General features: G+C 71.6%; 52 protein-coding genes and 4 pseudogenes (1 of these 56 only partly in view). 23 read left to right on the plus strand and 33 right to left on the minus strand.

All coding sequences use genetic code 11. The annotated features are described in order from the left end of the window. Positions 1 to 225 precede the first annotated feature (225 nt). Positions 226 to 792: an RNA 2',3'-cyclic phosphodiesterase gene (thpR, locus tag H7H31_RS20255; protein WP_187062133.1), complete on the plus strand. Its 567-nt coding sequence runs from the start codon at positions 226 to 228 to the stop codon at positions 790 to 792. A gap of 180 nt (positions 793 to 972) precedes the next feature. Here thpR and H7H31_RS20260 read toward each other — a convergent pair whose 3' ends face one another. From H7H31_RS20260 to H7H31_RS20285, 6 genes are all read right to left on the minus strand, one after another. Further along, positions 973 to 2,853: a hypothetical protein gene (locus H7H31_RS20260; protein WP_187117992.1), complete on the minus strand. Its 1,881-nt coding sequence runs from the start codon at positions 2,851 to 2,853 to the stop codon at positions 973 to 975. 116 nt (positions 2,854 to 2,969) lie between these two features. Beyond that, entirely contained in the window at positions 2,970 to 3,602 is a 633-nt protein-coding gene (locus H7H31_RS20265) for a hypothetical protein (RefSeq protein ID WP_187062135.1), read from the minus strand. Beyond that, entirely contained in the window at positions 3,595 to 5,877 is a 2,283-nt protein-coding gene (locus H7H31_RS20270; RefSeq protein WP_187062136.1) for a hypothetical protein, read from the minus strand. Before H7H31_RS20270 ends, H7H31_RS20265 begins: the two co-directional genes overlap by 8 nt. 73 nt (positions 5,878 to 5,950) lie before the next feature. Then, positions 5,951 to 6,394 carry a hypothetical protein gene (locus H7H31_RS20275; RefSeq protein WP_187062137.1) on the minus strand — a complete coding sequence of 148 codons (444 nt, stop codon included), beginning with the start codon at positions 6,392 to 6,394 and terminating at the stop codon, positions 5,951 to 5,953. Between the two features lie 189 nt (positions 6,395 to 6,583). Then, positions 6,584 to 7,582, minus strand: coding sequence for an aldo/keto reductase (locus H7H31_RS20280; RefSeq protein WP_187062138.1), 999 nt, complete (start codon positions 7,580 to 7,582; stop codon positions 6,584 to 6,586). A 78-nt stretch (positions 7,583 to 7,660) separates the two neighbouring features. After that, the gene (locus H7H31_RS20285; protein ID WP_232109977.1) at positions 7,661 to 8,290 is read right to left on the minus strand and encodes a Uma2 family endonuclease; all 630 of its coding nucleotides are present in this window, start codon (positions 8,288 to 8,290) and stop codon (positions 7,661 to 7,663) included. Between the two features lie 195 nt (positions 8,291 to 8,485). Between H7H31_RS20285 and H7H31_RS20290 the strand changes: the two genes are divergently transcribed. Then, positions 8,486 to 9,508 (plus strand): hypothetical protein, encoded by a 1,023-nt coding sequence (locus H7H31_RS20290; protein WP_187062139.1) that lies wholly within the window; start codon positions 8,486 to 8,488, stop codon positions 9,506 to 9,508. A 76-nt stretch (positions 9,509 to 9,584) separates the two neighbouring features. Here H7H31_RS20290 and H7H31_RS20295 read toward each other — a convergent pair whose 3' ends face one another. The 3 genes from H7H31_RS20295 to H7H31_RS20305 all read right to left on the minus strand — a co-directional run bounded on the left by H7H31_RS20295 (position 9,585) and on the right by H7H31_RS20305 (position 12,312). Beyond that, positions 9,585 to 10,073, minus strand: a complete 489-nt coding sequence (locus H7H31_RS20295; protein WP_187117993.1) for a PPOX class F420-dependent oxidoreductase — start codon at positions 10,071 to 10,073, stop codon at positions 9,585 to 9,587. Positions 10,074 to 10,375: 302 nt separating this feature from the next. Continuing rightward, on the minus strand, positions 10,376 to 11,494 hold the full coding sequence (serC, locus tag H7H31_RS20300) for a phosphoserine transaminase (RefSeq protein ID WP_187062245.1): 1,119 nt from the start codon (positions 11,492 to 11,494) through the stop codon (positions 10,376 to 10,378). A gap of 365 nt (positions 11,495 to 11,859) precedes the next feature. Then, positions 11,860 to 12,312, minus strand: coding sequence for a carboxymuconolactone decarboxylase family protein (locus H7H31_RS20305; protein ID WP_176162222.1), 453 nt, complete (start codon positions 12,310 to 12,312; stop codon positions 11,860 to 11,862). Between the two features lie 46 nt (positions 12,313 to 12,358). Here H7H31_RS20305 and H7H31_RS20310 point away from each other — a divergent pair, with 46 nt between their 5' ends. Further along, positions 12,359 to 13,918 (plus strand): aminotransferase-like domain-containing protein, encoded by a 1,560-nt coding sequence (locus H7H31_RS20310; RefSeq protein ID WP_187062246.1) that lies wholly within the window; start codon positions 12,359 to 12,361, stop codon positions 13,916 to 13,918. 90 nt (positions 13,919 to 14,008) lie between these two features. Here the strand turns inward: H7H31_RS20310 and H7H31_RS20315 are convergent, their stop codons facing one another. Next, on the minus strand, positions 14,009 to 15,013 hold the full coding sequence (locus H7H31_RS20315) for an aromatic ring-hydroxylating oxygenase subunit alpha (RefSeq protein ID WP_187062247.1): 1,005 nt from the start codon (positions 15,011 to 15,013) through the stop codon (positions 14,009 to 14,011). A 745-nt stretch (positions 15,014 to 15,758) separates the two neighbouring features. Between H7H31_RS20315 and H7H31_RS20325 the strand changes: the two genes are divergently transcribed. Then, complete coding sequence (locus tag H7H31_RS20325) at positions 15,759 to 16,622, plus strand: alpha/beta fold hydrolase (RefSeq protein ID WP_187062248.1); 864 nt, start codon at positions 15,759 to 15,761, stop codon at positions 16,620 to 16,622. A 79-nt stretch (positions 16,623 to 16,701) separates the two neighbouring features. On the opposite strand, the gene H7H31_RS20330 is transcribed toward H7H31_RS20325, so the two are convergent. Then, positions 16,702 to 17,106, minus strand: a complete 405-nt coding sequence (locus tag H7H31_RS20330) for a MerR family transcriptional regulator (RefSeq protein WP_187062261.1) — start codon at positions 17,104 to 17,106, stop codon at positions 16,702 to 16,704. Positions 17,107 to 17,165: 59 nt separating this feature from the next. Here H7H31_RS20330 and H7H31_RS20335 point away from each other — a divergent pair, with 59 nt between their 5' ends. Next, positions 17,166 to 17,975: an SDR family NAD(P)-dependent oxidoreductase gene (locus H7H31_RS20335; RefSeq protein WP_187062249.1), complete on the plus strand. Its 810-nt coding sequence runs from the start codon at positions 17,166 to 17,168 to the stop codon at positions 17,973 to 17,975. A 105-nt stretch (positions 17,976 to 18,080) separates the two neighbouring features. Here the strand turns inward: H7H31_RS20335 and H7H31_RS20340 are convergent, their stop codons facing one another. The 5 genes from H7H31_RS20340 to H7H31_RS20355 form a co-directional block, all read right to left on the minus strand. Beyond that, positions 18,081 to 19,172, minus strand: a complete 1,092-nt coding sequence (locus H7H31_RS20340; protein ID WP_187062250.1) for an aromatic ring-hydroxylating oxygenase subunit alpha — start codon at positions 19,170 to 19,172, stop codon at positions 18,081 to 18,083. A gap of 126 nt (positions 19,173 to 19,298) precedes the next feature. Beyond that, positions 19,299 to 19,514, minus strand: a complete 216-nt coding sequence (locus H7H31_RS20345; protein WP_187062251.1) for a DUF397 domain-containing protein — start codon at positions 19,512 to 19,514, stop codon at positions 19,299 to 19,301. A gap of 33 nt (positions 19,515 to 19,547) precedes the next feature. Continuing rightward, positions 19,548 to 19,757 (minus strand): DUF397 domain-containing protein, encoded by a 210-nt coding sequence (locus H7H31_RS20350; protein WP_187062252.1) that lies wholly within the window; start codon positions 19,755 to 19,757, stop codon positions 19,548 to 19,550. Between the two features lie 33 nt (positions 19,758 to 19,790). Beyond that, positions 19,791 to 19,928 (minus strand): DUF397 domain-containing protein, encoded by a 138-nt coding sequence (locus H7H31_RS34145; RefSeq protein ID WP_232110334.1) that lies wholly within the window; start codon positions 19,926 to 19,928, stop codon positions 19,791 to 19,793. Next, positions 19,885 to 20,811, minus strand: coding sequence for a helix-turn-helix domain-containing protein (locus tag H7H31_RS20355; RefSeq protein WP_232109978.1), 927 nt, complete (start codon positions 20,809 to 20,811; stop codon positions 19,885 to 19,887). Before H7H31_RS20355 ends, H7H31_RS34145 begins: the two co-directional genes overlap by 44 nt. Before the next feature lie 160 nt (positions 20,812 to 20,971). Here H7H31_RS20355 and H7H31_RS20360 point away from each other — a divergent pair, with 160 nt between their 5' ends. From H7H31_RS20360 to H7H31_RS20370, 3 genes are read left to right on the plus strand one after another with little or no spacing between them, the layout of a single operon-like run. Beyond that, positions 20,972 to 21,166, plus strand: coding sequence for a hypothetical protein (locus H7H31_RS20360; protein WP_187062254.1), 195 nt, complete (start codon positions 20,972 to 20,974; stop codon positions 21,164 to 21,166). Further along, on the plus strand, positions 21,163 to 21,480 hold the full coding sequence (locus H7H31_RS20365) for a hypothetical protein (protein ID WP_187062255.1): 318 nt from the start codon (positions 21,163 to 21,165) through the stop codon (positions 21,478 to 21,480). The genes H7H31_RS20360 and H7H31_RS20365 overlap by 4 nt, the downstream gene beginning before the upstream one ends. Further along, a complete protein-coding gene (locus H7H31_RS20370) occupies positions 21,477 to 21,755 on the plus strand; it encodes a hypothetical protein (protein WP_187062256.1) in 279 nt (92 codons plus the stop codon). The genes H7H31_RS20365 and H7H31_RS20370 overlap by 4 nt, the downstream gene beginning before the upstream one ends. A 262-nt stretch (positions 21,756 to 22,017) precedes the next feature. Here H7H31_RS20370 and H7H31_RS20375 read toward each other — a convergent pair whose 3' ends face one another. From H7H31_RS20375 to H7H31_RS20385, 3 genes are all read right to left on the minus strand, one after another. Beyond that, positions 22,018 to 22,458 carry a VOC family protein gene (locus H7H31_RS20375; protein WP_187062257.1) on the minus strand — a complete coding sequence of 147 codons (441 nt, stop codon included), beginning with the start codon at positions 22,456 to 22,458 and terminating at the stop codon, positions 22,018 to 22,020. A gap of 443 nt (positions 22,459 to 22,901) precedes the next feature. Further along, on the minus strand, positions 22,902 to 23,300 hold the full coding sequence (locus H7H31_RS20380; protein WP_187062258.1) for a PIN domain-containing protein: 399 nt from the start codon (positions 23,298 to 23,300) through the stop codon (positions 22,902 to 22,904). Next, entirely contained in the window at positions 23,288 to 23,539 is a 252-nt protein-coding gene (locus H7H31_RS20385; protein WP_187062259.1) for a type II toxin-antitoxin system Phd/YefM family antitoxin, read from the minus strand. The genes H7H31_RS20380 and H7H31_RS20385 overlap by 13 nt, the downstream gene beginning before the upstream one ends. Positions 23,540 to 23,959: 420 nt before the next feature. On the opposite strand from H7H31_RS20385, the gene H7H31_RS20390 reads away from it, so the two are divergent. Further along, entirely contained in the window at positions 23,960 to 24,886 is a 927-nt protein-coding gene (locus H7H31_RS20390) for a putative protein N(5)-glutamine methyltransferase (RefSeq protein WP_187118259.1), read from the plus strand. On the opposite strand, the gene H7H31_RS20395 is transcribed toward H7H31_RS20390, so the two are convergent. Further along, entirely contained in the window at positions 24,835 to 25,368 is a 534-nt protein-coding gene (locus H7H31_RS20395) for a cupin domain-containing protein (RefSeq protein WP_187059560.1), read from the minus strand. The two genes, H7H31_RS20390 and H7H31_RS20395, sit on opposite strands and share 52 nt — an antisense overlap. 413 nt (positions 25,369 to 25,781) lie before the next feature. Between H7H31_RS20395 and H7H31_RS20400 the strand changes: the two genes are divergently transcribed. From H7H31_RS20400 to H7H31_RS20415, 4 genes are all read left to right on the plus strand, one after another. Then, positions 25,782 to 25,955 (plus strand): CsbD family protein, encoded by a 174-nt coding sequence (locus tag H7H31_RS20400; RefSeq protein WP_187059588.1) that lies wholly within the window; start codon positions 25,782 to 25,784, stop codon positions 25,953 to 25,955. Positions 25,956 to 26,399: 444 nt separating this feature from the next. Then, positions 26,400 to 26,693, plus strand: coding sequence for a hypothetical protein (locus H7H31_RS20405; RefSeq protein WP_187059589.1), 294 nt, complete (start codon positions 26,400 to 26,402; stop codon positions 26,691 to 26,693). A 465-nt stretch (positions 26,694 to 27,158) separates the two neighbouring features. Then, positions 27,159 to 30,068 carry an FAD-binding and (Fe-S)-binding domain-containing protein gene (locus H7H31_RS20410; RefSeq protein WP_232109980.1) on the plus strand — a complete coding sequence of 970 codons (2,910 nt, stop codon included), beginning with the start codon at positions 27,159 to 27,161 and terminating at the stop codon, positions 30,066 to 30,068. Between the two features lie 231 nt (positions 30,069 to 30,299). Further along, entirely contained in the window at positions 30,300 to 31,211 is a 912-nt protein-coding gene (locus H7H31_RS20415; protein WP_187062300.1) for an antibiotic biosynthesis monooxygenase, read from the plus strand. Between the two features lie 238 nt (positions 31,212 to 31,449). Here H7H31_RS20415 and H7H31_RS20420 read toward each other — a convergent pair whose 3' ends face one another. Then, positions 31,450 to 33,045 (minus strand): SulP family inorganic anion transporter, encoded by a 1,596-nt coding sequence (locus H7H31_RS20420; protein WP_232109981.1) that lies wholly within the window; start codon positions 33,043 to 33,045, stop codon positions 31,450 to 31,452. 123 nt (positions 33,046 to 33,168) lie between these two features. Further along, a complete protein-coding gene (locus tag H7H31_RS20425; protein WP_187062302.1) occupies positions 33,169 to 33,777 on the minus strand; it encodes a carbonic anhydrase in 609 nt (202 codons plus the stop codon). A gap of 1,695 nt (positions 33,778 to 35,472) precedes the next feature. Here H7H31_RS20425 and H7H31_RS20430 point away from each other — a divergent pair. From H7H31_RS20430 to H7H31_RS20465, 8 genes and pseudogenes are all read left to right on the plus strand, one after another. Beyond that, the gene (locus H7H31_RS20430; protein ID WP_187062303.1) at positions 35,473 to 36,366 is read left to right on the plus strand and encodes a TIGR03084 family metal-binding protein; all 894 of its coding nucleotides are present in this window, start codon (positions 35,473 to 35,475) and stop codon (positions 36,364 to 36,366) included. A 95-nt stretch (positions 36,367 to 36,461) separates the two neighbouring features. After that, on the plus strand, positions 36,462 to 38,327 hold the full coding sequence (locus H7H31_RS20435; RefSeq protein ID WP_187062306.1) for an acyclic terpene utilization AtuA family protein: 1,866 nt from the start codon (positions 36,462 to 36,464) through the stop codon (positions 38,325 to 38,327). Continuing rightward, positions 38,324 to 39,922, plus strand: a complete 1,599-nt coding sequence (locus H7H31_RS20440; RefSeq protein ID WP_187062304.1) for an acyl-CoA carboxylase subunit beta — start codon at positions 38,324 to 38,326, stop codon at positions 39,920 to 39,922. The genes H7H31_RS20435 and H7H31_RS20440 overlap by 4 nt, the downstream gene beginning before the upstream one ends. A 56-nt stretch (positions 39,923 to 39,978) precedes the next feature. Beyond that, positions 39,979 to 42,057, plus strand: coding sequence for an acetyl/propionyl/methylcrotonyl-CoA carboxylase subunit alpha (locus tag H7H31_RS20445; protein WP_187118260.1), 2,079 nt, complete (start codon positions 39,979 to 39,981; stop codon positions 42,055 to 42,057). A 207-nt stretch (positions 42,058 to 42,264) separates the two neighbouring features. Beyond that, positions 42,265 to 43,428, plus strand: a complete 1,164-nt coding sequence (locus tag H7H31_RS20450) for an acyl-CoA dehydrogenase family protein (RefSeq protein WP_187059625.1) — start codon at positions 42,265 to 42,267, stop codon at positions 43,426 to 43,428. 420 nt (positions 43,429 to 43,848) lie between these two features. After that, a pseudogene (locus tag H7H31_RS20455) lies at positions 43,849 to 44,667 on the plus strand (enoyl-CoA hydratase family protein); the annotation flags it as partial. A 218-nt stretch (positions 44,668 to 44,885) separates the two neighbouring features. After that, on the plus strand, positions 44,886 to 45,512 hold the full coding sequence (locus H7H31_RS20460) for a TetR/AcrR family transcriptional regulator (RefSeq protein WP_187063546.1): 627 nt from the start codon (positions 44,886 to 44,888) through the stop codon (positions 45,510 to 45,512). Positions 45,513 to 45,736: 224 nt separating this feature from the next. Next, the gene (locus tag H7H31_RS20465; protein ID WP_187063547.1) at positions 45,737 to 46,087 is read left to right on the plus strand and encodes a hypothetical protein; all 351 of its coding nucleotides are present in this window, start codon (positions 45,737 to 45,739) and stop codon (positions 46,085 to 46,087) included. 60 nt (positions 46,088 to 46,147) lie between these two features. Here H7H31_RS20465 and H7H31_RS20470 read toward each other — a convergent pair. Further along, positions 46,148 to 46,482, minus strand: a pseudogene (locus H7H31_RS20470) (transposase); the annotation flags it as partial. Positions 46,483 to 46,616: 134 nt separating this feature from the next. Beyond that, positions 46,617 to 47,390, minus strand: coding sequence for a phosphotransferase family protein (locus H7H31_RS20475; RefSeq protein ID WP_187063548.1), 774 nt, complete (start codon positions 47,388 to 47,390; stop codon positions 46,617 to 46,619). Between the two features lie 496 nt (positions 47,391 to 47,886). Between H7H31_RS20475 and H7H31_RS20480 the strand changes: the two genes are divergently transcribed. Next, positions 47,887 to 48,537, plus strand: coding sequence for a DUF4360 domain-containing protein (locus H7H31_RS20480; protein WP_187063549.1), 651 nt, complete (start codon positions 47,887 to 47,889; stop codon positions 48,535 to 48,537). Between the two features lie 190 nt (positions 48,538 to 48,727). Here the strand turns inward: H7H31_RS20480 and H7H31_RS20485 are convergent, their stop codons facing one another. The 6 genes and pseudogenes from H7H31_RS20485 to H7H31_RS20510 all read right to left on the minus strand — a co-directional run. Further along, positions 48,728 to 49,519, minus strand: a complete 792-nt coding sequence (locus tag H7H31_RS20485; RefSeq protein WP_187063550.1) for an ABC transporter permease — start codon at positions 49,517 to 49,519, stop codon at positions 48,728 to 48,730. Beyond that, entirely contained in the window at positions 49,516 to 50,553 is a 1,038-nt protein-coding gene (locus tag H7H31_RS20490; RefSeq protein ID WP_232109982.1) for an ATP-binding cassette domain-containing protein, read from the minus strand. Before H7H31_RS20490 ends, H7H31_RS20485 begins: the two co-directional genes overlap by 4 nt. Positions 50,554 to 50,832: 279 nt before the next feature. Then, entirely contained in the window at positions 50,833 to 51,222 is a 390-nt protein-coding gene (locus H7H31_RS20495) for a DUF1048 domain-containing protein (RefSeq protein ID WP_187063552.1), read from the minus strand. A 2-nt stretch (positions 51,223 to 51,224) separates the two neighbouring features. Then, the gene (locus tag H7H31_RS20500) at positions 51,225 to 51,554 is read right to left on the minus strand and encodes a PadR family transcriptional regulator (protein ID WP_176162191.1); all 330 of its coding nucleotides are present in this window, start codon (positions 51,552 to 51,554) and stop codon (positions 51,225 to 51,227) included. 188 nt (positions 51,555 to 51,742) lie between these two features. Next, entirely contained in the window at positions 51,743 to 51,943 is a 201-nt protein-coding gene (locus H7H31_RS20505) for a DUF397 domain-containing protein (protein ID WP_187063569.1), read from the minus strand. A gap of 117 nt (positions 51,944 to 52,060) precedes the next feature. Further along, a pseudogene (locus H7H31_RS20510) lies at positions 52,061 to 52,273 on the minus strand (relaxase domain-containing protein); the annotation flags it as partial. 135 nt (positions 52,274 to 52,408) lie between these two features. Between H7H31_RS20510 and H7H31_RS20515 the strand changes: the two are divergent. Next, entirely contained in the window at positions 52,409 to 52,603 is a 195-nt protein-coding gene (locus H7H31_RS20515; RefSeq protein ID WP_187063553.1) for a hypothetical protein, read from the plus strand. A 97-nt stretch (positions 52,604 to 52,700) separates the two neighbouring features. On the opposite strand, the gene H7H31_RS20520 is transcribed toward H7H31_RS20515, so the two are convergent. The 3 genes and pseudogenes from H7H31_RS20520 to H7H31_RS20530 form a co-directional block, all read right to left on the minus strand. Then, positions 52,701 to 53,090, minus strand: coding sequence for a hypothetical protein (locus tag H7H31_RS20520; RefSeq protein ID WP_187063571.1), 390 nt, complete (start codon positions 53,088 to 53,090; stop codon positions 52,701 to 52,703). Positions 53,091 to 53,415: 325 nt separating this feature from the next. Continuing rightward, positions 53,416 to 53,851: pseudogene (locus tag H7H31_RS20525) on the minus strand (transposase family protein); the annotation flags it as partial. A 143-nt stretch (positions 53,852 to 53,994) separates the two neighbouring features. Beyond that, positions 53,995 to 55,028, minus strand: partial view of an FG-GAP repeat domain-containing protein gene (locus H7H31_RS20530; protein ID WP_187063554.1) — the 3' portion only. Its footprint extends 391 nt past the window's final position; 1,034 of the gene's 1,425 nt are visible here — the last part of the coding sequence; the start codon falls outside the window, past its right edge; its stop codon occupies positions 53,995 to 53,997.

A 55,028-nucleotide genomic window follows, 5' to 3' on the forward strand; every position in this document is an offset into this window, starting at 1 on the left:
CGATGACGCCACGAGCGACGGCGCCACGCGTGGTCGCGGTACGGGTACGGGTACGGGTACGGGCAAGCCGCTGGTGAAGACCGTGTAGCCGAAGCCAGGCGTACGACGAGCCAGCCAGCCGGCTGACCGGCTGACCGGCTGACCGGCCGGCCGGAGCGAGGGTGGGGGTCGGTCGTGGTCGCCCCGGCGGGCCGGGCGGCGGCGCCCGTGGGCGAAACTGAGCGGATGAGACTCTTCGCAGCCGTGCTGCCACCAGAGGCAGCCATCGCGGAACTCGCCACGGCCGTCGCCCCGTTGCACGACCTGCCGGGCGCGGACCGGCTGACCTGGACCGCCCGCGCGAACTGGCACTTCACCCTCGCCTTCTACGGCGAGGTGGACCCCGACACCCTGCCCGAGCTGTACACCCGCCTCGGCCGCGCCGCGCACCGCAACGGCGACTTCCAGCTCCGCTTCCAGGGCGCCGGCACCTTCGGCGGGCGGGCCCTGTGGGCCGGCGCGTCCGGCGGCCTGCCCCCGATGCGCCGGCTGGCCGACTCGGCGTCGGCGGCGGCCCGCCGCGCCGGCATCGACATGACCGAGCACCGCGCGTACACCCCGCACCTCACCCTGGCCCGCGACCGCACCGGCGCCGCCGACCTACCCCGCTACGCCGCCGCCCTCGCCACCTTCGGGGGCCACCCATGGCGCGCCGCCCACCTCAGCCTGGTCCGCAGCAACCTCCCCGAGTCCGGCGTCCCCGGCGCCCAACCCCGCTACCAGACGCTGGCCGCGTGGCCGCTGGGGGAGTGAACGGGGACGCTGGACGCGCGGCGCCCGCGCACCGACCTCGGGTCGGTCACCGCGCCGTCCGGGCCTCGGGTTAACCTCGGAGCGTGGACCCGAAGATGAGAAGCCTGATCGTGAGCGGCACGTTCATCCTGCTGCTCGTGGTGGTGGCGGTGGCGGCGTTCGTGGGCTGATGCCTCTTGGTTACGACGACTGCACGCTGCCCCAGAGCGTGGAGTTCACGGTCATGTAGACATCGGCTACTGCCCCGGCTGCGGGCGTGCGGGGCCCCGCCGGGATCCCCTCCTGCTGTGCGGCGGCCTGGACTGCTTGGCTGGCCGCACGCGCGATTCGACTGCGCTTGACCAGCACATAGTTCCTTCTACCCTCTTCGACCTCCTCAAGCTCGGCTGGGCCATCCTCCTCGAAGTACCCCATCGCGGCTTCCCTGACAGCTCCGGAGAGCCGGGACGCGGCAAGTCTCGTCGATGGGGGACGGATGGCGGCCATCGCGGTCAGTCGCCCCACCCACTTGTCCGTGACGGCGAGACTGTTGTTGTATTCCGCGATCATTTGCAGGCCGTTCTCGGCTGCCGCGATCGCATGGAACTTTCCCTCCGTCGCACTGTCCGCGACGCGTGCGCCAGGCATGGCGGCTCGCTCGGCCTCGCTGGCCAACGTCCTGCCGTCAGCGTCAGCGATGGCTCCGCGAATCGCCGCCGTGGTGACCGTTTGCTGGGCTGCGATGACAGTCCCGTACGCTCCCGGGTTCTCAGCGACAGCCTGGAGGAATGCCTCCAGTGCATCGCCCTCCTTGTACGAGAGGTTGGCGTCAGCCCCCGCGTGCCGAAAGTACGAGTCGGCCCCGCTTCCTCCCATAAACTCTCGCTGAATGTCGTACATGTACTCCGCCGACATGTTCCCCAGGCTTGGAACGAGCGGCGCGAGGCTCCCGTCGCGCTTGATCGAATCGGGGTGACTCCCGAACTCCCTCACCACCTTCTCGAAGACGTCCGCTTGCTCCCGCGTATGGGGGCGCAGCGGTCCACCGTCTCCGTAGGGCCGACCCGTGGTGGCAGATTCGAGGGCGTGGCCCAACGCCCGCTTGGCGGGGATGCGGCTTTCGTCGTCGGGGTTGGTGAGGCCGCTGGTCCTGTCGGGGAGCCATTTGCGGCCGCTGTCCTCGCTGAGGAAGAAGTCCAGGTTGCTCAGTCGCTTCAGGTCGCTGTTGCCGCCGCCGGTGGAGCCGCTGAAGAAGGTGGTGGAGGCTTCGGGGCTGTGCCCGAAGGCCGCCAGGAGGCCGGTCATGGGGTCCCAGCCGGGGGTCTCCTTGTGGGTGAGGTTGAGGCCGAAGTGCTGACTACCTTGATGAGGGTCGGCCACCGGCCAGCTTGCGCCCTTGCGTTCCAGGGTGACCATGTCCTGGGCGATGGGGTTGAGGAATCTCCTGTCGTACGTGCCGTGCTGAAGCAGTGACGCCAACACCTGGTAGCCGACGGGCTGGGCATGGTCGAGCCCAACGCTCAGCGGCTGCGTACCGACCTCCTTCAGGTCGTTGATCCACTCCTTGCCCAGGTAGGCACGGCCCTCACGAAGGGAGGCGTGGGCGTCGTCCTTGTCGGTGGACGGGCCGGTTGCCGTGGCCAGGGCCAGGCCCATGTCCTTCTGGATGCTCTGGGCCAGTTCTAGTCGGGTCGTGTCGTCACCCGATGACGCATCGATGGATAACTGGGCCTGGAAGCGGAGTGCCCCCTTGGGGCTCATCTCGCGGTAGTACGCGACCGCGAATGCCGGGTCCTTCGCGTCGCGCTGGAAGAGCCTTTGGACCTCGGCCAGCTCCCTGATACTCAGCTCCTTGCCGTTCTCGTGGAGGGCCACGCTGTTCCTGGCGAGCTGCACGGCACGCTCGTGCTGGGCCTCGCCGCCTAGCGTTCGATGAGATGAGACACGCGCCGTAAGCATCTGCGTTGCCGTGGTGGCTTCTTTACTGCCGGTCGGAAGACGTGCGACTGTCCATAGAGTTCCTGCGCCTATGAGTGATGATACGAGGGCGGCGATGGTGAGCCGGCTATATGCGGTGCGCATTTCGAGCCGTGGTATCAGGTGGCGCAATGATGTCTCCGGTTTTTCGGCATGGCGTCATTCCGCGCGTTGGTGTTGATGGTCGCTGGACCCGGGGGAGGAAATCGGTGTGACTGGCGCTACGGCCAGTGGATCTTTACGGGGCCTTCGGGGAGCTTGTCGGCGTTGGGGCAGTTGAGTGGACCCCGGGCCAGCCCGCGAGCCACGACTCCTGTGAACAGGGTTAGCTCTTTGTCACCCTTGACGGGCTTAGCGCGCCCGTATTCTTCCGCGTCGTCCTGCGTAGACATCGACGTGCCTGTCTGAACGCGTATGCGGTCGGTAGCATGCTCATTGGCGCATGGCACGTACAGCAAGATGACGTGGTTGGGTGCCATGTACCCGTAAGCCCCTCCTAGGGAGACCGGGACACCTTTTTTCTGTATCCGGTCGCGAAAGTATTCACCCCCGGGATTGTTGATGTACGAAAAGCTTGCCCTCTCCCCTCCCGCTGTCACCACTCTGCATTCTCCGTAGAAGGTGCCGAGGTGGGAACTCTCCTCTCTGAATTTTTCGCCCTTTTTGGGGAAAACCCCCTTAAGGGCGTCGCTCGAGATTGCTTCGTCGCAGACTTTCTGTGGTAAAGCGATAGTGTCTTCGGCAGGTGAGAACATCCACCAAGCTCCAGCGCCAGCGAGGAGTGTAAAGGTGACTGATAATGCCAGGCCAGCCGGGGACTTGAGGGCCTTGGGCAGGCTAGGCTTGTTAGGCATTTTGAGATTTTCCGTCCCTGAAGCTGGCATAAGCCGCCGAGTACACGTCTCCTGCTACTGCGAATCCCGGTGTACCCGGAGCCGTCGAGACGCCTTCTTGCCGCGCGGCGTTGGCGAAAGCTCGCTTGGCTGCCTCTGCGGTTTCCTTGGCTTCTTCTTCCAGGTAATTTTCGCTGTTCCTCTCAATTTCTGCGACCGCGTCAGCTTCATCCTTCGTGTAGTGCTTGACCACCGCTTCGCGAATGTCTTCAGTGATCCACGATGCTGCGTCGCCTGCTACTGGAACGTGGTTGGCCGCCATGTCGGTGATGCGGCCAATCCACTTGTCGCCGAGTTCCACATTTTTGTTGTACTCGTCGATCTTTTTGACACTGTCGTCGGCTGCCGCGATAGCCTCGGCTCGTCCCTCAGCTATGCAGCCTGCGACAATCCCGCCAGGTCGCGTGGCACGCTGGGAGACTTCCGAGAGCGATTGCGCTCCCGGATCGGCCACGCCCACTCGGATCGCTTCAGTAGTGACCGCTTGTTGCGCGTTGGCCATGGCCCCGTACGCCTTGGGATCTTCCGCAGTGGCTCGCAGAAACTGCCTGAGCGCGTTGTCATCCAAACCGGAGAGGTCTGCCACGGCTCCCGCATGCTTGAAATACACCTCGGCTCCGCCCTCTCCCGAGAAATTCCGCTGGATGTCATACATGTACTCCGCCGACATGTTTCCCAGATTGGGAGCGATCACCGAGAGGTTCCCGTCGTGCTTGATCAAGTCAGGGTTACTCCCAAACTCCTGGACCACCTTCTCGAAGACATCCGCTTGGCCCGTTGTGTGTGGCCGCGGCGGCCCGTCGTCCCCGTAGGGTCGCCCCGAGGTGGCGGATTCCAGGGCGTGGCCCAGGGCCTGCTTGGACGGGAGGGTGCTTTCGTCGTCGGGGTGGGTGGTGCCACTGAGCTTGTCGGAGGGCCATACGCGGCCGTCGTCCTCGCTGGTGAAGAATTGCAGGTTGCTGAGTTTTTTCAGGTCGCTGTCGCCGCCGCCGGTGGAGCCGTTGAAGAAGGCGGTGGACGCGTCGGGGCTGTTCGCGAGTCCCTCCAGGAGGCCGGTCATCGGGTCCCAGCCGGGGCTCTTCTTGTCGGAGAGGCTCAGGGCCAGCTCCAGGTCGCCGTGGTAGGAGTCGGGCGTAGGCCAACCGGCGTTCTTGCGTTCGTAGACGACCATGTCCTCGGCGATGGGCTTGAGGAAGCTCTTGTCGTAGTTGCCGTTCCGCAGCAGGGACGCCAGGGCCTGGTAGCCGAGGGGTTCGGCGTGGTGGACGCCGAGATCCAGCGGCTTCGTACCCACCTTCTTCAGCTCATTGACCCACGCCCTGCCCAGATACGTGCGGTCCTCGCGGAAGGACGTGTGGGGGTTGTCCTTGCCGGTGGGGGGATCGGTTGCCGTGGCCAGCGTCAGGCCCATGTCCTTCTGGATGCTCTTCGCCAACTCCAGGCGCGTACTGTCGTCACCCGTTGACGCGTCTACCGCCAACTGCGCCTGGAACCGCAGGGCGTCCCTGGGGCCCATCTCGCGGTAGAACTCGACCGCGAATTCCGCGTCCTTGGAGTTGCTCTGCATGAGCCGTTGGAACTCGGCCAGTTCCTTGTTGCTCAGTTCCTTGCCGTCCTTGTGCAGGTCCAGGCTCTTCTTGGCGAGTTGGACGGTCCGCTCGCGCTGGGCGTCGTCCAGGGTGTCGTACTTCGCGTGGCCGAAGTCGTGGCTGTCGCCGCCGTGAATCCTTCCCAGGGCGCGGCTCACCGAGTCGTCGATCTCGTTGGCCTGTACGAGGAGATGGTTGATCTGCTCTTCCAGCGCCTTGAGGTATTCCACCTGCTCCGGCTTGAGCTTGGTCTTCTCGCCCGACCTGTCCACGTACTGGCAGATGACGGTCGAGCCGGCGCCGCCCGATACCTGGATGCTGTGCTTCTTGGCGTCCACGTCCACGGCCTTCCTGAGGGCCTTCTGGACCGCCGTCAGGTCCTGGTGGGCGTCGCGCAGCATGCTCCAGATGCTTTTGGCCTGGGCGTGCGCGTCGCGGAACTCGGCGGCGGTGGTGCGGATGAAGGGGCGGGTGACGCCGGCGTTCACCCCCTCCCAGCGGGCCGCGTCGGACTGTCGCACCATGCCGTCCATCGCGTCGGTGGCCAGTTTGGCGAGTTGGTCCACCATGTCCTTCCAGTCCTCGGCCGCCGAACCGAGGCTGGATAAGGAGACCTGGTAGAGGTCGTCGTACGTCAGCCCTGCCATGCCGCGGTCACCTCACGCGTTTCCGTTGTCGTCACTGTCCTCGTGCCCATGCCCGTACGCCGTTCCGCCCGGCTCAGCGGTAGTACCGGGTTATCTCCGAGGCCGTCATCGCGCTGCCGTCGCGGTGCGACATGGTGGCGGCGATTTCCTTGTCCTCGCGCGTGTGGGACTTCTTCGAGAAGTCGAGGTGGTTCGAGATGTGCGCGCACGACTGGAGCAGCGTCTTGACCTGGTCGTCCCAGATTCCCGACATCGTGGTCAGGGCCTCGCCCAGCGTGAAGTTGTGCGACGTGAGGGTGGCGGCCGCCTTGGCGGTCGACCCCTCGCCCGCCGCCCCGCGGGCGATGTCGCCGGCCTTCTTGAGTCGGCCGTGCAGCAGGAACGCCTCGTGGCCGACCCTGCCCAGGTCCTCCTGGTAGACGACCAGGCGGTCGGCGTCGCCGCCGCCCGCGCTGTTGAGCCGCGTTCGGGTGGCCGCCTCGCTGCGGATCTGGCCCCATTCCTCCTGGAACGACATGCTTCCCCCTACTTCCCCCGGGTCCCGTAACTCTCTTACGTAGCAGCGTAGTTACCGTCAGGGACGGTAGCAGGGTGAGGGTGACGAACGGTGTACTCGGGGTCACGGTGCGGGAGGGCGTGTCACGGCATGACGCGGGGCGGGCCCGAGCGAGGGAACGCTCGGGCCCGCCCCGTCACGCGACGCCGATCACCAGGCGAAGGACTCCGGCGCCGGGCCCGGGCCCGGGAAGATCTCGTCGAGGCCGGTCAGCACCTCGTCGCTCAGCTCAAGCTCGACCGCGCGCAGCGCCGACGTGAGCTGCTCCGCCGTGCGCGGGCCGACGATCGGGCCGGTGACGCCGGGCCGGGTGAGCAGCCAGGCCAGGGCCACCTCGCCGGGCTCGATGCCGTGCTGGGCCAACAGGTCCTCGTACGCCTGCACGCGCTGGCGCACCGCCGGGTCGGCGAGGGTCGTGGCGGCCCGGCCGGAGGCGGTGCGGCCGGCGGCGCCCTCCCGCTCCTTGCGGATCGCGCCGCCGAGCAGCCCGCCGTGCAGCGGCGACCACGGGATGACGCCGAGCCCGTAGTCCCGCGCGGCCGGGATGACCTCCATCTCGGCGGTGCGCTCGGCCAGGTTGTACAGGCACTGCTCGCTAACCAGGCCGAGTGAACCGCGCCGCCGCGCCGCCTCGTTGGCCTTGGCGATGTGCCAGCCCGCGTGGTTGGACGAGCCGACGTAGAGGATCTTGCCCTGCTGGATGAGGACGTCGACGGCCTGCCAGATCTCCTCCCACGGCGTCGCGCGGTCGACGTGGTGGAACTGGAACAGGTCGATGTAGTCGGTGCCCAGCCGCCGCAGGCTGGCCTCGACCGACCTGCGGATGTTCAGGGCCGACAGCTTGTCGTGGTTGGGCCAGGGCTCGCCGTCGTCGAGGGCCATGTTGGCGTACGCCTTGGTGGCGAGGACGACCTTGTCGCGCCGCTCGCCACCCTGGGCGAACCAGGACCCGATGATCTCCTCCGTGCGCCCCTTGTTGGCGCCCCAGCCGTAGGCGTTGGCGGTGTCGAAGAAGTTGATGCCCGCGTCGAGCGCGGCGTCCATGATCGTGTGGCTGTCCGCCTCGTCGGTCTGCGGACCGAAGTTCATGGTGCCGAGCACCAGGCGGCTGACCTTGAGACCGGTGTGTCCGAGCTGGGTGTACTTCATGGGGCCCAAGCCAACGCCTTGGAGCGGACTCCAAGCAAGAGCACCACTCGCCCCACCCGCCCCTCGCGCGGCCCCGGTCTACTCGGCGTCCGGCGCGGCCCCCGTGTCGCCGCGCTGGCGTGGGTCGACGGCGGTCAGGTCGATCTCGACCGGGAAGGGCACGGCGACCTTGAGTCGCTCGTGGTAGATGCCGGTCACCGCGTACGTACGCCGGGCGGGTTCGAGCTCGAAGACGTAGACGACGGGCAGCCCGCGGGCCTCCTCCACCCGCCAGAAGTGCGGGATGCCGGCCGCGGCGTACTTCAGCGGCTTGGACTCGCGGTCCCTGGCCTCGGAGTCGGCGGAGACGACCTCGATGGCCAGGACCACGTCGGCGGGCTCGTACGTGGTCTGTTGCAGACCGGTGTCCGCTGACGCGTGCACGGCGAGCACGTCGGTCTCCAAACAGTCCCGAGGCCCGAGGCGCACCGTCATCTCCCGGCAGATCTCCAGGTCGTCCGGGGCGGCCAGGACGAGGCTGTGCTCCAGCAGGCGCATGACCCGCATGTGGAACTTGGTCTGCGGACTCACGAAGACAAGGCTCCCGTCAATCAGCTCCGTGTGCGGAGGCAGGTTGGGAAGCCGGTCCAGATCGTCGGCGGTGTACCCGCCCACGGGCGGGCGGGGCCACTCGGGCTGAGGCGTGACGGGCATGATCGGTGCTCCCATGATCGGGATTCTTGCCGACCCTTTCAGCGTACCCAGGACGCTTGTCGTACCTTCCGTCGTAAGGGTGGTTTGGTCACTCAGGGTTGACCGAAGGGTGGGTGCCGGCGTCCCGAGCGAGGCCGGCGGCGCCCGGCCCGTACGGGGGCTCGGAACGCGCGCCGCGGGCCCGTGCGCGGGGATGGCAGGCTTACGCCCATGGGTTCGCTTGCTCGCGTCGTCACCTGTGCCTTCGCCGCCGTCCTGGTGGCGCTCCCCGCCGCCCCGTTGGGGTCGGCTCCCGCCGCGTCCGCGTACGCCGTGGGCGCCGGCGACCGGCCGTCGTCGTTCACCATCGAGGACGAGCGGATCACCGAGTCCAGCGGCCTCGCCGCGAGCCGGGCGCACCCCGGCGTGTACTGGACGCACAACGACAGCGACGACGGGCCGTACGTGTACGCCGTGGACAGCGAGACGGGTCGTACGGTCGCCACCGTGACGCTGCGCGGCATCGGCGATCCGCGTGACGTGGAGGCGATCTCGGTCGGGCCCGACGGCCAGGTCTACGTGGCCGACATCGGCGACAACATGGGCGGCACCTGGCCCAAGGTGTGGATCTACGCGTTCCCCGAGCCGAAGCGGCTCGCGGACACCACGGTGACCGCGAAGCAGTACACGGTGCAGTACGCGGACGGGCCACGGGACGCCGAGGCGATGATGGTGCACCCGAAGACGGGCCGGGTCTACATCGTCAGCAAGCGCGAGGAGGGCGGCGGGCTGTACGCCGGGCCCGCGAAGCTCTCGACCACCGGCGTGAACCGCTTCGAGCGGGTCGGCGACGTGGCCGTGTGGGCGACGGACGGCGCGTTCTCGCCCGACGGCGGGCACCTGGTGCTGCGTGGTTACTTCGAGTCGGCCCTCTTCGACTGGCGCGACGGCAAGCCGAAGAAGATCGCCGAGCCACGGATGCCGATCCAGCGGCAGGGCGAGTCGGTGACGTACACCCTGGACGGCGGCACGCTGATGTACGGCACGGAGGGCAGGCGCAGCCGGGTCTCGGCGGTGCACCTCGACGACGACCAGGTCTCGCCGCAGGTACGCCGCGAGCGGGGGAAGGACGGCGGCGCCGACGGCGGCGCGGACGGGGACGGCGACTCCGGCAACTACTACCTCGTCGGCGTGCTCCTCGTGGTCGGCACCGCCCTCGGCATGGCCGCCCGCCGACTGTTCGGCCGCAGGTGACCCGCCCGGCCCGGCCCAACCCAACCAGGCCCGACTCAACCCGCCGCCGGCGTGGTGCTGGTCGGCCGGACCGCCGTCAGGTCGGGTCCCCGTGCGGGGCCCCGTCAGGGCCCGTGTGTTCGGGGCCGCCGTCCGTGGGCTGCCGTAGCCGCAGTTCGTAGTGGAGCGTGCGCACCCGCTTCGCCCGGTGCAGCAGCGGCACCAGGACGCCGTGGGTGAGCGGGTACTTGCGGGCCAGCAGGCGGGCCGCGCGCGCGTTCTCCGGGCTGGCCGGGTCGAGGAGCCGGGCGTGGGCGGGGGTGGCGGGGCCGGTCGGGACGCCCCGGGTGGTGGAGGGGGCGAGGGTCACCCGGGGGTCGTGGCGCAGCCGCCGCACCTTCCAGGCCGTGCTGTAGGTACGGACGTACGCGTGGTCGCCGTCCACGGCGATGTGCACGGGGGTGCCGACGGGCGAGCCGTCCCGCTTGTACGTGGTGAGCAGCACGGTCTTCTGCCGGACGTACGGCGCGAGCCCGGGGCCTGGCGGGTCGGGGAGCCGGCCGGGTGGTCGGGGGGAGTGGGTCATACGGTCCATGAAGGCACGGCACGCGCGCCGCGTCACTCGTACGGCGCGCCCGGCGTGGCGCCACCCGCCGCGCGCTGGACCCGCCTACCCCGCCCTGACGGGTTGGCGAGAACCCCTTGAACCCCTTGAACCCCCTGAACCTCCTGGTCCCCCGAAACTCGCGCCCGCCGCGCCGCGCACGCCCCCGCCCAGCCGACGACGCGCGCTGCCGCCCGGAGGGCGGTACGCGTGAGCCCCGCGCGGCGGCGGTGCCGGGCGGGGCTCACGGGTGGACAGCGGTGGCGGGGTGGGCCCGCCGGGGGTCAGAGCTGCTCGATGACGTGGTCCACGCAGGCGGTCAGGGCCTCGACGTCCGCGGGGTCCACGGACGGGAACATGGCGACCCGGAGCTGGTTGCGGCCCAGCTTGCGGTAGGGCTCGGTGTCCACGATCCCGTTGGCTCGCAGCACCTTGGCGACAGCGGCGGCGTCGACGCTGTCGGCGAAGTCGATGGTGCCGACGACCTGGGAGCGCTGCGCCGGCTCGGCGACGAACGGCGAGGCGTACGACGACTTCTCCGCCCAGTCGTACAGGCGGGACGAGGAGTCGGCGGTGCGCCGCACGGCCCAGTCGAGGCCGCCCTGCCCGTTGATCCAGTCGAGCTGGTCGGCGAGGAGGAAGAGGGTGGCGAGCGCCGGGGTGTTGTACGTCTGGTTCTTGAGCGAGTTGTCGATCGCGGTCGGCAGCGAGAAGAACTCGGGCACGTACCGCCCCGAGCCGTGCACGCGCGCGGCGCGCTCCAGGGCGGCGGGCGAGAACGCCGCCAGCCACAGGCCGCCGTCCGCGGCGAACGACTTCTGCGGCGCGAAGTAGTAGACGTCGGTCTCGGTGATGTCGACGGGCAGGCCGCCGGCGCCGGAGGTCGCGTCCACCAGGACGAGCGCTCCGTCGTCGGCCCCGGCGACCCGGCGCAGCGGCGCTGCCACACCGGTCGAGGTCTCGTTGTGGGTGAGGGCGTAGACGTCCACGCCCTCCTCGGCGACCGGCTCCGGGTGGGTGCCGGGGTCCGAGTTGATCACGGTGGGCTCGCCCAGCCACGGGGCGAGCTTGGCGGCCTTGGCGAACTTCGACGAGAACTCGCCGAAGGTCAGGTGCTGCGAGGTGCGCTCGATCAGGCCGTGGGTCGCGATGTCCCAGAAGGCGGTGGTGCCGCCGTTGCCCAGGATGACCTCGTACCCGTCGGGCAGCGAGAAGAGTTCGCGCACGCCAGCGCGGACCCGGCCCACCAGGTCCTTGACCGGCGGCTGCCGGTGTGAGGTGCCCAGCAGCGAGGTGCCGGTGGCGGCCAGGGCGCTGAGCGCCTCCGTGCGCACCTTGGAGGGGCCCGAGCCGAAGCGTCCGTCGGCGGGCTTGATGTCAGCAGGAATCTGGATCTCAGCCACGGGCGAAGCCTAATCCGTTACGTCGAACGTGCTAGAGGGCAGTCCACCGTATGAGACCAGGTGAGCACCGTTCGCGATCAGAGGTGACCGGATACGGGCCGGATCAGGCTGAATATGCCCCTGGAATGGCGTCGGTTTTCGGGCGCCCTGGCGGACGCCGGTGCCGGGCCGGCGCGCGGGGGCGACACCGGGCCCGTACACGGCGACGAGGCCGGGCCCGCGCGCGGTGTGGTGACCCCGCGCGGGCCCGGCCGTCGCGCCCGTACGGGGCGGCACGCGCCGGGGAGCGAACCCCGATCCGCGCCGCCCGTGCGCCCGTGCCGTGCCGGGTCGGGCCGGGCCGGGCCGGGTTGGGTCGGGCCGACTCAGGCCGTGCCGGGGACCTTGCTCGTGGTCACGGCGATCCGGTTCCACGCGTTGATGGCGAAGATGACGCCGATGAGCTTGGCCAGCTCGGCCTCGTCGAAGTGCTCGGCGGCCCGCGCGTACACCTCGTCGGAGACGCCGTTCGGCAGCAGCGTGACGGCCTCGGTCAGGGCCAGCGCCGCCTGCTCCTTCTCGGAGAAGAAGGTGGGCGCCTCGTGCCACGCGCTGACCAGGTTGACGCGCTCCTCACTCTCACCGGCCTTGCGGGCGTCGGTGGTGTGCATGAGCAGGCAGTACGCGCAGTGGTTGATCTGCGAGGCGCGGATCTGGACCAGCTCGACGAGGGAGTGGTCAAGGCCCTCCTTGGCGGCGGCGGTCAGGTCGATCATGGCCTGGAAGACCTTGGGGGCGGCCTTGGTGAAGTTCATCCGGGCGGTGTGTTCAGTGGTCATACCTCGACTCTAGGAGGCCGATCGCGCGCACATATGGTTCATTGCCATGGCGGAATCGTGGGGCAAAGTGACCGATGGGCTCGGTAGTGACCTCCATCTGGAATTGACCGGTCCGGGAGGTGTACGGGCCTCGCTGACGCGGGCCCTGCGGGAGGCGATCCGCACCGGGCGGCTCGTGCCCGGCACCCGGCTGCCGGCGTACCGCTCGCTCGCGGTGGACCTCGGCGTCGCCCGCAACACCGTCGCCGAGGCGTACGCCGAACTCGTCGCCGAGGGCTGGCTCACCGCCCGCCGGGGCGCGGGCACCCGGGTCGCGCCGGGCGCCGTGCCGCCACGGCCCGCCGCCCCGCGCGCGCCGACCCGCCCGTCGCTGGCCGCCCGCCCCACCTTCGACCTGCACCCCGGCGCGCCCGACGCCTCTTCCTTCCCGCGCGCCGCCTGGCTCACCTCCTCGCGCCGGGCGCTGACCAACGCGCCCAGCTCGGCGTTCGGCGTCAACGACCCGCGCGGGCGCGTCGAGTTGCGCCGCGTGCTGACGGAGTACCTGGCCCGCGCCCGTGGCGTGCGGGCCGACCCCGAACGCATCGTGATCTGCTCGGGTTTCGCGCACGGCCTGCGGCTGTTGGCCGAGGTGCTGGTCGAGGCCGCGCGGGACGGGGGCCCGCCGCGCGGTGTCCCGCCGCACGGCGGGTTCGGTGACACGGGCCGGGCCGCGGCGTGGGGGCGGGTCGCGGACGCGGTGCCGGACGTGCTGACGGGCGGCGCGCGCGGGCGCGACGGCGGGTTGACGGTGGCCGTGGAGTCGTACGGCCTCGGCTTCCACCGTACGATCCTCGGCCGCGCCGGCATCCACGCCCTGCCGCTGCCGGTGGACGAACACGGCGCGCGGGTCGCCGAGTTGACGGACGTGGACGCCCGCGCGGTGCTGCTGACGCCCGCGCACCAGTACCCGACCGGCGGCCCGCTGCACCCCGAGCGCCGGGCGGCCGTCATCGACTGGGCGCGCGCCACCGACGGGTTGGTCATCGAGGACGACTACGACGGCGAGTTCCGCTACGACCGGCAGCCCGTCGGGTCCGTGCAGGGGCTCGACCCGGACCACGTGGTGTACGTCGGGTCGGTCAGCAAGAGCCTGTCCCCGGCGGTCCGGCTCGGCTGGCTGGTGCTGCCGGACGCGCTGGTGGACGCGGTGCTCGCGGTCAAGGGCGAGCGCGAGCTGTGGGTGAGCGTGCCCGACCAACTCGTCCTCGCCGACCTCATCGCGTCGGGGGCGTACGACCGGCACGTACGGCGGATGCGGCAGCGCTACCGGCGCCGGCGCGACCAACTGGTCGCGCTGCTCGCCGAGCGCGCCCCCCACATCGCCGTCACCGGCATCGCGGCCGGCCTGCACGCGGTCCTTGAGCTGCCGCCGGGCACGGAGCGCACCATCGTGCAGGCCGCGGCGTGGCAGGGCCTGGCCGTGGACGGCCTGAGCCCCTACCGCCATCCCGACGCGCCGATGCCACCCCAGGACGGCCTGGTGGTGGGGTACGGCACGCCACCGGACCACACGTTCGCGGGCGCGCTTGACGCGCTGTGCCGGGCGCTCCCGTCGCCGGCCTAGGGTGTGTCTGACGCGGGATCTTGGTGGTCGCGGCGTGGATGGACGTGTCAGGCCCGTGCGATGCGGGCGCCAGGCGGTGAGGGCGGGGTGTCAGGCGATGCGGGTGGTCGGTTGGGCGTCGGCCGTCGGTACGGAGGGCACGGACGTGAACTGTGCCGCCCAGCGCCGGTATCTCATGATCGGCCCGTCGCCACGAGCGAGCCGAGGGTGTTCCACGTGCGCGCGGTGTCGCCAGATGGCGACGTCGCGGGCGCTTTGGCTGACGGTGGCTCGCGCGAACGGCACCGAGATCAGGGCGGCCAGCGCACGGGCCAGCCAGCGGTACCTGCGCCAGGTGAACCGTACGGTGACCGTCGAGCGCAACACGGCCTGACCGGGGCTCACCGGGGTCACGCAGGTCCAGTTGCGCACGTGCAGACCGATGCGGGGGCTGGTGGCCTCGCCGTACAGGACGCCCAGGCCGTAGGCGGTCGTCTCCATCGCGGGTGCCCACAGGGGAGCGGATCGTGACTGGTCGTCGGCGCGTCCGAGCCGGTACGCGCTCATCATGCGGGCGCCGAGGAAGTGCGGTGGCGAGACGACCTCCAGGGCCACCTTGTGCAGGGGTACGAAGTGTCCGTAGTCGACGACGTTCTCCATGAAGTCGTCCGGGTGCGCGGCCACGGTCCGCGCCGACGCGCGGGCTCGGGGGAACGCCGCCGGCGGCGGTACGTCGATCTCCCAGGTCGGGCCCTTGCCTTGGGCGTGCCGCCACACGAAGATCAGGCCGTCGATCTCCCGGTGCTCGACCAGGCCCAACCGCGCCGCGGGCGGCGGGGTGTCGTACCCCGTGCGTACGCAGGCCCCGTTGGGGGCGAACTCGAAGCGGTGGAAGGGGCAGACGAGGTTCTCCCCGCGCACGGTGCCGCCATGGCCGAGGTGTGCCCCCAGGTGTGGGCAGAACGGCCGCACGGCGCGAAGTCGTCCGGCCGACGTGCGGTAGAGCACCACGTCCTGCCCTGCCAGGCGTCGGGTGACCACCTTGCCGATCCGCACTTCGGCGCTCGTGGCCACGGCGAACCAGCCATCGGGGTAGGGACGTTCGATCGAGCGCATTGGTGGGGTCAACGACTCGCCGGGGCCCGCTTGTTGCCCCTCTCCGCCCGGCTTTCCCGTCATCCGCTCATGGGGCGCGGGTGCGGGCGAAGGCAGAGGCGTGGAGGGTGAGGGCGAAGCCTGGGCCGTGGGGGTTGGCTGGTCGGGATCGGTGGGCCGGTTGGGCTGTGGCAGCGACATATCGCCCCTGTCCTTTCCTGCTTCCTTCTGCTTCCTTCTGCTTCTCTCCGCACTTCTGTGCGTGCCGTATCCGGCGTCGCGGTGATGGGACGGCCGCCGAGGTGGGCTCCGTCGCGAGCCCTCTCGTGCGACTTCAGCAGCGTCACAGTGGCGTGCCGCGCCGAAACGGTCATTCAGGTGCCGAATCACTAAAAGGCGGGAAAGGGGCGTTCGGGGGTTTGCGTACGGTGCCGGCGAGGCTGGGATGCGCGCGACTCGCGCTCCTGGGAGGGTTCGCGGGGGCCAGAGGGTGAGCGAGCCAGGTGCGTGTCGGTCCGGTAGCGGTTGGCGAGTTGGTCGAGGCGGGTGGCGAGCGCCCGAAACTGCGGGAGACGTGCGAAGCGGCATTCGACTCCATCGCGGGCCTGGTGGAGCGCACGGCCGAAGGTCGGAGGGGCGCGCGGGCGGTACCACCTCGGCGTTACCCCCTCAGCGCTACTACCTCAGCGGTAATCGACGGGGTGATCGGTGTCGGGCGAGAGTTGCCCCATCACCACGCCGCCGCGTCCCGGAAGGGGATTCGCTGATGCCGTACTTCGAGGGTTCCGACGGAACAAGCCTGTTCTACACCGACTGGGGCCGGGGCAAGCCGGTGGTGTTCGTGTCGGGGGCCTGGCTCAGCAGCAGCGCGTGGGAGCTCCAGATGCTGCCGCTCTCCGAGCGGGGGCTGCGCTGCGTCGCCTTCGACAAGAGGGGGCACGGCCGCTCGGACTGGGTCGGCCACGGCTTCGACTACGACACCCTCGCCGACGACCTCGCCGCGCTGCTCGACCACCTCGACCTGCGCGAGGTGACCCTGGTGGCGCACTCGATGGGTGGGGGAGAGGTGATCCGGTACCTGACCCGCCACGGCTACGACCGGGTGAGCCGGGTGGTGCTGATGGCCGTCACCGCGCCGTTGCTGGTCGAGACGCCGGACCACCCGGAGGGCATCGGCCAGGAGGCCCTCGACGCCCTGCTGGCCACACAGGCCCGGGACCGGCCCCGGTGGATGGCCCAGAACGCGCAGGCGTTCTTCGCCACCCACCTCGGCAACACGGTCTCCACCGAACTGATCGAGCAGACGGTGCGCCGGTGCCTGGACTGCTCGGCCAAGGCCGCCGTCGAGGTGGTCAGGACGGGGTTCTGCACCGATCTGCGCGAGGAGGTCAGCGCGCTCCGGGTGCCCACCCTGATCCTCCACGGCGACGCCGACGCCTCCGCCCCCATCGACCTGTGCGGCCGGCGGCTGGCCCACCTGGTGCCGGACAACGTGTACCGGGAGTACCCGGCGGCGGGACACGGCCTCTTCATCACCCACGCCGAGCGCGTGAACCAGGATCTGCTCGACTTCGTCGCGGCCCCCGCACCGGCCGCCGCCACCGTCGGGGGCGGGCAGCGCGGCGCGTGAGCGTGGACACGGCGCCGTACGGGCCGACGTGCGGCCCCACGTCGTACGCGTTCCCCCGGCGGAGCGCGTACGCGTACGCCTACGCCTTGCCCCCGGCCCCGGCCCCTGCCCTGGCTCCGGCCCCGGCGGTGAGCGCCTCGCCCGCGTGGATGATCGAGCTGAGCATGGCGTGGGCGGCCTGGAGCTGTTCGATGGAACGACTCATGCGCTCGCGCTCGTCCCGCAGGTCCTGGGCCATCTCGTCGCAGGTCGGCGCCAGGATCGTCCCCTCGTCGGCCATGCACGGCAGCACCTCCCGGATCAGGTCGGTGTTCAGCCCGGCCGCGAGCAGGACCCGGACCCGGCGCACGGTGGCCACGTCGGAGTCGTCGTACTCGCGGTAGCCGCTGGCCCGCCGCCGTGGTCGCAGCAACCCCTGCTGCTCGTAGTAGCGCAGGCTCCTGGTGCTGACGCCGGAGCGCTTCGCCAGCTCGCCGATGAACATGTGACCCCCGGCATACACGGTTGACTTTGACATTGACGTCAAGGTCTAGCTTAACCGCCATGACAACGAACCGCAGTGCTCAGCAGGTCTCAACTGACAAGCCGCGGAACCTGGTTCAGGATCTGGCGGGCAGGAAGGCCGTCGTGACCGGCGGCACCATCGGCATGGGCCGGGCCATCGTCCAGGCCCTGACCGACCGGGGCGCGGAGGTGGTGTTCACCGGGCGCGGTGACGAGCGCCTGGCTGAGGCGCGGGCGGCGCTCGACACCCCGCTGGCCCACCCGGTGCGCTCCGACGCCACCGACACCACGGCCATCGCGGCCCTCCGCGATCAGGTCGCCGACCGCCTCGGCGGCGTGGACTACCTCTTCGTCAACCAGGGCATCGCCGAGTTCCAGACGTTGGAGGAGGTCACCGAGGAGTCGTGGGACCGCGTCTTCGCCGTGAACACCAAGGGCGCCTTCTTCACCGTTCAGGCGCTGGCGCCGCTGATGGCCGAGGGTGGCTCGATCGTGTTCACCACCGTCTCCAACGACCGGATCTTCCCCGGCCTCAGCGCGTACTCGGCGGCGAAGGAGGCCGTCACCGCCTTCTCGAAGGTGCTCGCCGCCGAGCTGCTGCCGCGCGGGATACGGGTCAACGCGCTCGCCCCCGGCTTCATCCTCACCCCCACCATGGGCGTCGCCGAACTGACCGACGAGCAGCGCGCCGAGTTCGTCGAGCAGGGCAACGCGTCCACGCCGATGGGGCGCGGCGGCACGGTGGAGGAGGTCGCCGCCGCCGCGCTGTACCTCGCGGTCGACGCCACGTTCACCACGGGCGTGGAGCTGCCCGTGGACGGCGGCTTCGGGCAGGGCCTGGGGGAGTGACCTCCGCCGCTGCCCGATGGGTGGCGTTCTCCCACGGCCCGGCCTGACCGGCCGTGGGAGAACGCGGTGCCGCACGGCGCGGTCACCGCCCCGTTCGCGGCCCCGTCACCGGCTGTCCCCGACGGCGGCCGGTCCGGAGTTCTGGGCCGGGCGGGGCCGTGGGGGCCGCGTCGGGACGGCCGGGTGGGGCTCGGTGTAGAACTGCCTGGCCCAACGCCGGAACGGCATGATCGGGCCGTCTCCCTTGGCCAGGCGCGGGCGTTCCAGGTAGATCTTGTTCTGCCAGATGGGGACGTCCTCGCTGGTGTCACGCCACGCCGCCCACACGTACGCGCGCGCGATGAGCGGCGCCAGTCGGTGGACGAACGGGTTGTCGCACCGCAGCGCCACCGAGCTGCGGATCTCCACGTGGAGCGGGTCCACGGGGGTCACGCAGAACCACGCCCGGGCCCGGAACCCGCCGAACTGCTCGCTCTCCACCTGCACCCGTACGACGCCCAGCCCCTGGATGACCACCTTCGAGGCGGGGGTGGTGGAGGCCACCTTGAGCCAGGAACCCTCCGTACGCAGCCGGGAGGTGGTCTGTAGGCGCTCGCCCTCGAACGTCGGCGCCTCGATGATCTCGTGGTGGTAGCCGTGGATCGGGTAGAAGTGCCCGTAGTCCACGATGTTCTCCATGACCTCCTGCGGATGGTCGAGGCGCACGTGTCGCCCGCAGTACGGCTTGGCGAAGCCGGCCGGCGGCAGCGTCTCGATCTCCCACGAGGGCGGCTCGCCAAGGGAGTGCCGCCACACGAAGATCATGCCGTCCAGCTCCCGACACTCCAGCCCGGTCAGCCGGGCCCTGGGCGGCGGCGTGCCGTACCCGGTCGCCACGCACCCACCGTCGGCGTCGAAGCGGAAGCGGTGGAACGGACAGACGATCTCCTCCCCCTCCACGGCCCCGCCGTGCCCCAGGTGCGCGCCCAGGTGCGGGCAGTACGGCTCGATCGCCCGCAGCCGCCCGGAGCGCGTCCGGTAGAGCACCACGTCCGCCCCGGCCAGCCGCCGCGTCACGACACCCCCCGGCGGCACCTCGCCACTGGTCGCCAGGGCGAACCATCCGTCCGGATACGGCAGCCGTGGCGACAACTGTGTATCCGGTACGGACGAGTTGGCCTCACTCCGCCGTAACGCGCCCCAACCAAGCACTGCCATGTACGTCCTCCGTCGCTGACCAGTAACCGTCGGTGGTCACTGCCCAGCCCGCCCCCTCGTACGCGATGCGGCCGGGGCGCTTTGACGGCAACGGGGAGCGTGCGGGGGGCGCTGCGCGCGTGCGGGTCAGGCGGGGAAGTCGCCCGCCTTGATGCCGGCGAGGAACGCGTTCCACGCTGGGGCGTCGAAGGCGAGGGCGGGGCCGTATGGGTCCTTGCTGTCACGGACGGGGACGACGCCGGTAGCGGCTGCGTGGCCGGGGGCCCATTCGATGCAGTTGCCACCGTTGTTGGAGTACGAGGACTTGCGCCAGGTGCTCTGGTGCGGGCGCGAATTGGCCACTTGCGGGTTCCCTTCGCTGGCTGTCTCGGGTTGTCAGGCGGGGAAGTCGCCCGCCTTGATGCCGGCGACGAACGCCGCCCACGCCGCAGTGTCGAAGGCGAGGGCGGGTCCGGCGGGGTCCTTGGAGTCGCGTACGGGGACGACGCCGGGGAGTCCGGTGGCGACTTCGACGCATTCGCCGCCGTTGCCGGCGCTGTAGCTGCTCTTGTGCCAGGTGCCGTGGTGCGAGGGGTTGGTGACCATGTGTGGGTCCTCCTTCGCTGGCCGGGCTCGGAGTTAGGCGTTGAAGTCGCCTGTCTTTACGCCGTCGATGAATGCTTCCCACGCGGGGGCGTTGAAAGACAGGATCGGGCCGTGTGGGTCCTTGCTGTCACGGACGGGGACGACGCCGGGGAATCCGGGGGCTACCTCGATGCAGTCGCCGCCGTTGTCGCCGCTGTAGCTGCTCTTGCGCCATGTCGCCATGCTGAGTTCGGGGGTCATCACGTTGGTTGTACCTCTCCATAACGTCTCTGATCAGGGCGGCAGTCTCGCTGGCTGACAGCGATTCCGTGCGCAGTAAATCGTATGTCCGTCCTGCGTCGCGGACGACGCTTGGGTCATTGACGAAGTGCCCGCTGTTGACTGATTCGGAGTACAGCACCTCGCGGCCTTGCGGCAGGACGATCAAGGACAGCGAGGTGGTGGGGCGCGGGGTCTCTTTCCGCGCGGCGAGCAGTACTTGGATCACCATGTTCGCCGTGCGCTGGACGTTCAGCAGGTGGGCGCACTGATCACGCATGACGTCCGCCCCGCCCACGACGTTGTAGAGCACGCTCTCTTCGAGCACCAAGCGCAGGGGAGGCCCGTCGGCATCAAGGAAGCGCTCTTGCCGACTCAGTCGCGCCTGCACGCGAGCTTCCGCCTGGTCAGGACTTAACCCTTTCCGAGTGAACAGTGCTCGTGCGTAGTCCGGCGTTTGCAAGAGACCAGGCACCAACTGTGTGTGCCAGATGCGGAGCCCAACTGCTTTCGCGTCCATCTCCGCACGTTTCTTGAACCAGTCCGGATGCGCGGGATGGGTGGAGTACCAGTCCACCTTGCCGCACATCTCCACCAGCAACCCACCCGCGTCGAGCAGCTTGTCGAAGACCTTCACGTGTTCCGGGTCCGGCCGGCGCTTGCCCGCCTCGATGTGTCCGATGAGTGAGCGGTCAACCGGTAAGGCTGTCGCCAGTTGGTCCTGGGTCAGCCCCGCTCTGATGCGTAGTTGACGCACGAGCTCGCCGAAAAGTTCGGCCGATGTCGTGCGTCCCACCTGTGGCCTGTGCTTCACGCTCCATCACTCTCCGTATGGGACAGGGGCGCCCCTGTCACGGCTGTGCCGGTAGTGCGCCGGGGCCCTCACGGGCAACGATCGGCAGGGTACGGAGAGTAATCCCGTTGTAGCCGCGGAGTGGGCGGTGGAAGGAAAAATCATGCGCACGATGAGTCTGCGGGTGTACCGCATGCGGCCCGGCGAAAAGCCTTGCCCTGTTGCCAGTTGGGACGTTCGCGTCGACCCGGAGATCGTCACCCGGGGCGAGCTGGAGTACCAGCACCGCGCCGCCGCGTGGGGCGCCTGCCGCTGCCCGCGCCACCGGGACGCGGCCACCGGAGGTGGGGCCGCGTGACGCGGCACCTCGCGCTGGTGGGCGCGCACCGGGTCATCGTCAAGGGGCTTGCCCTGCGGTTCTTCCTCCGGGACGGCGACGCGTGGGAGCCGACGACCGACGTCGACTTCCAACACGCCTACGAACTCTCGCTGTTCGACCCCGACGCGCTCGGCAAGGACGTGCTGTGCCCCAACGCGCGGCGGGTCGAGTACACCACCGACGAGGCGTGGTTCTGGTCGGACGGGGCGAGCGCGGCCGGCATGTGCACCTTCGACGACCGGGAGCCAACGGAGTGCGCCGCGATGGCCCTGCTCGCGGGTGGCGGTTCGTGACGGCGTGTGAGGTGCGGGTCGAACTCCTCGTATGGCATCCGGCCGACCCGGCCGCGCCGCTGGACGTCTCCCGGTCGTGGCCCCGGGTCCTCCAGGTCGCCCGCGCCGGTGCGGCCGGGCCGCCGGGCGTCATCGTGCGGCCGGGCGAACCGGTGCGTACGGCGGCGGGGCGGGTCGCGACCGCGCTGGGCCTTCGGCCGCCGCTCCAGCCGCGCCTGCTCGCCGTGGACCAGCGGCCGGACGAGGGCACGTCGGGGGCGGCCGGGGCGTCGTGACCTCCCGCGCGCTGGGCCGCCACAACCGACTTACGCCGACGTCGGCGAGGCCGTCGCGGCGCGCCCGCTCGTCACGGGTGGTGGCCCGTGAGCGCAGGACGTGCGAGGGCGCGGGACGTACGAGGGTGGGGGGCGGTTGCGCGGGGTTCCGTCCTTGGTGACGTGGGGCAGGCGGGTCACGTCACGGACAGCGGCTCCTGGCTGATCGGGCGGTGCAGAACCTCGGTGATCTCGTTCGGCCGCATGGTTCGGTTCCTCCTGCTCAGCCCAGTTGCTCGGCCAGTCCGACGATGATGCCCGCCGGGCCGCGGAGGTAGCAGAGCAGATAGCTGTCTTCGAACCGGGCGATCTCGCCGACGAGTTCGGCGCCGTGAGGGCGCAGGCGGGCAACGGTGTCCTCAAGGTCGTCGACGGCGAACATGACGCGGTGCGTGCCCAGAACGTTGTGCGGCTGGTTGCGCGATCCTGCGCTGATCACCGCGGGGCTGCGGTACTTCGCCAGTTCGAGCCGGCTGTGACCGTCCGGGGTCCGGACCATCGCGATGTCACAGTGGACGCCGTCGAGCCCGGTGCACTGGTCGGCGAAGGGGCCCTCGACCTCCGCCCTGCCCTCCAGCTCCATACCGAGTTCCACGAAGAACGCGATGGCGGCATCCATGTCCTCGACGACGATGCCGACGTTGTCCATCCGCTGAATCGCCATGCTGGTTTCTCCCTCTTCCTCGTGCGGCCGGTGGTGGCCGCTGATGTCCCCGGGACGGAGCCGGTGGCACGTTCTCGACATCCTCAGACCGCCGCACTCCGCAGCATCCGCATCGCGCCTCAGCACCGCCACAGCAGCCCCGCGAGTCAGGCGCCACCACCGAGGGTGAGTGCGGCGCAGGGGACCGCTCCCATGAAGCCCCGCCCCCGGGCCCGTGCCCTGGCCCGGGCTCGTACCCGTACGCGGTGCCCGCCTCGCCTCCCCTCCCGCCCGGCCGAACGCTTCGAGGGTGCGTTCCACGGGGCGAAGGTGAGGGCGCCGCCTGCCGCGCGGAACTCGCTGTGCTCGTCACGGTGCTGTGTGCAGGCCGCGGCGGGGCGACGTGCCGACGTTGAGACGAGCCTGGGTGGCGCGGTGCGGTAGCTGCCCACTGTCCCGAATCCTCACAACCAACGCACACGAACGCCGGGGAGATCATCGAAGCGCGCGCGCTTGTCATAGGTGACTACCGTGCGCGCGGAGGTCAGGGCAGTGGCCGCAATGATCAAGTCATGGGCGCCTCTGGGTTGGCCAGTCTTCCGCACGTGGGCGAGTAGTCGCGCGTGAGCACGGGCCACATCCACGGTGTACTCCTCCACCGGGACTGTTGCGAGAACAGTGTCGACGAAGGATTGGCGGGCGAGCCGGTTGGTGTTGTCCGCCAGCTCAACGCCCAGGAGTAGTTCTGCGGCCGTGACAGCGGCGATGGCGGGGTCGTCCCCATCGGCCAGCGCATCATCGAGAGCGACTTTCCGACGCTCGATCGCGATCAGTACGCCGGTGTCCAGGATCAGTCGCTCCACGGATCATCCAGGGTCAGTAGCTCGCGGGTGGCATTCACGTCATCCGCGAAAGCGTCGTCGAGTGAGCCAACATGCCGCAGGAGGGCGTCTTTCACGACACGTCCCGTGGCCCCCGGGGCCGGGCTGAGTATGGCCAGACGTTTACCTCCACGCGTGATCACGATGGTTTCACCGCGTTCTGCGCGATCAAGCACGGAGGCGAAGTTTCGTGATGCTTCGGTAGCGGTCATTGTCTTCATGACCTCATTTTCTCAGAGAATCTGATACCCGACAAGGAGAGCGCGGGGCATTGCGGCGGCGGCCCTGAATGGCCTGGCCGAGGTCCCGGGCCACCGCTGCCGGCCCGCCCGGGTCACCGGCCCGGGCGCGTGGGGGCGTGCGACTGGCGTCCGCGCGCCGGTCGGGTACAGTGGCGCGCTCCAGCCGTGGACGGACGAGCGAACGAGGAGGTGAGCCCCATTACCGCAGTGTCAGGTCGGGCGCTCCCCCTCGCATGGGTGCGGTTCATCGCCTAGGTGAACCCAGGGGCCCCGCAGGCGCCTCGAAAGGTTCCCGTGTCACACGTTTACGACGTACCCCGCATTTCCCCCCACGTAGCGCAGTCCCCGACGCACCCGGGCCCGTGCCCGCACCCGTGCCCGGACCTGTCTCCGTACGCGCTGCCCGCCCCGCCTCCCGTCCCGCCCGGCGTGGTCGACCGCCTGCGGGCGGCGGGCTGCGTGTTCGCCGAGGACGAGGCGCGGCTGATCCTGCGTACCGCCCGCACGCCGGAGGAGGTCGAGTCGATGGCGCGGCGCCGGGTGGCCGGGTTGCCGCTGGAGCAGGTGGTGGGCTGGGCCGAGTTCCGGGGGTTGCGGATCTCCCTTGACCCGGGGGTGTTCGTACCCCGGCGGCGTACGGAGTTCCTGGTCAGCCAGGCCGTCGCGCACGCGACTGGCCGGCGGTCGGCGGCGCGGGAGGGGCGGGCCGGGGCCGTCGTGGTGGACCTGTGTTGCGGCTCTGGCGCGGTGGGCGCCGCCCTGGTGGCCGCGCTCGGGCCGCGTACCGCCCTGTACGCCGCCGACGTGGACCCGGCCGCCGTGCGCTGCGCCCGGCGCAACGTCGCCGACATCGGCGGGCGCGTGTACGAGGGCGACCTGTTCGCGGCGCTACCCGCCGCGCTGCGCGGGCGGGTCGACGTGTTGGCGGCGAACGTGCCGTACGTCCCGTCCGACGCGGTCGGGCTGCTGCCGTCCGAGGCCCGCGACCACGAGCCGCTGGTGGCACTCGACGGCGGCACGGACGGGCTCGACGTGCTGCGCCGGGTGGCCGCCGGCGCGCGCGAGTGGCTGGCGCCCGGCGGCTGTGTCCTGGTCGAGACGAGCGAGCGGCAGGCCGCGCAGGCCGCGCTGGCCTTCGTACGGGGCGGGCTGACGGCGCGGCTGACGACCTCGGAGGAGTTGGACGTCACGGTTGTGGTGGGTACCGCCCCGGCCGCCCCGCCTGGCCGGGTGGCGCCGGACTCGCCGGCCGCCCCGGAGGGCCGTACCCACGGCTACGCCGCGCCGCCGCCACCCGCACCCGGCTCGAAGTCCTCCACGAAGTAGCTGTCGTGCCGGTGGCGGAACCGCTTCAGCTCATCGCCGCCGCGCTGGGACATCTCCGCCACCCGCTCGAAGTACTCCTCGCGCGGCGCGCCCGGCGAGAAGAGCATGAGCATGGTCATGGGCTCGTCGGTCGCGTTCTTGAACCCGTGCAGGCCGCCGACCGGCACGTACAGGAAGTCGCCGGCGCGGCCCGTGACCCACTTCTCGCCGTTGTACAGCTCCAGTTCGCCGGAGAGTACGTAGAAGGATTCCGACATCGCCCGGTGGAAGTGCGGCTTGGCACCCGCGGAACGCGCCGCCAACTCCACCTTGTACAGGCCGAACTCGCCACCCGTGGACTCGTTGGTGGCCAGGTAGTGGGTGGTGCCGCCGGGCGAGGAGAGGTCCGGCGGGGCGTCCGCCGGCCGGAAGACCGCGTTCACCTCGCCTTCGGCGCCGTGGTAGCGGGGCTCGGGGTAGGCGAGGGGTTCCAGGTAGGACATGGGTGGCTCCTCTTGCGGTAGCGGTGTGGCCGGTGTGGTGGGCGTTGGTGCGGCCGGGGGGCCGGGGGCCGGGGGCGATTCCGGGCTGACCGGTTGATCGGTTGTGATCTCCATAGTGGGCCCGGAACCTCGGGTGGCGGCATCGGGCCTGGGGCCGGACTGGGCTCGGGCTTGGCCTAGGGCTGTGGTCGTAGGACAGTCACCTGCGACGGGCGAGACAACGGCTCGGGTCTGCCACGGCGGATCGAGCTGGCGACGAGCGGACGCCCGGTCGCCGGGCCGGGGAGGTGGTCCGCGCCCGGTCACTGTTCGCGCCGCGTCCGGTTGCCGTCACCGTCGGCCGTGTTTGAACAGGATCACAGCGGTCAGACGCTTGATGTACCTGATGTCCAGTAGATCAAGGTGTGAGTGACATGGCTGCCGACAAGAAGACCGAGGCCAAGACCGACCAGGCCAAGGGCAAGGTCAAGGAAGCCGCCGGGCGCGCCGTGGGCAACGAGCGCCTCACCGCGGATGGCCGGGCCGACCAGGCCAAGGGCGACGCCCGACACGCCAAGGAAAAGATCAAGGACGTCCTCAAGGACTGACGGCACCCTCGTCTGGGGCCCCTGCCGGCCTCCGGGGCCTCCGGCCCCCCTCTGCTGGGCCCTCGCGGATTCCCCCGTCCGCGAGGGCCCAGTGTCATCGGGTGCGCGCGCGGTCGTGCGGGAGCGGAAGCAGGAGCGGGAGCGGGCGCGGGTGCGGGTGCGGGCGGGGCATGGCCTTGGCCAATCCGGTCGAGTCGTACGCCGCCGGCACGCCGCCGCCACCCGGGCCGAAAAATAGAGACTCGCCACCCGGCCGGAAAAAGAGTGGAGCCGGGCTCCCGTGGGCCGTTACCGTCCTTCCGCCCGCAGTCATCCGCTCTCCGGACAAGGACGTGCCGTTGTACACCCAGTGAGAACCCCCGAGCGCTGTTCCGTCGCGCGTCGCAGTCCTGTGCGCCGCGCTGCTTTTCGCTGCGGTCCTCTCACTGGAAACGGGATTTCTCTGTGTCCACAACCCGGGTGGTTTCCCCCACCTCGCTGTCGGTCGTCCTCCGCCGTTGTTCCCTGTCCGCCTCCGCGCGTTTCCGGGTGACCACCACCTTCCGCCTCACCCTCACCCACCAGCCCTTCGCCGCGCGACTCCGCGCCTCGGCCGTCGTCGACCGGCCGGCCTGGCAGTCCCCGTACGGTCCACCGCAGCGCCGCTCCCACCGTGGCCGGTGGGTGCCCGAGCCGGGGGTGGGCAGGTCGCTGCCCGTCGTCGTACGGCGCGGCCAACTGTGTGAGCAGTGCGACTGATCGGTTCGTGATGCGGTTCGGTCGGGGCGTGCGGTCTGGCCGTACGCCCCGACCCCGGCCCCAGCCCCAGCCCCGGCCCCGCGTCAGGTAGCGGGTGCTGCTGTCTGGGGCTGCGCGCTGGCCATGCCCTGCGGGGCCGGGGTCGCATCCCTCCCGTGCGTCACCCCGCCCCCACCACCCCAGCCCAGGCACGCTAGACCCATGGCGCAGAAGCGGAACGTTCCGGACCCAGGCGACGACCACCGGCGGCCAGACGCGCGGCCGGCCGGCCAGCACCCCCCGACCGGCGACGGGCCACCCCACAAGGACAGCCCGGCCCCCGCAGGGCGGGGGAAACAACCCGGGCGCCCGGCAACCCAACCCCAGCCGCGAACCCAACCCCAACCCCAACCCCAACCCCAACCCCGAAGCCACGCCGAGACCAGCGCCGAGACGCGCGCCCTCACCCACGCCCTCCGCGCCGCCGTGCGCGGCGACGTGGCCGGCGATGCCACCGCCCGCGCGCTGAACACGATGGACGCCTCGAACTACCGCCGCGTGCCGCTCGCCGTCGTCGCGCCGCGCGACGCGGACGACATCGCGGCCACCCTCGCCGTCTGCCGCGAGCACGGGATGCCGGTCGTGCCGCGCGGGGGCGGGACCTCGATCGCGGGGCAGGCGACCGGGGTCGGGGTCGTGCTCGACACGACCCGGTACCTGAACCGCGTCGTCTCGCTCGACCCCGAGGCCCGTACGGCCGTCGTCCAACCCGGTGTCATCTGCGACGAGCTGCGCTCGGCCGCCGCGCCGTACGGGCTGACGTTCGGGCCCGACCCGTCCACGCACAGCCGCTGCACCATCGGCGGCATGATCGGCAACAACTCCTGCGGCGCGCACTCGGTGGCCTGGGGCACCACCGCCGACAACGTGCGGGAGGTGACGGCGCTGCTGTACGGGGGCGAGCGGGTGCGGCTCCTCGGGGAGGGTGGCGGCGGCCTGGACGCGCTGCCCGCCCGCCTGCGGGACGGGTTGCGGTCCCTGGTGGAGGGCGACCTCGCGCTGCTGCGCACCGGGTTCCCCGAGCTGCCGCGCCGCATCTCCGGGTACGCGCTCGACGCGCTGCTGCCGGAGCGCGGCGTCGATCTGGCCCGGGCCTTCACCGGCAGCGAGGGAACCCTCGGGGTGGTCAGCGAGGCGACGGTACGACTGGTGCGGGCGCCGGGGGCGCGGGTGTTGGCGATTCTCGGGTACGCCGACGAGAACGCCGCCGCCGACGCGGCCAGCACGTTGCTGCCGCACGGGCCGCTGACCGTCGAGGGCATGGCCAGCGACCTGGTGGGACCGGTCGCCGCCGCGTCGTTGCCGCGCGGCGGGGCCTGGCTGTTCGTGGAGGTGGGTGGCGACAGCCCGGAGCAGGCGCGGGCGCACGCCGGCGCGCTGCTGCGCGACGCGGCGGCCGAGTGCACCGACAGCGCCGTCATCACCGACCCCGCCCACCAGCGCGCCCTGTGGCGCATCCGCGAGGACGCCTCCGGCACGGCCACCCGGATGTCGGATGGCACGGAGGCGTGGCCCGGGTGGGAGGACTGCGCGGTGCCGCCGGCCCGGCTCGGCGGCTACCTGCGGGACTTCCGCGCCCTGCTCGCCCAGCACGGGCTGCGCGGCACGCCGTACGGGCACTTCGGGGACGGCTGCATCCACGTACGGATCGACTTCGACCTGTTGACCGAGCCCGGCATCGCGCGCTTCCGCGCCTTCTCGTACGACCTGGCCGACCTCGTCGTCGCGCACGGGGGCTCGCTCTCCGGCGAGCACGGCGACGGGCAGGCGCGGGCCGAGTTGCTGCCGAAGATGTACGGGAGCGAACTCGTCCAACTCTTCGAGCGGTTCAAGGACCTGTGGGACCCGGCCGGCGGGATGAACCCGGGGATGCTGGCCAGGCCGCACCGGCTGGACGAGAACCTGCGGTTCGCCGTGTTGCCGCGCGAACCGGTGGACGTCGCGTTCGGCTACCCGGAGGACGGCGGCGACTTCTCCGCGGCGGTGCGGCGCTGCGTGGGCGTGGCCAAGTGCCGTACGGCGTCCGTGAGCGGCGCCGGCGTGATGTGCCCCTCGTTCCGGGCCACCGGCGACGAGCGGCACTCGACCCGGGGCCGGGCCAGGCTGTTGCACGAGATGCTCGCCGGCGAGGTCATCGCGGACGGCTGGCGCTCGACCGAGGTGCGCGACGCGCTCGACCTGTGCCTGTCCTGCAAGGGGTGCCGCACCGACTGCCCGGTGGGCGTGGACATGGCCACGTACAAGGCGGAGTTCCTGCACCACCACTACGCCGGCCGGCTACGGCCCGCCGCGCACTACGCCATGGGCTGGCTGCCGGTGTGGCTGCGGGCCGCCGCCGCGCTCCGGCTGGCGCCGGTGGCGAACGCCGTGTCCCGGGTCGGGCCACTCGCCGCGCTGGCCAAGCGAGTTGGCGGCATCGCGCCCGAACGCGACCTGCCGGAACTGGCCGCCGAACCCTTCCCCCGCTGGTGGCGCGCCCGGGCCCGGCGACGGGCGGGCCGACCCGGAGTGCGGGACAGCGGCCGGGACCGGGGCCGCGGCCGGGATCGGGGCCGCAACCGGGACCGTGCCCAGGATCGGGCCCGGGGCCGCGACCGGCCCACCGTGGTGCTGTGGCCCGACACCTTCACCAGCTACCTCGCGCCGGGCGTCGGACGGGCCGCGGTCGCCGTCCTTGAGGACGCCGGGCTGCGGGTCGTCGTGCCGCCCACCGGGCCGGGCCGGCCGCTGTGCTGCGGGCTGACCTGGGTCTCCACCGGCCAGCTCGACCGGGCCAAGCAGGTGATGCGGCGAACCGTGGACGCGGTGGCCCCGGCTCTCGACGCGGGGTTGCCGCTGGTCGTCCTCGAACCGAGCTGCGCCGCGACACTCCGCGGCGACCTGCCCGAACTCCTCGGCCCCGACACGCCAGGCGCGGCCCGACTCGCCGCGTCGGTGCTCACCTTCGCGCAGGTCCTGGACCAGTACGCGCCGAACTGGCGCCCACCGCGCCTGGACCGCCCCGTCGTCGGCCAGACCCACTGCCACCAGCACGCCGTGCTCGGCGACGCGGCCGAGCGCACGCTGCGCGAGCGGGCCGGGCTGACCGGCGAACTCAGCGGCGGCTGCTGCGGCCTCGCCGGCAACTTCGGCTTCGAGGCCGGGCACTACGAGGTCTCGGTGGCCTGCGCCGAGGAGACGCTGCTGCCCGCCGTACGGGACCGGCCCGCCGGCGCCGAGGTGCTGGCGGACGGGTTCTCCTGCCGTACGCAACTCCACCAACTCGCCGGCCAGCGCGCCCGCCACCTGGCCGAGGTGCTGGCGGAGGCGCTGGCCGAACGGCGGGACGAAGAGTGAGCCGCCGCCCGTCCCGAACGGGGCTTGACTTCAACCGTGGTTGAACTTCGAGGATGGACACCATCCGCGCCGCGCCCCCGGCCCGCAGGCCAGCGCACGCGTGCGTCGCTCACGGCAGGGGACGGCAAGGGCGACGCCGCCCGGCGCCCGGGCCCGGGGCACGGCGCGGACCGGCACGCATGCGCGGCGCGCACGCGCGTGCGCGCCGCCCGGACGACGAGGAGACCGGCGATGACCGCAGAGGACCGTACGACCACGCCTACGAGGCCGGTCGGGGCGGCCGAGGCGCGCGAGGCGGCTGAACCGGCCGGCGGGCCGCCCGCCTATCCGGACGCCACCAGGGCCGACGCCGGCCTGGCCACGTTCAGCACCTGGCGGGTGGGCACGCCCGAGCGGCAGCGCGCCGCCGTGGCTGCCATCGCCGCCACCTGGCAGCGACTGCCCTGGCCCACGCCCGAGCTGCTGGGATACAGCGTGTACACCGGCACCGACGGCGAGACGCTGTTGCACTACGCGCAGTGGACGAGTGAGGCGGCGCGCGAGGCGTACCTCCGGGCGGGGCGGCAGGCGGCGCACGCGGCCGAGATCGACGCCGCGGTGCCGGGCATCGAGCGCGACGGGGTGACGTCCTACCGCCTGTACCGCAGCGCCTTCACGCCGGGCGCGCGCGGCCCGCGGGCGCCGGCCGTCGGCTGCGCCATCGCCGTGACCATCGACTTCGACGGCCCGGACGAGGCGCGGCTGCGGCGCTGGGTGGACGGCTGGTTCGACGGGGACGAGCCGGAGGTCGACGACTTCGACGGGCTGCTCGCGGCGCACTTCCACGTGAGTACGGACGGCACGCGGGTGCTCAACTACGCGGAGTGGGTGAGCGCCCAGGCGCACATCGACGCGCTGGCCGCGATGCACCAGGACCACCCGGCCGACGACGCCGGCGAGGAGCCCGACGCCCACGAGGAGCCCGACGCCGGTCGGCCCGAGCCCGCCCAGGCCCCACGGGCCGCCGGTGACGGTGACAGCGACGGCGACGCAGACGACGACCAGTGGGAGAGCCAGTTGGCGTTCTCCGGCCTGAGGTCCACCAGCTTCCAGCGGTACCACCTGAGCTGGACCCGCACCGCCCCCCGCCCCGGCTCCGCCTGAGCCCCCGACGTACCCGTACCCGTACGCGCCCTCGTACGCCCACCCCCACGTGCCCACGCGCCCGAGCGGACCGGGCGAACGAACAGCCCACGCGCCCGAACGGACCGGGCGCACGAACAGCCCACGTCCGCGAACAGGCCGGGCACACCACCGGGCCGGGCGCGGCGGAGGTCGCCGGGCCCGGCCCGGTGGTGCGTGCCCCGTCCCCCTGGCGGGGGCGGGGCGGTCGGGGCGACGGTCAGGCGGTCACCCGCTCGCGTTCCTTCTCGGTGAGCCCGTCCGCCGGGGCGGGCGGCAGCGCGTCGGCCTCGGCCGTGGCGTCGGCGGTGGGGTCGGCCTTGGGGTCGGCCGGAGCCTTCGCCGCGCCGTCGACCCGCGCCTCGGCGGCGATCCGTACCGGCACCGTGCCCTCGTCGTTGTGCCGCTCGGCCCAACTGGTGAGGGCCGTGCTGCACGCGTGGTCGAGGTGGCGCAGGCCGGACAGGTCCAGCTCGATGGGCCGGTCGGCGGGCAGCCCCTCCAGCGTGTCGAGCATCTTCGGGAGCCGGAGGAACGTCGCGTTGCCGGTGAGGGAGACGCGGATGGTGCCGCTCGGCGTCTCCTTGACCGAGGTGTGGATGTGCGAGGTCTCCCAGGCCGTCTTGATGATGGACAGTGCCAGGCCGATCAGCACGCCCTCGAACATGTTGACCGCCACGATGGATATGGCCGTGACGCCCAGGATGATCGCCTCACCCCGGTGCTTGCGCCACATCGGCACCAGGTGGCCCAGCGGCAGCAGCTTCCACCCCGCGTGCACCAGGACGCCGGCGAGGGCGGCGAGCGGGATGAGGCCGATGACGGCCGGCAGCAGCGCGGCGAACAGCAGCAGCCACACGCCGTGCAGCACCCGGGACGCCTTGGTGACGGCCCCGGCGTGCACGTTGGCCGAGCTGCGCACGATGACCGCGGTCATCGGCAGCGCGCCGAGCACGCCGCAGAGCGTGTTGCCCGCGCCCTGCGCCATCAGCTCCTTGTCGTAGTCGGTTCGCGGCCCGTCGTGCAGCCGGTCCACCGCCGCCGCGCTGAACAGGCTCTCGGCGGACGCGATGAGGGTGAAGGCCACGATGGTGCCGATGAGCCCGACCTGGGCCAGGTCGTCGAAGTCGTCGCCGCCCGGCACGTTCACCGAGTCGAGCAGGCCCTGCACCTTGACCTTGGCGATCGACAGGTCGGCCAGCGCGGTCACGCCGGTGGCCAGCAGGACGGCGGCCAGCGCGCCGGGTACGACCCGTACCTTCGCGGGCAGGTACGGCCAGGTGGCGAGGATCGCCACGACGCCGGCGCCGACCGCGAAGGCGATCAGCGCGTCGCCGCTCCCGGCGATGTCGCCGACCAGACCGGGCAGCCCGGTGATCTTGTCGAGGCCGGTCTTGGGCGCGGTGATGTCGCCCATCGCGTACAACTGGCCGGCGATGATGACCAGGCCGATGCCGGCGAGCATGCCCTCGACCACGGATATGGAGATGGCGCGGAACCAGCGGCCGAACCCCAGTGCGCCGAGGGCGAGTTGGGCCAGTCCGCTGGCCAGCACGATGACGCCGAGGGCGCCGAGACCGTACGTCTCGACCGCCTCGTAGACGAGCACGGTCAGGCCCGCGGCCGGGCCGCTGACCTGGAGGCTGCTGCCGGGGAGCAGGCCGGTGACGATGCCGCCGACGATGCCCGTGATCAGCCCTACTTCGGCCGGCACGCCGGAGGCGACGGCGACGCCGACGCACAGGGGCAGGGCGACGAGGAAGACGACGAGTGAGGCGGCGAAGTCACGCCGCAGGGTGAGGGCGGTGGGGCGCATGGTGTCCTCGCGATGCGGTTTGCCGCGGCTCGGTGGCACGGGGCCGGGAGCCGCGGGCGGTCTGGGGGGCTGGGCGGAGTCGGACGGTTCGACCGTCGGGTGAGCGTCGTCCGTCATCGGGGCTCACAGCGGGAGGAACGCGTCGTCGGCCGGCCGGTGTTCGAGCACGGCGCCGGTGTGCACCTCGTAGAACCAGCCGTGCAGCCCGAGCGTGCCGGCGGCCAGCCGGCGCTCGACGCACGGGTAGCCGCGCAGTCGCTCCAACTGGGCCAGCACGTGCGCCTGGACCGGGAGCGCGACCTCCGGCCCGTGGTCGCCTGGCTCCAGCGGGCCCTCGGGCCCGGTGGGGGAGTGGGTGGCGTGCGCCAGCCAGTTGGAGACGGCCGGTACGGCGGTCAGGTCCTCGCCACGGACGAGCGCGCCGACGGCGCCGCAGTGCGAGTGGCCGCACACCACGATGTCCGCGACACCGAGCACCTCCACCGCGTACTCGATGGTGGCGGTCTCGCCGCTGGGGTGCTCCGGGCGGTACGCGGGCACGATGTTGCCCGCCGTACGCAGCTCGAACAGCCCGCCCGGGCGCGCGCCGGTGATCAGCGTCGGGACGACGCGGGAGTCGGAGCAGGTGATGAACAGCGCCTCCGGCGACTGTCCGGCGGCCAGCGCCGCCAGGTCGGCGCGCTGGTGAAGCTGGTCACGAAAGGTACGGGCGTGGTCGATGAGGGATTTCATGTCAGTTGCCTCCTGCGCTGAAGGGGGGTGCGCATCGGTACGAACTGGCGTATAGGGAACAGGGAGGGCCCAGGCGGAGCCGTCCCGAGCAGGGGAGAGGGTGGCCGCTCCTGACGGGCGGCCGACGCGCGGCCCATGGGGAACCACCGGTGTGGGGGCCGAGGTACGGCCATCGTCACCGGTCGGTGCCGCGCCCGGATGGGGCGCGCGGGAGTCACCGGGGGCACGCGGTGGCGTACCCGCGGCGTGGGCGGCGCGTCAGGGGTGTGTCGGATGCTCGGAAGGTCGCCAGGGGGCGGACCGCCGCTGAGGGCCGGGTCCGGACCGCTACGGCCGGAGTGCGGCCGGTCCGCGGTTCCACGGGGCACGACGGTGGGCCCGGCGCGGAGCGCGGCGTGGGTCCGGGCCGGGCGTGGGCGCCGGTCCGGTGCTCTTACGCGGCCATCTCAGCAGCGAAAGACCTGGAGCATGACGGGCAGAGCCGCCCCGCGTTCTCGGTGTTGCCCGAGCGACGCGCAGTCGGGGCCGCCCGGCCCTGGGGCGCCACACGCGCGCGCGGCGTGCGTGACGGGCGTCGAGCTGCACGGCCGGGAGGTTGGCGGCGCGGTCTGGGTCGTGCCGTAGCGGCCCGACGACGATGACCGAGCGGGCAACTCCTCGCCCTGCCGGGGCTGCCGTGGAGAGTCCTCACACAGCCTGATGGTCTCCGCCGCCTGGCCGGCGCTGTACGAACCGGCGGGGGCGGGGGCGGCGGCCTGCGCGGTCGGAACGCTCAACAGCACGGCCAGCATGGCGCCGATCACGGCTGCCAGCAGGCTGAGTGCCGCCCGTTTCCGTACCACCGCACCGCCCTCGTCCGAGAGTTCAGGAGACCTGGAGAAAACACCCGCTGAGTAAGGGGTGTCCCTGGCTCGCACCCAGGACTTTCAGCGTATAACCCGATGACTGCGCACGCGCGCGCGCCGAAGTAAACGTCTGGTTTCCGAGCTGTGGAGAGCGGCCGATATGCGGTTTCGGACGGCCGCTATGACCTGCGCGTATGGCCTGGAAGGTGACCCAACTAGCTACAAAAGGCGGCAAGTTGCCGACCGTGGAGCGTCACCTGGGACGGCCGACAGCCACTGTGACCTCGCCCACCTGGTCTTATCTGGCCACCGAGTTCGCCCGAATCCTTTCGCTGACGCGCCGCTGTAGGCCGATAGGGGGTGCGATAGGGGCCGGTGGGGGCGTGCGCGGCGCGTGTGACTCGAAGAAAATAATGCAATCACGCTTGCTTGTTTATGCCGACGCTGTCACTCTCGTTCTCGGCGCCGGGCACATGGCCCCGGCGCTCGTCGCGCGGCGTGCCCACAGTCGCGCCGGCGATCCCCAACGCCCGTTGTCCGCCTGGCCCGTGACCGTTCCCATCCGCTTGTGCACCGCTTCCGAGCCGTTGCGATCCGGACCCGAGCCGTACTGGTTCGATCCCGATCCGTTCTGGCGCGTACCTGAGCGATGCCGCCCGCCCCCCCCCGCGCGGCCACGCTCCGGCCGCTGCCTGGACCGGGCCGGCGCGCTGTCCGAACGGGCCGTTCCGCCGGTGGGCGCGAGCGGCCCGGACATCGCGACGAGCACCACCGGAAGAAGGCACCCGAGCAGCACCCCAGCAGCACCCGAACAGCACCCGAGGAGCACCCGAGGAGATGGGGAGCGCACATGGCCGACACCGCCGCCCTGCTCGATGACCTACGGGCCGAGGGCGACGACCTGGACGCGCTGGTCGCCGGGCTCGACCCCAGCCAGTGGGCCCGGCCGACGCCCGCCGTCGGCTGGACCATCGCGCACCAGATCGCCCACCTGGCCTGGACCGACGCGCGGGCGAGCGAGGCCGCGTCGGCGCCGGAGGTGTTCGCGCGGGAGGTCGAGAAGGCCGCCGCCGCGCCGGAGCGCTTCGTCGACGAGGGCGCGGCGGCCGGCGCGCTGGAACCGCCGGCCACCCTCCTCGCCCGCTGGCGCGCCGGCCGCGCCGCGCTCAGCGAACTCCTCGCCGCGCGGCCCGAGGGCGCGAAGCTGCCGTGGTACGGGCCGCCGATGGGCGTCGCCTCGATGGCGACCGCCCGGCTGATGGAGACCTGGGCGCACGGGCAGGACGTGGCGGACGCGCTCGGCGTGCACCGCACACCCACCGCGCGGCTGCGGCACATCGCCCACATCGGCGTACGGGCGCGCGACTACGCCTATGCGATCAATCAACTCGGCCCACCGAAAGAAGAGTTCAGGGTGGAGCTGGTGGCCCCCGACGGGGCGCTGTGGACGTACGGGCCGCCCGAGGCGTCCCAGCGCGTCAGCGGGCCCGCGCTGGACTTCTGCCTGCTCGTCACGCAGCGCGCGCACCGCGACGACCTAGCCCTACGGGTGGACGGCGGCGAGGCCAGGCGCTGGCTCGGCATCGCCCAGGCGTTCGCCGGCCCGCCGGGCGCGGGCCGCCCCGCCGGAAGCCTGGCCGGCGCCGCCGTGGCCGCCGCGCACGCGGCGGTGTCTCCGACCGCCGACAGCGACGGGCCCGGCGCGGGCCGCTGCCGAACCAAGCGGCGCGGAGGCGAGGCATGAGCGCGAACGCGGATACGGAAGCGGAGAGTTGGGGCCCGACGAGTTCGGGTGTGGAGGTCTCGGGCGCGGAGAGTTCGGGTGTGGCGGGGCGGCCGATGGGTGGGGCCGAGGCCGCGCGGGCCGGGCTCCCGGCGCCGGCGCCGCTGCGGATCGGGAACGCGTCCGGGTTCTACGGGGACCGGTTCGACGCCGTGCGCGAGATGCTCACCGGCGGCCCGCTGGACGTGCTGACCGGCGACTACCTGGCCGAACTGACCATGCTCATCCTCGGCCGGGACCGCCTGAAGGACCCGAACCGTGGCTACGCCAAGACCTTTCTGCGGCAGTTGGAGGAGGGGCTCGGGCTCGCCGTCGAGCGCGGCGTGCGGATCGTGACCAACGCGGGCGGGCTCGCCCCGGCCGCGCTCGCCGACGCCGTACGCGAACTCGCCGACCGGGTCGGCGTCCCGGTACGCGTCGCGCACGTGGAGGGCGACGACGTGTTGGAGCGCGCGCAGCGCGAGGGCTGGGGCCAGGGCGCGCTGACCGCCAACGCCTATCTGGGCGGCGCGGGCATCGCCGCCTGCCTGCGGGCCGGCGCCGATGTCGTGGTCACCGGCAGGGTGACCGACGCGGCCCTGGTCAGCGGGCCCGCCGCCGCGCACTTCGGGTGGGCGCCGGACGACTGGGACGCGCTGGCCGGCGCCGTCGTCGCGGGCCACGTCCTGGAGTGCGGCGCGCAGGCCACCGGCGGCAACTACGCCTTCTTCACCGAACACCTGCCCCGCCCGCCGGCCGCGCCCAACCCTCCCCAGTCCTCCGCCGAACCCTTCAATCAACCCTTCACCGCGCCCCTTCCGCACCAGGCGTCCCCGGCCGGCCCCACCGAAGCCGGAACCGGGCGACGCGCCCCGTACCGCCCCGGCTTTCCGCTCGCCGAGATCCACGCCGACGGCTCGTGCGTGATCACCAAGCACCCGGGTACGGGCGGCGCCGTCACCACCGAGACCGTGACGGCCCAACTCCTCTACGAGACGCAGGGCGCGCGCTACGCGGGCCCCGACGTCACCGCCCGGCTCGACACGCTGCGCCTGGCGCGGGAGGGCCCCGACCGGGTGCGGATCAGCGGCGCGCGTGGCGAGGCCCCGCCGCCCGACGTGAAGGTCGGGCTGACCCGGCTCGGCGGCTGGCGGAACGAGGTCACCTTCGTCCTGACCGGCCTGGACATCGAGGCCAAGGCCGCCCTCGTACGGGACCAGGTGGAGGAGGCGTTGGCCGGTCAGCGGCCCGCCGAGGTGCGCTGGACGCTGGCGCGGACCGACCGCGCGGACGCCGCCGTGCAGGAGGAGGCCAGCGCGCTGCTGCGGCTGGTGGCGCGCGATCCACGGCCGGAGCCGGTGGGGCGCGCCCTGAGCGGCGCGGCCGTCGAACTCGCCCTCACGAGCGTCCCCGGCTTCCACGTCACCGCCCCGCCCGGCAAGGGCGCCCCGTACGGCGTCTTCGAGGCCGCCTTCGTGCCGGCGGCCGGTGTGCCGCACACGGCGGTATTGCCCGGCGGCGAGCGGCATTCCGTCGACCCGCCGGCGCACACCCGAGGGTTGCTCCCGCTCGACGCGCCGCCGCTGCCCGAGCCGCTGCCGCCCGGGCTGCCCATGGTCCGGGCCCCGCTCGGCCGCGTCGTCGGGGCCCGCAGCGGCGACAAGGGTGGCAGCGCCAACATCGGCGTGTGGGCCCGCTCGGACGCCGGCTGGCGCTGGCTGGCCCATGAACTCACCGTCGAGCGACTGCGTCATCTCCTCCCGGAGGTCGAAGAGTTGCCGATCACCCGACACCTGTTGCCCAACCTGCGCGCGCTCAACTTCCTCGTCGAAGGGTTGCTGGGCGAGGGCGTCGCGGCCCAGGCCCGGTTCGACCCGCAGGCCAAGGCCGTCGGCGAGTGGCTGCGCGCCCGCCAACTCGACCTACCGGAGGTGCTGTTGTGACCGCCATCGCGTCGGCGCTCGACACGACGAGCCCCGAGTACGCCGCCCACCGGGAGGCCATGCTCGACAAGCTCGCCGCCGTCGAGGCCGAACACGCCAAGGCCATCGCCGGCGGCGGCGAGAAGTACGTCGCCCGGCACCGGAAGCGCGGCAAGCTGCTGGCCCGTGAGCGGATCGAACTCCTCGTGGACCCCGACACCCCCTTCCTCGAACTCTCCCCGCTCGCCGCCTGGGGCAGCGACTACGCCGTGGGCGCGGCCCTGGTCACCGGCATCGGCGTGGTCGCGGGGGTGGAGTGCCTGATCACGGCCAACGACCCGACCGTACGCGGTGGCGCCAGCAACCCGTGGACGCTGAAGAAGGCGCTGCGCGCCAACGAGATCGCCCGCGCCAACCGGCTGCCGTGTATCTCGTTGGTCGAGTCGGGCGGCGCCGACCTGCCCAGCCAGAAGGAGATCTTCATCCCCGGCGGCGCCCTGTTCCGGGACCTCACCCGGCTCTCGGCCGCCGGCATCCCCACCGTGGCCGTGGTGTTCGGCAACTCGACCGCCGGCGGCGCGTACGTCCCCGGCATGTCCGACCACACGATCATGGTCAAGGAGCGGGCGAAGGTCTTCCTCGGCGGTCCGCCGCTGGTCAAGATGGCCACCGGCGAGGAGAGCGACGACGAGTCGCTGGGCGGCGCCGACATGCACGCCCGCGTCTCCGGGCTCGCCGACTACTTCGCCGTGGACGAGCGGGACGCGCTGCGCCAGGCCCGCCGCGTCGTCGCCCGCCTCAACTGGTCCAAGGCGCACGCCGACCCGCCACCGGCCGAGCCGCCCAAGTACGCCGAGGAGGAGTTGCTGGGCATCGTGCCCGGCGACCTCAAGGTCCCGTTCGACCCGCGCGAGGTGATCGCCCGCCTCGTGGACGGCTCGGACTTCGACGAGTTCAAGCCGCTGTACGGGCCGAGCCTGGCCACCGGCTGGGCCACCCTGCACGGCTACCCGGTCGGCATCCTGGCCAACGCGCGGGGCGTGCTGTTCTCGGCCGAGTCGCAGAAGGCGGCCCAGTTCATCCAACTCGCCAACCAGCGCGACACCCCGCTGGTCTTCCTGCACAACACCACCGGCTACATGGTCGGCAGGGAGTACGAGCAGGGCGGCATCATCAAGCACGGCGCCATGATGATCAACGCGGTCTCCAACTCGACCGTCCCGCACCTGTCCGTGCTGATGGGAGCCTCGTACGGGGCTGGTCACTACGGCATGTGCGGCCGGGCGTACGACCCGCGCTTCCTGTTCGCCTGGCCCAGCGCCAAGTCCGCCGTGATGGGCCCGCAGCAACTCGCCGGCGTGCTGTCCATCGTCGCCCGCGCCTCGGCCGCCGCGAAGGGTCAGCCGTACGACGACGAGGGGGACGCGGCGCTGCGCGCCATGGTGGAGCAGCAGATCGAGTCCGAGTCGCTGCCGATGTTCCTGTCCGGCCGGCTGTACGACGACGGCGTGATCGACCCGCGCGACACCCGCACCGTCCTCGGCCTGTGCCTGTCGGCCATCCACACCGCACCGGTCGAGGGCGCCCGTGGCGGCTTCGGCGTCTTCCGGATGTGAGGCACCCCGTGAGCCGAGTAACCAAAGTGGTCGAAGCGACCGAAGCCGAGGCATCAGTGATCACCACCCTGTTCGTCGCCAACCGCGGCGAGATCGCCCGCCGCATCTTCCGCACCTGCCGTGAGCTGGGCATCGCCACCGCCACGGGGTACTCCGACGCCGACGCGAACGCCCCGCACACCCGCGAGGCGGACGCCGCCGTCCACCTGCCGGGTAACGCTCCCGCCGACACCTACCTACGCGCCGACCTCCTGGTGAAGGCCGCCCTGGCCTGCGGCGCGGACGCCGTCCACCCCGGTTACGGCTTCCTCTCCGAGAACCCCGACTTCGCCCGCGCCGTCATCGACGCCGGCCTGACCTGGGTCGGCCCGCCACCGGCGGCCATCGCGGCCATGGCCTCCAAGACCCGGGCCAAGGAGCTGATGGCCGGCGCCGGCGTGCCGCTGCTCGCGCCCGTACGCCCCGAGGAGGCGACGGAGGCGGACCTGCCGCTGCTGGTCAAGGCGGCGGCCGGGGGCGGCGGGCGCGGCATGCGGCTCGTACGCGAACTCGCCGCGCTCTCAGGAGAGATGAAGGCCGCCAACGTCGAGGCGGCCTCGGCGTTCGGCGACGGGGAGGTGTTCGCCGAGCCGTACGTGGAGCGCGGGCGCCACGTCGAGGTGCAGATCCTCGCGGACGCGCACGGCACGGTGTGGACGCTCGGCACCCGCGACTGCTCGCTCCAACGCCGGCACCAGAAGGTCATCGAGGAGGCCCCGGCCCCCGCGCTGCCGGACGCGCTGCGCGCGGCGCTGCACGAGGCCGCGGCCCAGGCGGCCACCGCGATCGACTACCGGGGCGCCGGCACGGTCGAATTCCTCGTCTCTCCACAGGGCCGTGGCTACTTCCTGGAGGTCAACACCCGCCTCCAGGTCGAGCACCCGGTCACCGAGTGCGTCCACGGCCTCGACCTGGTGGCCTGGCAACTGCGCGTCGCCGAGGGCCACCCGCTGCCCGCCACGCCGCCCGAGCCCACCGGGCACGCGGTGGAGGCCCGGCTGTACGCGGAGGACCCGGCCCGCGACTGGCAGCCCCAGACCGGCCTGGTGCGCCGCTTCGACCTAGGCCCGACGACACCGACCGGTCCCGCCCAGCCGCTGCCACCCGCCGGGTTGCGGGTGGACTCCGGCTTCGGCGCCGGCGACACCATCAGCCCGCACTACGACCCGATGCTGGCCAAGGTCATCGCCTGGGCGCCCACCCGCGCGGAGGCCGTACGCCGCCTCGCCCACGCCCTGGAGCGGGCCCGCCTGCACGGCCCGGTCACCAACCGCGACCTCCTCGTCCGCGCCCTGCGCCACCCGCGCTTCCAGGCCGCCGACCTCGACACCGGCTTCCTGGACCGCCACCTGACCGAGCTGACCGGGCCCGCCCCGGGCGGGGTGGCCGAGGTGACAGGGCCCGGCCAGGCGGAGGAGGCGGGGGCGCCGGAAGAGTCGGCCCGTGCGGAAGAGTCGAGCGGGGCCGGCGGGTTGGGCGTGCGCCTGGCCGCGCTGGCCGCCGCGCTGGCGGACGGCTGCGGACGCTCCCGGTTCGGCGGCACCCGCTACGGCGGCGCCTGGCGCAACGTGCCGTCCCAGCCGCAGACCAGGACCTACCGCAGCGAGCCGGACGGCACCGAGCACGAGGTCCGCTACCGGCTCACCCGCGCCGGCCTGGACGCCGCCGGCCTGCCCGGCGTCCGCCTGCTCTCGGCCGCCCGCGACCTGGTCGTCCTGGACGTGGCCGGCGTCCGCCGAACCCTTGCGGTGAGCGCGTACGAGGACGGGACGGTGTACGTCGACACGCCGCCGCCCGTCGCAGGCCCTCCCGGCCAGCCCACCGCGTACGCCCTCACCCCGCTGCCCCGCTTCCCCGACCCGAGCGCCCGCACCGAGCCCGGCTCGCTGCTCGCGCCCATGCCCGGCACCGTCATCCGGCTCGCCGACGTGGCGGAGGGCGACGCCGTGCGAGCCGGCCAACCGCTGCTGTGGCTGGAGGCGATGAAGATGGAACACAAGATCACCGCCCCGGCCTCCGGCACCCTCACGGCCCTGCGCGCGGCCCCGGGTCAACAGGTGGAGGTCGGCGCCCTGCTCGCCGTCGTCTCCGACTGACCGGCCCCCAACCCCCAACCCCCGGCCCCCGGCCCCCAGCCCCCAGCCCCCGGCACCCCGCAGCCCGTACGCCCCGTACGCCCCGTACGCACCACAGACACCGCAACTCGCACCCTGCACCCCGCACACCGCAGACACCCCGCACACCGCAGACACACCGCGTACCCCACGCACCCCCCGAACGCCATCCCGCACCGAGGAGGCCCCATGTCCCACGCCGTGATCGAGTCCGAGGAGCACCGCGCGCTGCGCTCCGCCGTCGCCGCCCTGGGCGCGCGGTACGGCCGCTCGTACATGGACACCGTCGTCCGCGAGGGCAAGCACCCCGAAGAGTTGTGGGCCGAGGCCGGCAAGCTCGGCTATCTCGGCGTCAACCTGCCCGAAGAGTACGGCGGCGGGGGCGGCGGAATCGTCGAACTCTCCATCGTCTTGGAAGAGTTGGGGGCCGCTGGCTGCCCGCTGCTCCTGATGGTCGTCTCGCCCGCCATCTGCGGCACCGTCATCGCCCGTTTCGGCACCGAGGAGCAGAAGCGGGCCTGGCTGCCGGGGCTGGCCGACGGCTCGCGGACGATGGCGTTCGGCATCACCGAGCCCGACGCCGGCTCCAACTCGCACCGCATCACCACCACCGCCCGCCGGGACGGCGACGACTGGGTGCTCACCGGCCGCAAGGTCTTCATCTCCGGCGTGGACGTCGCCGACGCGACGATGATCGTCGGCCGCACCGAGGACGCCCGCACCGGCAAGCTCAAGCCGTGCCTGTTCATCGTGGACCGCGAGACCCCCGGTTTCGGCTACCGGCAGATCCCGATGGAGGTCGCGGCGGCGGAGAAGCAGTTCGAGCTGACCCTGGACGAGGTGCGGCTGCCCGCCGACGCGCTGGTCGGCGACGAGGACGCCGGGCTCCTCCAACTCTTCGCCGGACTCAACCCCGAGCGCATCATGACCGCCGCCTTCGGCCTCGGCATGGCCAGGTTCGCCCTCGCGCGGGCCGTCGACTACGCCAAGACCCGCGAGGTGTGGAAGAGCCCGATCGGCGCCCACCAGGCCATAGCCCACCCGCTGGCCCAGTCGCACATCGAGGTGGAACTGGCCCGGCTGATGATGCAGAAGGCGGCCGTCCTCTACGACTCCGGCGACGACATGGCGGCCGGCGAGGCGGCCAACATGGCGAAGTACGCGGCGGGCGAGGCGACCGTCAAGGCCGTCGACCAGGCCGTGCACACCCTCGGCGGCAACGGGCTCGCCTCCGAGTACGGCCTCGCCTCGCTCATCACCGGCGCCCGCGTCGTCCGCATCGCCCCGGTCAGCCGCGAGATGATCCTCAACTTCGTCTCGCACACCACGCTCGGCCTGCCCAAGTCGTACTGACCCGCCCACACGCCCACGGCTCGGGCACGGGCGGAGCCCGTACCGGACGCGCCTCACGGCACGCGCACCCGTACGGGCTCACTCATACGGGACCACTCGTGCGGAACCGGGCCGTACGAAACCAGGCCGTACGGAACCAGTTCGTACGGAACCGCTCGTACCGGGCGCGCTCGTACGACACGGGGACGGTCGGCCCCGCCACGCGTGACGGAACCGACGGGTCCCGTAGCCCATCCAGTTCAATGGGTCCCCTAAGCGCGTCGAAGCGCCCCGCCCCACAGCCCACCGGCCGACCCCGACCGGCCACCCCACCCAACCCCCACCAGGCAGCCAACCAGTCACCCCAACCGGTCACCCAACCACTCACCCAAGCAAGCAGCCCGCCCAGCCACCCAGCCCAGGAAGGAGGTCGGCGGACCGATGGCCAACCCGCCCGAGCGATCGGGGCAGCCCGCGACGACCGGCGAGCGGCCGGCGCCGCTCGTGCGCCGCGCGTACGACCGTGGCATCGCCACGCTCACCCTCGACTCGCCGCACAACCGCAACGCGCTCTCGTCCCGCCTGGTGACCGAGTTGCTGGCGGGCCTGGAGGCCGCCGCCGACGACCCCGCGACCCGGGCCGTGCTGCTCGATCACACGGGCACCACGTTCTGCGCCGGGGCCGACCTGAGCGAGGCGGTGTCCGGCGGCGCGGCCGACGGGGGCGCGCCCGTGGCCGGGCCGCTGGGCCTCGCGCGGCTGATGCGTACCGTCGTGGAGTTGCCGGTGCCGGTGGTCGCCCGCGTCACCGGGCACGTACGCGCCGGCGGGCTCGGCCTGTTGGGGGCGTGCGACATCTCGGCGGCCGGGCCGGCGGCCAGCTTCGCGTTCACCGAGGCCCGGCTCGGCCTCGCGCCGGCCGTGATCTCCATGCCGCTGCTGCCCCGGCTCGACCCGCGCGCGGCCGGCCGCTACTACCTGACCGGCGAGCGCTTCGACGCCGCCGAGGCGGCCCGGATCGGCCTGATCACCCTCGCCGGTGACCCCGACGAGGTTCTGGCCCCGGTCCTGGACGGACTGCGCCGCGGCTCGCCGCAGGGGCTCGCGGAGTCCAAGCGGTTGGTGACGGCCGAGGTGCTGCGGGCCTTCGACCGGGACACGGCGGTGCTGGCCGAACTCTCCGCCCGACTCTTCGGCTCGGCCGAGGCCCGGGAAGGGATGACCGCCTTCCTGGAGCGCCGCGACCCGGCGTGGGCGCCCACCACACCCGAGACGGCTCCCGCCGAGTCGGCCTCCGGCGAGTCGGCCTCCGGCGAGGCCGCTCCCGCTGGGACAGCCGCCACCACCCCAGCCACGACAGCCAGCACAGCGACCCCAACCACGCCAGCCAACCCAGCCGGCACAGTCAAGGTCGCACCATCCGATGGCGGGCCGCACGCCGCGCGGCCCGCCGAGCCCAGCACCGTGGAGGAACCCCGTTGACCACGCGCCCGGCGCTACGCGATCCCAAGCAGGACCGCAGCCGCGCCACCCGGCAGCGGCTGCTTGAGGCCGCCATCGCCTGCCTGGCCGAGCACGGCTGGGCGGGCTCGACGGTGTCGGTGGTCGCCGAGCGCGCCGGGGTCTCCCGTGGCGCCGCCCAGCACCACTTCCCCACCCGCGAGGACCTGTTCACCGCGGCCGTCGAGCAGGTCGCCGAGGAACGCTCGGCGGCCCTGCGCGCGCTGCTCACCGGCGCCACCGACCCGCCCGAGCGCGACGGCCCCGAACGCACCCACGCCGTGGTGGACGCCCTGGTCAGCCTGTACACGGGCCCGCTGTTCCGGGCCGCGCTTCAACTGTGGGTCGCGGCCTCCAACGAGCCCCAACTCGGTGGTCGCGTCACGGCACTTGAGGCCCGTATCGGCCGCGAGAGCCACCGCATGGCGATCGAACTCCTCGGCGCCGACGAGAGCGTCCCCGGCGTACGGGAGACCGTGCAGGGCCTCCTCGACATGGCTCGCGGCCTCGGCCTCGCCAACCTCCTCACGGACGACGCCCCACGCCGCGAACGGGTGGTCACCCAGTGGGCCCGGCTGATCCACGACGTGTTGGGTCGGGGGTGACGGGCCGGTCTCCCCGGGCCGTGTATCGAAAGTCGATCGCCGAAGCCTTCCTGCGAACTGCTGCGATGCGCACCGGCCCTCGTCAGCCCTGGCGGAGCGGCTGATGAGGCCCGTGCGATGCCTGTCTCCGTGTCGGGGACCGGCGCCGCATCGGTCGCCGTTCGCCCTGGTAGGACATCGCTCCCACCCGGCGGCCGGCTGGCAGTAACTGGCACAGTTGAGGGATGAACGGAAACTTCTTGACCCGGCACCACGACCATCTGGCCGCCTGGCTGGGGGACGGAAAGGCCGAAAGCCTCGATGCCTTCCTGGGTGCCCACCACGAGTCCTTCGCGCTGGTGACGACCGACGGAGCGATCCTCGACCTGGAGACGCTGCGGAAATCCCTGCGTAGCGCGGGCAGCAGCCAGCCTGGCTTGTCGATCCAGATCGAGGAAGTCACCAGCATCACCCCCGAGGTGCACCGGTTCCTGGAGCGCCACCTCGTGGACGGCTCCGTCGTGGACGAGCGGGTGGTGACTGCCGTAACGAAGGACGGGTTGGTGCTCAGCGTGCAGGAGACCCCCCGCCGGTAGGGGAAGCAGCCGACGTCACGCTTCAGACGCGCCCGGCGGTTCCTTCTGCAGGTCACCCCGCTTCCGGGCCCCGGCCGCATGCTGGTGAGCGCGGCACACCGTGGAATCGATGCCCAGGTCCCAGGTGATCGCCCCCTTCGCGTCGGCCAGGGCCTGAAGGGGCGGGTGAGGATCCGCTGCCAGGTGCCGTTCCGGCGGAACAGGTCGTAGACACGGCCCCACGGCCCGTACTCGGTGGGCAAGTCCCGCCACGGAACACCGGTCCGAACCCGAAACCGTATGCCGTCGATCAGCTACCGCCGGGGCCAGACGGGCGGTCGCCTCGCCTTCGTCCCCTTCGGTAACAACGGCTCCAGCACTGCCCACTGCTCGTCCGTGAGATCTCGCCGACCCATGAACCGAGATCATTCATCGCGCAAGATCCACTATCGATGCACGGCCTACGAGGCCGGCTCCGCCCACGGAACACGTCATACCTGGTCTTCCGTACATCCGGTCTTCCGTACGCCACCCCCGGCCTGCCCGCACCTCACATCCGGGCCTTCAGTACGTCCACCTCACAGCCCGGCGCGAACGGGTCGAAGCCGTGCTCGGACAGCCAGCGGACCGCCAGCAGGCTGCGCAGAGACCACCACGCGTGGATCACGTCGAGGTCGATGTCGGCGCCGTAGCCGGCGATGACGTCGTCGAGGTGGTCCTCGTGTCCGAGCGTGAAGGTGGCGAGGTCGTACAGGGCGTCGCCCTGGCCCGCCTCGGACCAGTCGATGATGCCGGTGATCCGGTCGCCGTCGAGGAAGACGTGCGCGATCTGTAGGTCGCCGTGGGTGAACGCCGGGGTCCACGGCCGGAACGCGGCCTCGGCGACCTGGCGGTTGCGGGTGACCAGGTCGGCGGGGAGGAGGCCGCTCGTCACGAGCGTCTCGCACTCGGCGTCGAGCTCCGCCACCAACGCCGCGACGCTCCGCCCCGCCCGGCCGGCCCAGGGCGGCAGCGGCCCGTCATGCAGCTTCCGGATGGCGGCGCCCGCCGCGGCCCACGCCGCCGCCGACCCGGTCGACGCCCCGCCCAGGCTCCCGAGCGTCGTCCCCGGGAGCGCGGCGAGCGCGAGCACGGGCGGCTCGCGCCACATGATCTCCGGCGTCGGGACCGGCGCGAGCGACATCGCCCTGACCTCGGCGTCGATACGCGCCTGGTCGGCGTCCACCTTCAGGAACACGTCACCGACGCGCAGGGTCGCGCGCTCGGAATGGGCGACGACGACCTTGACCTCGTCCCTGCTCGCGGGTGTTTGGACCTCATCCATGGGCGACGAGTATTCCGGGGACGGTCGCGGACGTCGCCGGGTTTATCGCGTGCGGTGACGCGGCTGGCCGCCGTCCCGCCACGCGGCGGCCTGGTGCCCGACACCAACCCCCGACCCCCGACCTCCGGCCTCCGACCAGGTCAGGCCCCCACCTCCCGAGCACCTCGTGGCGACACCCGCCCGAAACCGGGACCTGTCGCCGGCCCCTGGCGGCGCGGCGGACCCGAAAGACACAAGACCGCCTCTACGACGTATGCCCCCTTCTACGTCGTATGCCCCATGATTTGGCCTGAGTTCGCCCTAGGCGGCTCCTCCGCGACTCCTTAACATCTCGCACCATTGGCATGCGCATGGCTATCCGGCCACTCGCGTACGTGCCGCTCCGCTCCACCGTTCGTTCACGGCCGCCGGCCGGGGCAACCGCTCGCACCACGTACGTCCCCAGCCCCTCGGCGGTCCCGCACTGCCCGTCCCCAAGGCAAAGGACTGATCTCCCATGCACTCCGGCATACTCGCGACTGGCGCGATGCTTGGCCTGTTCGGCGCGACGCTCTCGCCCCAGAGCCCGGCCTCCTCAATCCCCAACCCGCCCACCGAGAAGGTCAGGGTCGAGGTCGAGACGGTGAACGGCTCGGGGTGCCCGAAGGACACCGCGGCGGTGGCCGTCGCCCCGGACAACACCGCCTTCACCGTGACGTACAGCCAGTACCTGGCGAGAGTCGGCGGCTCCTCCGACCCCACCGACGCCAGAAAGAACTGTCAGCTCAGCCTGCTGGTGCACGTCCCGCACGGCTTCACGTACGCCGTCGCCAGCGCCGACTACCGTGGCTACGCCTCGCTCCAACCCGGTGCCGTGGGCAGGCAGAAGTCCTCGTTCTACTTCCAGGGCTCGCCGGACACCACGTCCAGCACGCACGCGTTCAAGGGCCCGCGCCACGACAACTGGCAGGCCACCGACAGCACCGACTGGGGCGAACTGGTCTGGGCGCCCTGCGGCACGCGGCGGAACTTCAACGTCAACACCGAGCTGCGGGTCGGCGCGGGCACCTCGGACCCGAAGCAGACCAGCTTCATGACCATGGACTCCACCGACGGCGACGTGAACACCATCTACCGCCTCGCCTGGAAGCAGTGCCCCAAGCGCTGACCCGCGCGCTCGGCGGTCGCGCGGCCGGCTGAGCCGGCGGTCCTCGTACGGCCGGAGGGGGCGGGGCCTTCGGTCGTACGGGGTGCGCCGCCTGGCCCAGGGGCCAGGCGGCTCGGTCGTTACGGGGGACGGGCGACGGGACTCGGGCGGCGGTCCGCCGTCGACCTCGCCGGACGAGGGTCCGGGGCCCTCACGCCGGGTCGCGGTTGAACCGCGCCGTCGCCCAGACGTAGCCGAGCGCGGTCAGTGCGACGCACCAGGCGACGGCGATCCACCCGTCGTTGCCGATCTCGGAGCCGAGCAGCAGGCCGCGTAGCGTCTCGATGGCCGGGGTGAACGGCTGGTACTCGGCGATCGGCCGGAACCAGCCCGGCATCGTGCTGGCCGGGATGAAGGCGCTGGAGATCAGCGGCAGGAGGATCAGCGGCATGGCCGCGTTGCTGGCCGCCTCGGGGTTCGGGCTGGACATGCCCATCCCGACCGCGATCCAGGTGAGCGCCAGGGCGAACAGCGCGATCAGCCCGAAGGCCGCCAGCCACTCCACCACGGTGGCGTCGGTGGAGCGGAAGCCGATGGCCACGCCGACGGCGCCGACGAGGACCACGCTCGCCAGGCACTGCAACACGCTGCCGACCACGTGCCCGATGATCACCGAGGTGCGGTGGATCGCCATGGTGCGGAAGCGGGCGACGAGGCCCTCGTTCATGTCCATGGAGACGTGCACCGCGGCCCCGATCACGGTGCTGCCGATGGTCATCAGCAGGATGCCGGGGACGAGGTAGGCGACGTACTCGGAGCGGTCGGCGCCGCCGCCCCCGATGCCCGCGCTCATCACGTCGCCGAAGATGTAGACGAAGAGCAGCAGCATCATGATCGGGGTGAGCAGCAGGTTCAGCGTCGCGGACGGGTAGCGCCGGGCGTGCAGCAGGTTGCGGCGCAGCATCGTGGTCGAGTCGCGGACGGCGAGGGCGAGGGCGCTCATCGGTCGTTCTCCTTGCGCTGGTGGGGGACGGTGGCGGGGCGGGTGATGGGGCTGGCGGCGGAGCCGGCGGCGGCGGAGTCGGCGCTCGGGCCCGTCAGGGCGAAGAACACGTCGTCCAGGTCGGGGGTGTGCACGGTCAGTTCGTCCGCCTCGATACCGACCGAGTCGAGCCAGTCGAGGATCGAGCGCAGCTCGCGCTGACTGCCGTCGCTGGGGACCCGCAGGGCCAGCGCCGCGTCGTCCCGGTTGGCCTCGCGCAGCACGGCGGCGGCCGACTGGTACCGGGCCGGGTCGGAGAAACCCAGCCGGACGTAGCCACCCGGCACGAGCCGCTTGAGCTGGTCGGCGGTGCCCTCGGCCGCGATCCTCCCGTCGTTCAACACGGCGATGCGGTCGGCGAGTTGGTCGGCCTCCTCCAGGTACTGGGTGGTGAGGAAGACGGTCACCCCGGTGGAGACGAGCCCGCGGATGATGCCCCACATGTTGTGGCGGCTGCGCGGGTCGAGGCCGGTGGTCGGCTCGTCGAGGAAGATGATCCGCGGGCCGCCGACCAGGGTCATCGCGATGTCCAGCCGACGCTTCATGCCGCCGGAGTAGGTGGCGGCGGGCTTCTTCGCGGCCTCCACCAGGTCGAACCGCTCCAGCAGTTCGGCGGCGACGCGCCGCCCCTCGCGGCGGGAGAGGTGGTGCAGGTCGGCCATGAGGAGCATGTTCTCCTCGCCGGTGATCAGCCCGTCCACGGCGGAGAACTGCCCGGTGACACCGATCGCGGCCCGCACGGCCTGCGGGTCGGTGGCCAGGTCGTACCCGCCGACGCGCAACTCGCCGGCGTCGGCGGTGATGAGGGTGGAGAGGATCTTCACGGCGGTGGTCTTGCCGGCGCCGTTCGGGCCGAGCAGGGCGAAGACCGTTCCGGCCGGGATGTGCAGGTCGATGCCGTCGAGGACGGTCTTGTCACCGTACGACTTGCGCAGCCCGACGGCGGAGACGGCGGTCGACGGAGCGAGACCGGTCCCGGTTTTGGATGTGGGCATGACAGAGGAAGGCATGGAGTTCTCCCGTGCGATGACGTGAGCGGCTGGGGTGCGGCGTTGCGGGGCGCATGTGGCGCGGGGCGCGTGACGCGAGGTGACGGCCCGGTCGTGGCCGGGGCCGGCCGCCGGGCCCGGCGCGGCGGCGGAACGATGACGCGGGGGCCCGGCGCGACGACGATGCGGCTCGGATGGCGCGGCGGCTGATGCGCCGGCTTGCGGCAGGTGGTGCGTACGCGGCGTGCGGTACGGAACGTGTGGTACGGGACGTGCGGTACGGGGCTACGCGGTGCCCTCGGAACCCTCCGAGGGCTCGGCCTCGGCGCGCGCGATGTCGTCGGCCAGCCGTTCGCGCAGGCGGGCGGGGATGTAGGCGCCGTCCGTGTAGTTCTGGGCGAACTCGGCGACGAACTCCGCCGGGTCCTCGCCGACGATCTCGCGGATCGGCGTTCCGTTCGCCGCGGCCTCCTCGATCAGGTCGGCGAGGTCCTCGAACATCGTCGCGGCGTTGTCGTGGTCGGTCGGTACGAAGTGCATCAGGTGTCGCTCGATGGCCTCGGCCGCCAGCCGGTAGTTCGCCGGCAGCTCCTTGACGCGCGCCTTGTACGCCCGCCAGCGCTTCTTGGGCCCGATCACCCTGGAGAGGAAGCCGCTCTTCTCGCCCTCGGACATGTTCACTTTCCCCCTTCGCGGAGCTGTTCCAGTCGTTCCGTGAGGAAGCTCCACGTCCTCCAGAACTCTTCGAGGTACTCCACTCCCTCGGCGTTGAGGGAGTGCACCTTGCGTGGCGGCCCCTTCTCGGACGGCACCTTCTTCACGTCGACGAGCCCGCGCTTCTCCATCCGGACGAGCAGCGCGTAGATGGTCCCCTCGGCGATGTCGGAGAACCCCTGCTCACGCAGCCGCGCCGTGATCTCGTAGCCGTACGCGGGCCGGCCGGACAGAGAGGCCAGGATGATGCCCTCCAACGTGCCCTTGAGCATCTCGGTCAGCAGCTTGGCCATGAAGCACCTCCCCTCTGCGCTAGTCAGCGCTGTTGAGTACTGGTACACCGTAACGCTGACTACTGGTACTTAGCAAGACGGAATAGTGGGCGAGGTGGGCCGCGTCGTGGCACGCGAGGGCGAGGGCATGCGAAGACCCCCGCTGCTCTCGGTCGGAGAGTCGCGGGGGCCTGTCGCGTCGTACGCGCTTACGCGGTGAAGCCGCCGGCCTTGAGGCTTGCCACGAAGGCCGACCAGGCCGACGTGTCGAAGGTGAGGGCCGGGCCGTGTGGGTCCTTGCTGTCACGGACGGGGATGGTGCCGTAGGTAGCGAGGTTGGTGGCGATCTCGACGCAGTTGCCGCCGTTGGAGCTGTAGGAGGACTTGGTCCAGTGCGGTTCGGGGGTCATGTGGTGCCCCTTCGTGGGTGACGGGTCAGAGGCGAGGGCTGGGTGTGCGCCCCTCGGCCTGCGAGGGAGGGTAGGGCGCCGGCAGGGGGAGCGCGGTAGGGCGCGTCCGGCACAACTAGGCGGGCGGGTCTGGTCGGCGGCCTGGCAGGCCAGCGCGTAGCCGGCCCGCTCCCCTGGCGCGTGGCCCTGCCGTTCCTCGTACTTGTCGGTGAGGACGGACAGTGCGTCCTCGATCTGCTGACGGCGGGTCGACTGCCAGCCGATGAGCCGCTGGTCGATTCCCTCAATCTCCATCACGGGCCGGCGGCCCGGGGTCACCTCGCGCGGCTCCTGCGAAAAAGCGCGATCCGAGGTGCTTCCCGCCGGGCGGGAAGCCACCGCTAGATTTTTTACCAGAGCGCCCGCCAGGCGGGCCGTCGGGCCAGTCCGAGACGGTAAGCCGCCGGTGTGTGCACTCTCACGCCCATGAAGATCACCAGATACGGAGAGCCCTGTTCCCTCTGCTGCACGCCGCTGCTCCTGGACGTCTTCCAGGTGCGCTCTGCGCAATCCGACTTCCCCACCGCCGAGCGTGTCATCGGGCGCCGATGCCCCGACTGCCAAGCGTCCCGGCCCGAGCAGTGGACGGAGGCGATGGAGAACCGCTACGACGACGCATGACGGTGCCGTGCGAATACTGCGCCTCGACACACGAAGGGGCCGGTCTCCCACATTCGGGAAACCGGCCCCTTCGTCCACCCCCGAGACGCCGAGTGGCTTACTCCGCCTTGGGGAGCCGGATCGCCACTGCCCTGTCGATCTGCTGGAGCAGTGACCCGATCTCCTGGATGAGCGGGACAGCGACGTCCGGCTGTGCTTCGACAGCCCGCCGCGCTACCGACTTGTTCACCTTCTTCGCCGCCTCTTGGAGGGACGCGAGGGTGTTCCGCAGGCGCTCGAAGTCCTTCTCCGCGAGGGAGTCGCCCTTGCTGTTACTGGGCTTCTGGCTCGACTCCCCACTTGGGGAGTCCTTGCCCAGCGAGCTGATGTTGGGGATGTCGTGGCCCTTGGCCCCGGTGGTTCCGGCTCCCCCGGAAGCACCGGGGCGCCCAGCACACTGTGGGCGTCCAGAGGCGCGGGAAGCCCCTGTTTCGGACGACTCCCGCACGTCCGGCCATCGCCGGGTTCCCTGCAGACCGCCCCAGAAACTCCAAACGGCCTGCCGGTTGACGTCTGTTGTGCGGCGGGCTGTGCGCCGGACGCCCCGGGCGCCACCATAGGACCGTACGGAAGCAGGACCGCCGCGGTGGGCCGCCCGGTCTCCCGGACCCCGAGGACGGGCGGCCCACCGCGCACCGCCGGACGCCGACGCGTCGGCGCATGCCCTGAGAGCAGCAGGAGGAAGAGGGCGGGCTACTGAGCCCGCCCCGAGAGGGGTACGGCCGGACGGGGGGACCGGCCTCACCCCGAGCCCCAACCCACGAGCTCCTCCCCCGCCGCATACACATCAGCGCGGTACTGCGGGAGACCGGCAGGGCCAGCAGGCCAGCCAGCCGCCCGGCCGCATGACTCCCGCGCCACCTCGGCTATCTGCCCGGCCGGCCGCACCCTCCGGCGTTGATGACGCTCCACCAATCCGGGAACATCCTCGCGGAAGGTCTGCCGTCGGCAGCCTAGAGCCGGGCAGACCAGCCGCCGTACGCGCAGACGGACCACGACACGGCGACCGTCGACCGGCACATCCGCCGTCGTCCGGCGGTGAGAGCCGTGCACCTTCGCCTCCGGCGTCCCGCGCACCGGACACGGCACCGCCTCGTCCCGGGTGCGGGTGTGACCACCACCGCGTCACCGTCATCGGCCACACCCTCGAAAAATCAGCGCCGAAAACCCGGAAAACACTTCCTCCACAAGGGAGTTGACATCTAGCACAAAATCATGATCACAGACGGCTACCCAGGGTCACCACCGACTACGGACCAGACCCGTTTACTGGACAGGACCGAAGTCCTCTGGGCCCTGGCCGACGGCTGCTGCGCGGTGACCGAGCCCGCGATTGACCTATTCGCCGAGAATCAGGCGAAGTGGATGTTGTCCTTGGTGAAGCCGCGGCCGATTACCACGTCGCCGTCCCACGGCATCTCCGCAAACCCACGACCGTTGTGCCACGCCTTCACGTCACCGTTGTCCTGCACACTGGCCAGCTCAGACCGGCCGTCACCGTCGAGGTCAGCAAAGTGCACATTGCCCCTGGTGAACCCCCGGCCGATGACCACGTCGCCGTCCCACGGCATCTCCGCAAACCCGCCACCGTTGTGCCACGCCTTCACGTCACCGTTGTCCTGCACGCTGGCCAGCTCAGACCGGCCGTCACCGTCGAGGTCAGCGAAGTGGATGTTGTCCTTGGTGAAGCCCCGGCCGATTACCACGTCGCCGTCCCACGGCATCTCCGTAAACCCGCCACCGTTGTGCCACGCCTTCACATCACCGTTGTCCAGTACAGAAACCAGCTCAGAACGGCCGTCACCGTCGAGGTCAGCGAAGTGGATGTTGTCCTTGGTGAAGCCCCGGCCGATTACCACGTCGCCGTCCCACGGCATCTCCGCAAACCCACCACCGTTGTGCCACGCCTTCACATCACCGTTGTCCAGTACAGAAACCAGCTCAGAACGGCCGTCACCGTCGAGATCGGCAAAGTGCACATTGCCCTTGGTGAAGCCCCGACCGATTACCACGTCGCCGTCCCACGGCATCTCCGCAAACCCACCACCGTTGTGCCACGCCTTCACATCACCGTTGTCCAGCACAGAAACCAACTCAGAACGACCATCACCCGACAGCGAGGCGCTCTGTGAGGATCCCGCCCACAGGTGGTTCGCTATGACGACCGCGTCGGCGGCCTGGACGCCGTACCGGTAGCGGTACTGGGCGGCGGGGCGCTGAACGTCGGCGGCGACGTCGCCAATGGGGGCGGTGTTCCAGGAGCCGCCCGGATAGAACCTGTCCATGGTGTCGAGGAACTTGTGGGTTGCCGTCACGGGGTTGGTGCGCTCGTCGAAGCTGCCCCAGCTGGCTCGTTGCTGATAGAGGCCGACGGAGTCGAGGTCGC

Source organism: Streptomyces buecherae (genome assembly GCF_014295035.1).
In the GTDB taxonomy this organism is placed as follows: Bacteria; Actinomycetota; Actinomycetes; order Streptomycetales; family Streptomycetaceae; genus Streptomyces; species Streptomyces youssoufiensis.

What these genes read in the sequence shown, in the direction of transcription:
- thpR (WP_187062133.1), top strand. Translation starts at nt 226, where the DNA reads ATGAGACTCTTCGCAGCCGTGCTGCCACCAGAGGCAGCCATCGCGGAA.
- H7H31_RS20260 (WP_187117992.1), bottom strand. Translation starts at nt 2,853, where the DNA reads ATGCGCACCGCATATAGCCGGCTCACCATCGCCGCCCTCGTATCATCA.
- H7H31_RS20265 (WP_187062135.1), bottom strand. Translation starts at nt 3,602, where the DNA reads ATGCCTAACAAGCCTAGCCTGCCCAAGGCCCTCAAGTCCCCGGCTGGC.
- H7H31_RS20270 (WP_187062136.1), bottom strand. Translation starts at nt 5,877, where the DNA reads ATGGCAGGGCTGACGTACGACGACCTCTACCAGGTCTCCTTATCCAGC.
- H7H31_RS20275 (WP_187062137.1), bottom strand. Translation starts at nt 6,394, where the DNA reads ATGTCGTTCCAGGAGGAATGGGGCCAGATCCGCAGCGAGGCGGCCACC.
- H7H31_RS20280 (WP_187062138.1), bottom strand. Translation starts at nt 7,582, where the DNA reads ATGAAGTACACCCAGCTCGGACACACCGGTCTCAAGGTCAGCCGCCTG.
- H7H31_RS20285 (WP_232109977.1), bottom strand. Translation starts at nt 8,290, where the DNA reads ATGGGAGCACCGATCATGCCCGTCACGCCTCAGCCCGAGTGGCCCCGC.
- H7H31_RS20290 (WP_187062139.1), top strand. Translation starts at nt 8,486, where the DNA reads ATGGGTTCGCTTGCTCGCGTCGTCACCTGTGCCTTCGCCGCCGTCCTG.
- H7H31_RS20295 (WP_187117993.1), bottom strand. Translation starts at nt 10,073, where the DNA reads ATGACCCACTCCCCCCGACCACCCGGCCGGCTCCCCGACCCGCCAGGC.
- H7H31_RS20305 (WP_176162222.1), bottom strand. Translation starts at nt 12,312, where the DNA reads ATGACCACTGAACACACCGCCCGGATGAACTTCACCAAGGCCGCCCCC.
- H7H31_RS20310 (WP_187062246.1), top strand. Translation starts at nt 12,359, where the DNA reads ATGGCGGAATCGTGGGGCAAAGTGACCGATGGGCTCGGTAGTGACCTC.
- H7H31_RS20315 (WP_187062247.1), bottom strand. Translation starts at nt 15,013, where the DNA reads ATGCGCTCGATCGAACGTCCCTACCCCGATGGCTGGTTCGCCGTGGCC.
- H7H31_RS20325 (WP_187062248.1), top strand. Translation starts at nt 15,759, where the DNA reads ATGCCGTACTTCGAGGGTTCCGACGGAACAAGCCTGTTCTACACCGAC.
- H7H31_RS20330 (WP_187062261.1), bottom strand. Translation starts at nt 17,106, where the DNA reads ATGTTCATCGGCGAGCTGGCGAAGCGCTCCGGCGTCAGCACCAGGAGC.
- H7H31_RS20335 (WP_187062249.1), top strand. Translation starts at nt 17,166, where the DNA reads ATGACAACGAACCGCAGTGCTCAGCAGGTCTCAACTGACAAGCCGCGG.
- H7H31_RS20340 (WP_187062250.1), bottom strand. Translation starts at nt 19,172, where the DNA reads ATGGCAGTGCTTGGTTGGGGCGCGTTACGGCGGAGTGAGGCCAACTCG.
- H7H31_RS20350 (WP_187062252.1), bottom strand. Translation starts at nt 19,757, where the DNA reads ATGGTCACCAACCCCTCGCACCACGGCACCTGGCACAAGAGCAGCTAC.
- H7H31_RS20360 (WP_187062254.1), top strand. Translation starts at nt 20,972, where the DNA reads ATGCGCACGATGAGTCTGCGGGTGTACCGCATGCGGCCCGGCGAAAAG.
- H7H31_RS20375 (WP_187062257.1), bottom strand. Translation starts at nt 22,458, where the DNA reads ATGGCGATTCAGCGGATGGACAACGTCGGCATCGTCGTCGAGGACATG.
- H7H31_RS20385 (WP_187062259.1), bottom strand. Translation starts at nt 23,539, where the DNA reads ATGAAGACAATGACCGCTACCGAAGCATCACGAAACTTCGCCTCCGTG.
- H7H31_RS20395 (WP_187059560.1), bottom strand. Translation starts at nt 25,368, where the DNA reads ATGTCCTACCTGGAACCCCTCGCCTACCCCGAGCCCCGCTACCACGGC.
- H7H31_RS20400 (WP_187059588.1), top strand. Translation starts at nt 25,782, where the DNA reads ATGGCTGCCGACAAGAAGACCGAGGCCAAGACCGACCAGGCCAAGGGC.
- H7H31_RS20415 (WP_187062300.1), top strand. Translation starts at nt 30,300, where the DNA reads ATGACCGCAGAGGACCGTACGACCACGCCTACGAGGCCGGTCGGGGCG.
- H7H31_RS20420 (WP_232109981.1), bottom strand. Translation starts at nt 33,045, where the DNA reads ATGCGCCCCACCGCCCTCACCCTGCGGCGTGACTTCGCCGCCTCACTC.
- H7H31_RS20425 (WP_187062302.1), bottom strand. Translation starts at nt 33,777, where the DNA reads ATGAAATCCCTCATCGACCACGCCCGTACCTTTCGTGACCAGCTTCAC.
- H7H31_RS20430 (WP_187062303.1), top strand. Translation starts at nt 35,473, where the DNA reads ATGGCCGACACCGCCGCCCTGCTCGATGACCTACGGGCCGAGGGCGAC.
- H7H31_RS20435 (WP_187062306.1), top strand. Translation starts at nt 36,462, where the DNA reads ATGGGTGGGGCCGAGGCCGCGCGGGCCGGGCTCCCGGCGCCGGCGCCG.
- H7H31_RS20450 (WP_187059625.1), top strand. Translation starts at nt 42,265, where the DNA reads ATGTCCCACGCCGTGATCGAGTCCGAGGAGCACCGCGCGCTGCGCTCC.
- H7H31_RS20465 (WP_187063547.1), top strand. Translation starts at nt 45,737, where the DNA reads ATGAACGGAAACTTCTTGACCCGGCACCACGACCATCTGGCCGCCTGG.
- H7H31_RS20475 (WP_187063548.1), bottom strand. Translation starts at nt 47,390, where the DNA reads ATGGATGAGGTCCAAACACCCGCGAGCAGGGACGAGGTCAAGGTCGTC.
- H7H31_RS20480 (WP_187063549.1), top strand. Translation starts at nt 47,887, where the DNA reads ATGCACTCCGGCATACTCGCGACTGGCGCGATGCTTGGCCTGTTCGGC.
- H7H31_RS20485 (WP_187063550.1), bottom strand. Translation starts at nt 49,519, where the DNA reads ATGAGCGCCCTCGCCCTCGCCGTCCGCGACTCGACCACGATGCTGCGC.
- H7H31_RS20490 (WP_232109982.1), bottom strand. Translation starts at nt 50,553, where the DNA reads ATGCCCACATCCAAAACCGGGACCGGTCTCGCTCCGTCGACCGCCGTC.
- H7H31_RS20495 (WP_187063552.1), bottom strand. Translation starts at nt 51,222, where the DNA reads ATGTCCGAGGGCGAGAAGAGCGGCTTCCTCTCCAGGGTGATCGGGCCC.
- H7H31_RS20500 (WP_176162191.1), bottom strand. Translation starts at nt 51,554, where the DNA reads ATGGCCAAGCTGCTGACCGAGATGCTCAAGGGCACGTTGGAGGGCATC.
- H7H31_RS20505 (WP_187063569.1), bottom strand. Translation starts at nt 51,943, where the DNA reads ATGACCCCCGAACCGCACTGGACCAAGTCCTCCTACAGCTCCAACGGC.
- H7H31_RS20515 (WP_187063553.1), top strand. Translation starts at nt 52,409, where the DNA reads ATGAAGATCACCAGATACGGAGAGCCCTGTTCCCTCTGCTGCACGCCG.